At 70.0% G+C, this 56272-nt stretch carries 58 protein-coding genes and 1 pseudogene (1 of these 59 cut by a window edge); 31 read left to right on the top strand and 28 right to left on the bottom strand.

What is annotated here, in order from left to right:
- Positions 1-369: 369 nt before the first annotated feature.
- A complete protein-coding gene (locus ADL01_RS15380; RefSeq protein WP_053742553.1) occupies positions 370-768 on the top strand; it encodes a hypothetical protein in 399 nt (132 codons plus the stop codon).
- A 63-nt stretch (positions 769-831) separates the two neighbouring features.
- Here ADL01_RS15380 and ADL01_RS15385 read toward each other — a convergent pair whose 3' ends face one another.
- The 3 genes from ADL01_RS15385 to ADL01_RS15395 form a co-directional block, all read right to left on the bottom strand.
- Positions 832-1449, bottom strand: a complete 618-nt coding sequence (locus tag ADL01_RS15385) for a transposase (RefSeq protein WP_199834832.1) — start codon at positions 1447-1449, stop codon at positions 832-834.
- A 187-nt stretch (positions 1450-1636) separates the two neighbouring features.
- The gene (locus tag ADL01_RS15390; RefSeq protein WP_159049530.1) at positions 1637-2020 is read right to left on the bottom strand and encodes a hypothetical protein; all 384 of its coding nucleotides are present in this window, start codon (positions 2018-2020) and stop codon (positions 1637-1639) included.
- A 129-nt stretch (positions 2021-2149) separates the two neighbouring features.
- On the bottom strand, positions 2150-2629 hold the full coding sequence (locus ADL01_RS15395; RefSeq protein WP_159049531.1) for a hypothetical protein: 480 nt from the start codon (positions 2627-2629) through the stop codon (positions 2150-2152).
- A 474-nt stretch (positions 2630-3103) separates the two neighbouring features.
- On the opposite strand from ADL01_RS15395, the gene ADL01_RS15400 reads away from it, so the two are divergent.
- Entirely contained in the window at positions 3104-4327 is a 1224-nt protein-coding gene (locus ADL01_RS15400; protein WP_053742556.1) for an esterase/lipase family protein, read from the top strand.
- Between the two features lie 331 nt (positions 4328-4658).
- Positions 4659-4922, top strand: coding sequence for a hypothetical protein (locus ADL01_RS15405; protein ID WP_053742557.1), 264 nt, complete (start codon positions 4659-4661; stop codon positions 4920-4922).
- 64 nt (positions 4923-4986) lie between these two features.
- Here ADL01_RS15405 and ADL01_RS41980 read toward each other — a convergent pair.
- Positions 4987-5112: pseudogene (locus ADL01_RS41980) on the bottom strand (RNA-binding protein); the annotation flags it as partial.
- 96 nt (positions 5113-5208) lie between these two features.
- Between ADL01_RS41980 and ADL01_RS44700 the strand changes: the two are divergent.
- Positions 5209-5370 carry a hypothetical protein gene (locus ADL01_RS44700; RefSeq protein WP_159049532.1) on the top strand — a complete coding sequence of 54 codons (162 nt, stop codon included), beginning with the start codon at positions 5209-5211 and terminating at the stop codon, positions 5368-5370.
- Positions 5371-6678: 1308 nt separating this feature from the next.
- Here the strand turns inward: ADL01_RS44700 and ADL01_RS15415 are convergent.
- Entirely contained in the window at positions 6679-7305 is a 627-nt protein-coding gene (locus ADL01_RS15415; RefSeq protein ID WP_053742559.1) for a YigZ family protein, read from the bottom strand.
- A gap of 133 nt (positions 7306-7438) precedes the next feature.
- On the opposite strand from ADL01_RS15415, the gene ADL01_RS15420 reads away from it, so the two are divergent.
- The gene (locus tag ADL01_RS15420) at positions 7439-9439 is read left to right on the top strand and encodes an amino acid transporter (RefSeq protein WP_199834833.1); all 2001 of its coding nucleotides are present in this window, start codon (positions 7439-7441) and stop codon (positions 9437-9439) included.
- Between the two features lie 10 nt (positions 9440-9449).
- Here ADL01_RS15420 and ADL01_RS15425 read toward each other — a convergent pair whose 3' ends face one another.
- Entirely contained in the window at positions 9450-9995 is a 546-nt protein-coding gene (locus tag ADL01_RS15425) for a SixA phosphatase family protein (protein ID WP_053742560.1), read from the bottom strand.
- A complete protein-coding gene (locus ADL01_RS15430; protein ID WP_053742561.1) occupies positions 9992-10732 on the bottom strand; it encodes a hypothetical protein in 741 nt (246 codons plus the stop codon). The genes ADL01_RS15425 and ADL01_RS15430 overlap by 4 nt, the downstream gene beginning before the upstream one ends.
- Before the next feature lie 326 nt (positions 10733-11058).
- Between ADL01_RS15430 and ADL01_RS15435 the strand changes: the two genes are divergently transcribed.
- On the top strand, positions 11059-11466 hold the full coding sequence (locus tag ADL01_RS15435) for a CoA-binding protein (RefSeq protein WP_053742562.1): 408 nt from the start codon (positions 11059-11061) through the stop codon (positions 11464-11466).
- A gap of 64 nt (positions 11467-11530) precedes the next feature.
- Positions 11531-12766, top strand: coding sequence for a 4-hydroxybenzoate 3-monooxygenase (locus ADL01_RS15440; RefSeq protein ID WP_053742563.1), 1236 nt, complete (start codon positions 11531-11533; stop codon positions 12764-12766).
- Between the two features lie 30 nt (positions 12767-12796).
- On the opposite strand, the gene ADL01_RS15445 is transcribed toward ADL01_RS15440, so the two are convergent.
- Positions 12797-13354: a YbaK/EbsC family protein gene (locus ADL01_RS15445; protein WP_053742564.1), complete on the bottom strand. Its 558-nt coding sequence runs from the start codon at positions 13352-13354 to the stop codon at positions 12797-12799.
- Between the two features lie 44 nt (positions 13355-13398).
- Positions 13399-13971 carry an XRE family transcriptional regulator gene (locus ADL01_RS15450; protein WP_053742624.1) on the bottom strand — a complete coding sequence of 191 codons (573 nt, stop codon included), beginning with the start codon at positions 13969-13971 and terminating at the stop codon, positions 13399-13401.
- A 225-nt stretch (positions 13972-14196) separates the two neighbouring features.
- Here ADL01_RS15450 and ADL01_RS15455 point away from each other — a divergent pair, with 225 nt between their 5' ends.
- Positions 14197-15054, top strand: coding sequence for a DMT family transporter (locus tag ADL01_RS15455; RefSeq protein WP_053742625.1), 858 nt, complete (start codon positions 14197-14199; stop codon positions 15052-15054).
- 25 nt (positions 15055-15079) lie between these two features.
- On the opposite strand, the gene ADL01_RS15460 is transcribed toward ADL01_RS15455, so the two are convergent.
- A complete protein-coding gene (locus tag ADL01_RS15460; protein WP_053742626.1) occupies positions 15080-15871 on the bottom strand; it encodes an acyltransferase in 792 nt (263 codons plus the stop codon).
- Between the two features lie 107 nt (positions 15872-15978).
- On the opposite strand from ADL01_RS15460, the gene ADL01_RS15465 reads away from it, so the two are divergent.
- Positions 15979-16506 (top strand): gamma carbonic anhydrase family protein, encoded by a 528-nt coding sequence (locus tag ADL01_RS15465; protein ID WP_053742565.1) that lies wholly within the window; start codon positions 15979-15981, stop codon positions 16504-16506.
- A 63-nt stretch (positions 16507-16569) separates the two neighbouring features.
- Here the strand turns inward: ADL01_RS15465 and ADL01_RS15470 are convergent, their stop codons facing one another.
- Together ADL01_RS15470 and ADL01_RS15475 are read right to left on the bottom strand one after the other, a co-directional pair.
- Entirely contained in the window at positions 16570-17214 is a 645-nt protein-coding gene (locus tag ADL01_RS15470) for a DedA family protein (protein WP_053742566.1), read from the bottom strand.
- 129 nt (positions 17215-17343) lie between these two features.
- Positions 17344-19281: an RICIN domain-containing protein gene (locus tag ADL01_RS15475; RefSeq protein WP_053742567.1), complete on the bottom strand. Its 1938-nt coding sequence runs from the start codon at positions 19279-19281 to the stop codon at positions 17344-17346.
- A gap of 478 nt (positions 19282-19759) precedes the next feature.
- Between ADL01_RS15475 and ADL01_RS15480 the strand changes: the two genes are divergently transcribed.
- Entirely contained in the window at positions 19760-20863 is a 1104-nt protein-coding gene (locus ADL01_RS15480) for a hypothetical protein (RefSeq protein ID WP_053742568.1), read from the top strand.
- 149 nt (positions 20864-21012) lie between these two features.
- Here ADL01_RS15480 and ADL01_RS15485 read toward each other — a convergent pair whose 3' ends face one another.
- Together ADL01_RS15485 and tuf are read right to left on the bottom strand one after the other, a co-directional pair.
- Entirely contained in the window at positions 21013-21804 is a 792-nt protein-coding gene (locus ADL01_RS15485) for a spermidine synthase (protein WP_053742627.1), read from the bottom strand.
- A 179-nt stretch (positions 21805-21983) separates the two neighbouring features.
- Positions 21984-23153: an elongation factor Tu gene (gene tuf / locus ADL01_RS15490; protein WP_053742569.1), complete on the bottom strand. Its 1170-nt coding sequence runs from the start codon at positions 23151-23153 to the stop codon at positions 21984-21986.
- A 447-nt stretch (positions 23154-23600) separates the two neighbouring features.
- Here tuf and ADL01_RS15495 point away from each other — a divergent pair, with 447 nt between their 5' ends.
- Positions 23601-24386 (top strand): TVP38/TMEM64 family protein, encoded by a 786-nt coding sequence (locus ADL01_RS15495; RefSeq protein ID WP_053742570.1) that lies wholly within the window; start codon positions 23601-23603, stop codon positions 24384-24386.
- A 43-nt stretch (positions 24387-24429) separates the two neighbouring features.
- Here ADL01_RS15495 and ADL01_RS15500 read toward each other — a convergent pair whose 3' ends face one another.
- The 3 genes from ADL01_RS15500 to ADL01_RS15510 are packed head-to-tail and all read right to left on the bottom strand — an operon-like array spanning position 24430 to position 27346.
- Entirely contained in the window at positions 24430-25161 is a 732-nt protein-coding gene (locus tag ADL01_RS15500) for a cupin domain-containing protein (RefSeq protein WP_053742628.1), read from the bottom strand.
- Complete coding sequence (locus ADL01_RS15505; protein ID WP_053742571.1) at positions 25158-26093, bottom strand: PmoA family protein; 936 nt, start codon at positions 26091-26093, stop codon at positions 25158-25160. Before ADL01_RS15505 ends, ADL01_RS15500 begins: the two co-directional genes overlap by 4 nt.
- Positions 26090-27346: a Gfo/Idh/MocA family protein gene (locus tag ADL01_RS15510; RefSeq protein WP_234354644.1), complete on the bottom strand. Its 1257-nt coding sequence runs from the start codon at positions 27344-27346 to the stop codon at positions 26090-26092. Before ADL01_RS15510 ends, ADL01_RS15505 begins: the two co-directional genes overlap by 4 nt.
- A gap of 348 nt (positions 27347-27694) precedes the next feature.
- Here ADL01_RS15510 and ADL01_RS15515 point away from each other — a divergent pair, with 348 nt between their 5' ends.
- Positions 27695-28570: an undecaprenyl-diphosphate phosphatase gene (locus ADL01_RS15515; RefSeq protein WP_053742573.1), complete on the top strand. Its 876-nt coding sequence runs from the start codon at positions 27695-27697 to the stop codon at positions 28568-28570.
- A 111-nt stretch (positions 28571-28681) separates the two neighbouring features.
- Positions 28682-28861 carry a hypothetical protein gene (locus ADL01_RS15520; protein WP_053742574.1) on the top strand — a complete coding sequence of 60 codons (180 nt, stop codon included), beginning with the start codon at positions 28682-28684 and terminating at the stop codon, positions 28859-28861.
- A 33-nt stretch (positions 28862-28894) separates the two neighbouring features.
- On the opposite strand, the gene ADL01_RS15525 is transcribed toward ADL01_RS15520, so the two are convergent.
- Positions 28895-29638: an SDR family oxidoreductase gene (locus tag ADL01_RS15525; RefSeq protein WP_053742575.1), complete on the bottom strand. Its 744-nt coding sequence runs from the start codon at positions 29636-29638 to the stop codon at positions 28895-28897.
- A 124-nt stretch (positions 29639-29762) separates the two neighbouring features.
- Positions 29763-30128 carry a hypothetical protein gene (locus tag ADL01_RS15530; protein WP_053742576.1) on the bottom strand — a complete coding sequence of 122 codons (366 nt, stop codon included), beginning with the start codon at positions 30126-30128 and terminating at the stop codon, positions 29763-29765.
- 162 nt (positions 30129-30290) lie between these two features.
- Here ADL01_RS15530 and ADL01_RS15535 point away from each other — a divergent pair, with 162 nt between their 5' ends.
- Both ADL01_RS15535 and lnt read left to right on the top strand, forming a co-directional pair.
- Positions 30291-30794, top strand: coding sequence for a nuclear transport factor 2 family protein (locus ADL01_RS15535; protein ID WP_053742577.1), 504 nt, complete (start codon positions 30291-30293; stop codon positions 30792-30794).
- Positions 30795-30995: 201 nt separating this feature from the next.
- Positions 30996-32570 (top strand): apolipoprotein N-acyltransferase, encoded by a 1575-nt coding sequence (gene lnt / locus ADL01_RS15540; protein ID WP_053742578.1) that lies wholly within the window; start codon positions 30996-30998, stop codon positions 32568-32570.
- Here the strand turns inward: lnt and ADL01_RS15545 are convergent.
- Positions 32488-33399 (bottom strand): Gfo/Idh/MocA family protein, encoded by a 912-nt coding sequence (locus ADL01_RS15545; protein WP_053742579.1) that lies wholly within the window; start codon positions 33397-33399, stop codon positions 32488-32490. The two genes, lnt and ADL01_RS15545, sit on opposite strands and share 83 nt — an antisense overlap.
- A 137-nt stretch (positions 33400-33536) precedes the next feature.
- Between ADL01_RS15545 and ADL01_RS15550 the strand changes: the two genes are divergently transcribed.
- Together ADL01_RS15550 and ADL01_RS15555 are read left to right on the top strand one after the other, a co-directional pair.
- Complete coding sequence (locus tag ADL01_RS15550; RefSeq protein ID WP_053742580.1) at positions 33537-34055, top strand: DinB family protein; 519 nt, start codon at positions 33537-33539, stop codon at positions 34053-34055.
- Between the two features lie 337 nt (positions 34056-34392).
- The gene (locus ADL01_RS15555) at positions 34393-34902 is read left to right on the top strand and encodes a hypothetical protein (RefSeq protein ID WP_053742629.1); all 510 of its coding nucleotides are present in this window, start codon (positions 34393-34395) and stop codon (positions 34900-34902) included.
- A gap of 72 nt (positions 34903-34974) precedes the next feature.
- Here the strand turns inward: ADL01_RS15555 and ADL01_RS15560 are convergent, their stop codons facing one another.
- The 7 genes from ADL01_RS15560 to ADL01_RS15590 form a co-directional block, all read right to left on the bottom strand.
- Positions 34975-35526 carry a hypothetical protein gene (locus ADL01_RS15560; RefSeq protein ID WP_053742581.1) on the bottom strand — a complete coding sequence of 184 codons (552 nt, stop codon included), beginning with the start codon at positions 35524-35526 and terminating at the stop codon, positions 34975-34977.
- A gap of 128 nt (positions 35527-35654) precedes the next feature.
- Positions 35655-36338 carry a uracil-DNA glycosylase gene (gene ung, locus ADL01_RS15565; protein ID WP_053742582.1) on the bottom strand — a complete coding sequence of 228 codons (684 nt, stop codon included), beginning with the start codon at positions 36336-36338 and terminating at the stop codon, positions 35655-35657.
- Positions 36339-36502: 164 nt separating this feature from the next.
- Positions 36503-38083, bottom strand: a complete 1581-nt coding sequence (locus tag ADL01_RS15570; RefSeq protein ID WP_053742583.1) for an ABC transporter substrate-binding protein — start codon at positions 38081-38083, stop codon at positions 36503-36505.
- 325 nt (positions 38084-38408) lie between these two features.
- Positions 38409-39167 (bottom strand): SDR family oxidoreductase, encoded by a 759-nt coding sequence (locus tag ADL01_RS15575; RefSeq protein ID WP_053742584.1) that lies wholly within the window; start codon positions 39165-39167, stop codon positions 38409-38411.
- A gap of 17 nt (positions 39168-39184) precedes the next feature.
- A complete protein-coding gene (gene fabG, locus ADL01_RS15580; protein WP_053742585.1) occupies positions 39185-39946 on the bottom strand; it encodes a 3-oxoacyl-ACP reductase FabG in 762 nt (253 codons plus the stop codon).
- Positions 39947-40083: 137 nt separating this feature from the next.
- The gene (locus ADL01_RS15585) at positions 40084-40467 is read right to left on the bottom strand and encodes a DUF3037 domain-containing protein (RefSeq protein WP_053742586.1); all 384 of its coding nucleotides are present in this window, start codon (positions 40465-40467) and stop codon (positions 40084-40086) included.
- Positions 40464-41255 carry a HipA family kinase gene (locus ADL01_RS15590; protein WP_053742587.1) on the bottom strand — a complete coding sequence of 264 codons (792 nt, stop codon included), beginning with the start codon at positions 41253-41255 and terminating at the stop codon, positions 40464-40466. Before ADL01_RS15590 ends, ADL01_RS15585 begins: the two co-directional genes overlap by 4 nt.
- Positions 41256-42119: 864 nt before the next feature.
- Between ADL01_RS15590 and ADL01_RS15595 the strand changes: the two genes are divergently transcribed.
- From ADL01_RS15595 to ADL01_RS15620, 6 genes are all read left to right on the top strand, one after another.
- Positions 42120-42788 carry a response regulator transcription factor gene (locus ADL01_RS15595; protein ID WP_324614606.1) on the top strand — a complete coding sequence of 223 codons (669 nt, stop codon included), beginning with the start codon at positions 42120-42122 and terminating at the stop codon, positions 42786-42788.
- 586 nt (positions 42789-43374) lie between these two features.
- On the top strand, positions 43375-46122 hold the full coding sequence (locus ADL01_RS15600; RefSeq protein ID WP_053742630.1) for a non-ribosomal peptide synthetase: 2748 nt from the start codon (positions 43375-43377) through the stop codon (positions 46120-46122).
- Positions 46123-46152: 30 nt separating this feature from the next.
- On the top strand, positions 46153-47073 hold the full coding sequence (locus tag ADL01_RS15605) for an NAD-dependent epimerase/dehydratase family protein (RefSeq protein WP_053742589.1): 921 nt from the start codon (positions 46153-46155) through the stop codon (positions 47071-47073).
- A 17-nt stretch (positions 47074-47090) separates the two neighbouring features.
- Complete coding sequence (locus ADL01_RS15610; RefSeq protein WP_053742590.1) at positions 47091-47495, top strand: nuclear transport factor 2 family protein; 405 nt, start codon at positions 47091-47093, stop codon at positions 47493-47495.
- Positions 47496-47504: 9 nt separating this feature from the next.
- Positions 47505-48350, top strand: coding sequence for a prephenate dehydratase (gene pheA / locus ADL01_RS15615; protein WP_053742591.1), 846 nt, complete (start codon positions 47505-47507; stop codon positions 48348-48350).
- A gap of 88 nt (positions 48351-48438) precedes the next feature.
- Positions 48439-49119: an FMN-dependent NADH-azoreductase gene (locus ADL01_RS15620; protein ID WP_053742592.1), complete on the top strand. Its 681-nt coding sequence runs from the start codon at positions 48439-48441 to the stop codon at positions 49117-49119.
- 69 nt (positions 49120-49188) lie between these two features.
- On the opposite strand, the gene ADL01_RS15625 is transcribed toward ADL01_RS15620, so the two are convergent.
- Positions 49189-49554 carry a winged helix-turn-helix transcriptional regulator gene (locus ADL01_RS15625; protein WP_053742593.1) on the bottom strand — a complete coding sequence of 122 codons (366 nt, stop codon included), beginning with the start codon at positions 49552-49554 and terminating at the stop codon, positions 49189-49191.
- A gap of 156 nt (positions 49555-49710) precedes the next feature.
- On the opposite strand from ADL01_RS15625, the gene ADL01_RS15630 reads away from it, so the two are divergent.
- The 8 genes from ADL01_RS15630 to ADL01_RS15665 form a co-directional block, all read left to right on the top strand.
- A complete protein-coding gene (locus ADL01_RS15630; protein ID WP_053742594.1) occupies positions 49711-50187 on the top strand; it encodes a luciferase family protein in 477 nt (158 codons plus the stop codon).
- A gap of 89 nt (positions 50188-50276) precedes the next feature.
- Positions 50277-51206 carry an NADP-dependent oxidoreductase gene (locus tag ADL01_RS15635; RefSeq protein ID WP_053742595.1) on the top strand — a complete coding sequence of 310 codons (930 nt, stop codon included), beginning with the start codon at positions 50277-50279 and terminating at the stop codon, positions 51204-51206.
- Between the two features lie 102 nt (positions 51207-51308).
- A complete protein-coding gene (locus ADL01_RS15640) occupies positions 51309-52355 on the top strand; it encodes a methyltransferase (protein ID WP_199834834.1) in 1047 nt (348 codons plus the stop codon).
- Positions 52356-52425: 70 nt separating this feature from the next.
- Positions 52426-52776 (top strand): DoxX family protein, encoded by a 351-nt coding sequence (locus tag ADL01_RS15645; RefSeq protein ID WP_053742596.1) that lies wholly within the window; start codon positions 52426-52428, stop codon positions 52774-52776.
- A 22-nt stretch (positions 52777-52798) separates the two neighbouring features.
- On the top strand, positions 52799-53449 hold the full coding sequence (locus ADL01_RS15650; protein ID WP_053742597.1) for a DsbA family protein: 651 nt from the start codon (positions 52799-52801) through the stop codon (positions 53447-53449).
- A 405-nt stretch (positions 53450-53854) separates the two neighbouring features.
- Positions 53855-55375, top strand: coding sequence for a DHA2 family efflux MFS transporter permease subunit (locus ADL01_RS15655; protein WP_053742598.1), 1521 nt, complete (start codon positions 53855-53857; stop codon positions 55373-55375).
- Positions 55376-55459: 84 nt separating this feature from the next.
- Positions 55460-55924: an ester cyclase gene (locus ADL01_RS15660; RefSeq protein ID WP_053742599.1), complete on the top strand. Its 465-nt coding sequence runs from the start codon at positions 55460-55462 to the stop codon at positions 55922-55924.
- On the top strand, positions 55921-56272 hold the start of the coding sequence (locus ADL01_RS15665; protein ID WP_053742600.1) for an AMP-binding protein. It continues 1373 nt past the right edge of the window; 352 of the gene's 1725 nt are visible here — the first part of the coding sequence; it begins with the start codon at positions 55921-55923; its stop codon lies off the right edge, out of view. Before ADL01_RS15660 ends, ADL01_RS15665 begins: the two co-directional genes overlap by 4 nt.

Raw genomic sequence — 56272 nt, forward strand, 5'->3', positions numbered from 1 at the left:
AGGCGGCCCGGCGACCCGATGGCCTGACCACAGCGGCGTCGGGACCCCTGCGCGACTTACCGATCCGTACGGGTGAGCCGGCAGCGGATCGCCGGGCAGTGTGAGGCCCCCGCCCCACTACGAAGATCACGAACCGTTCATGATCTCGAGAGGAATCCTCCGTGCGCTCCGCCTGAGCCCGTACCGCTGCCCCCGTGGCCTCCACGCTCGCCGTCATGCTCTCCCCCGCCACCGCGCACGCCGCCGCCCCCGGCGACACCGTCGCCCCCTGCCCGTACGCGACGCCCTCCACGCCCTGGCCGTCCAGACAAGAGTGCAGCTCCTCATCGCGAGGGCGTGGCGGTGCGTCCCCGACGCGCACTCCGGAGTGTGCTCCGGCGGTCGGCGGGTGCCGGATCCGGACGCACGGTTCCCACGGGCGGGAAATGCGCAGGTCAAGGGCTCGCCCGGATCAGCAGCGTCCAGACGTCGGCCGAACGGACCGCCGGCACCACCGGCTGCGAGGACCTGGCCGTGCTCGCCCCGGCCGCGGCCGCCGCGCTGGGCCTGCTCGAGGACGCCGTCCGGCGCGGCGGCGCCGACCACGACGACATCGTCCAGACCTTCAAGGCCGCCGGTGTCCACGAGGCGTTCGCCGGCGTCTTCGACGCCGCCTCCGAGCGCGTCATGGACACCGCCGACGACCCGTACGACTTCGACGTGCGACTGCACGCCGACAACCTCGCCGGGGCCGCGAGTGACGTCCGGCGCGCCTTCGAATGGCTCTAGAGACCCATCCAGCACCCGTCACCGCCCTTGGAAGGCCCATCGATGACACCCCCTGTGTCAACCTCAGACCGCTTGAACCAGCTTGGGCTGGGGCAAGAAGTGTTGTGCCGCGCCGTGTCGGGCGGGGTCGTAGGGCTCGTGGTTGAGCCAGCAGCGGTAGATCACACGGTCCCATGCGCGGGCCAGGACCCGGATGGCGTGCGGGTGGTCCATGCCGCGGGTTCGGGCCCGCTGATAGACGTCCGCCGCCCAGAGGCTTTCGTGGCGGCTGTTGTCCGCGAAGGTCGTGATGGCCTGGCGGAGGCGTTTATTGCAGGCCCAGCGGTAGGAGACTCCGCGCATGCGTCCCGGTGCCTTGGTGACCGGGGCGACGCCGGCGAAGGCCGCGACGGCGTCCGGCCCGTCGTAGGCATCGCGGGAGTCACCCCACTCGGCGAGCATCTGTGCGGCGTTGACGCGCCCGGCCCGGGGCAGCGAGACGAACAGGCGTCCGTCGGAGTGCTGGGCGAGAGCCGCGGAGGGGGCGGACCGCCCGGCGCGCAATGTGCCGGTGCCGAAGGTGCCGGTACGGACGACGCTGCGGATCGCGTCGCGCACCGCCGTACCGCCGGCGTCCTTGACCAGCAGCCCGCAGACGCCTGCGGCCAACGCCGGTGCGACGGCGGCGCGTTCGTTGTCCACCGCGCACCTCCTCGGCGTCTGGACCGAGGAGACAGCAGATCCAGCCGGTCAGGCACACCCGAACGGGTGGGACCCGCTTCGCGACGCTTCTTTGGAGGTGCCGGTACGCGGGCGAGGCGTCCGGCTGGGGTTTCCCAGCCGAACGCCTCGCTGAACTCCTGACGGCAGAACGTCAGGCAGTGTCCTACTACGGCTTGCTGATCTTGATCAGGTCATCGCCGTCGTTGCCGTGCGAGACCCACCATTCGTAGGTCTTGTTCTCGTCCAGGTCCTTGGTGCCGGAGGCGCACTTGCCCTTGCTGAGCGCCCGCACCTTCAGCAGCACCTTGTGGCCGTGCCTGTTCACGACGTACACCGCCACCGACTTGCCGTCCGCGCGCTTGTCGCACACGGTCAGCTTGTCCCCGGCGTCGGTCCACTTCGCCGACCCGATGACCGGGCCTTCGTTGAGCGTCTCGTTCTGCTGGATGTTCTTGAAGTCCCACGACGCCGCCTGAGCGGAACCGGAAGTTGCTACAAGCAGTGCGGCACACGCGGCCGTCACTGCCCCCGTCTTCAGCAAATTGTTCATGATCGGATCATAGTAACCGCACTTGCAAACGATCAAATCCGCTGATGAATACGGGAGTTGGCGCCCACTTAGAGGTGGAAGCCCGGTGAGAATTCGCTTGAGAAACCGTGTTGGTCCGGTTCAGGTGTGTCACTGCCCGGCGGAGACCGACCAGCGCACGCCGGAGGTGCCGTTGACGTGGACGTACGCGTCCGGGTCCGCTGTGCTGATCTCCACCTCGTTGTAGATACAGGCGACCTTGCCGGCCTCGCAGTCCTCGGTGAAGGTCAGGCCGAGGTCCGGGACCTCGACCTTCACCGTGCCCTTGCCCTTGCCCTTGCCCTTGCCCTTGCCCTTGCCCTCGCAGTTCAGGGCGATCCCGAGGGTTCCCTTGCGCAGCCCGCCCTTGAAGGGGATGGCGCGACCGAACTGCCCGTTGGCGAACGAGGCGATGATCTTCCGGCCGATCTTCGGAGCCTCGGTGACGGTTTCGTTGCCGCTGACCTGGTCAACGTCGTCGCCAGCGGAGTGCTTGGCGGTGGGCGTGGCCGGCGCCGACTTCTTGGCCGAGGTCTTCGGGCCGTCGCTATCGCCGTCGCGCGGCACGTACGGCGCGCTGGCAAACTCCATGGGCGTCACCCGGGCTACCGCGCAGTCCCGCCGCGACACCCTGCTGAAGAAGGACCCGAGCCCGATGGAGCAGTGGGCCACCCGCAGCAGCTGACCCCGTGCAGCGGCGCCGTGCAGCAACCAAATGTCAGAGGTCATGTCCTCTGACACTTGATCTTGGCCGTTTGTCACTCGATCTTGACCATTTCCCGGATCGTGTATGCCAGTACCTCGGGGTCGCCAGGCAGCCACACATCGTGCCGGTGCGCGACGGCAGGACCGTCACTGGTCCGATCGTGATGTTCTCGGTCGCAAGCCTGGCCAGCCCCGGGTTCCTCGCCGACCGAGCAGTGGCACCGATGTCCCCCGGGCTAAACAATTCCTGCGGGACAATACATCATTTGTAATGAACTCCGCAGGTCAAACGGGTGGTGCAGGCATTTCACCCCTCATGATGTGGTCGTTCCCCCACCCCTACTGCGAGGAGACACGGCCATGTCCGAGACCACCGAGCCCGAGATCGGACCGATCAGGATCGGCGACCCGCTCGACGCGCCCACCCATCCGATCGACGTCCCCGATCACGAGGTGTGGGACGACATCGACAAGGGCTTCGCCTGGGTATTCCACGCCGGTGACGGCCACCGCCTCACCCGGCCGGTGATCATCGCCGACGGCTTCAACCACGGCAAGAGCGAACTCGACAAGCTCTACCAGTTCCTGGACGGTGAGGACTATCCCTTCCTCACCGAACTCCGTCGAAGCGGCCGGGATGTGATCCTGCTCGGCTTCGACAACCGCACCGCGTCCATCGTGGAGAACTCGAAGGCGGCCGAGGCCACCATCCGCAAGACCATCCAGCTCCGCGAGGGCTCCGAGCGGCTGATCGTTGGCGGCTTCAGCATGGGTGGGCTGATCACCCGTTACACCCTCGCCCGGATGGAGACCGACTTCCACGAGGACGAGCACCAGACGGGCGTGTACTTCTCGTTCGACACCCCGCACCGCGGCGCCACCATCCCCATCGGCGTCCAGGCGTTCGCGTACCTGCTCCCGCCAGTGAACTTCAAGCCCCACCCCTTCAGGCAGCAGATGAACAGCCCAGCGGCCCGTCAGATGCTGTGGCAGCACTACGACGAGGCGACCAAGAAGACCGGGGTGGCCCCCGAGCGCACGGCGCTGCTGAACGAGCTGGCGCGGGTCGGCCAGTGGCCGCAGATTCCGCGCAAGCTGGCGGTCGCCAACGGCCGCGGCGACGCCATCGGGCTGCCCGACGTAGGGCCCGGCGAGGTCGCCCTGCGGGTCGAGGTCCGCTACCCCGGCACCACCTTCTACGCCCAGGCACAGGGCGACGACGTGACGGTCGCCTACCTGTACCGGAAGTTCCCGGAGACCGAGCAGACCATCACGACCAGCGGCTTCCCGGAACTGGACGGCGCACCCGGCGGGACGCTCGCGACGTACGAGATCCTCGCCCACTCCATGATCGAAGCAGGCGGCGAGGCGGACCTGCGGCACCCGAAGGTGTGCTTCGTCCCCTCGGTCAGCGCGGTCGACATCCTGGACTTCGAGCGCCAGGAAGACCTGTACACCAGGGTCGACAGCCTGAACCCCTCCCAGAGCGGCGTGGACGCGTTCCACTGCTCGTCCACGACGACCCCGCACACCCTCCCGACCGAGGAGCTGTGCACCTGGCTGATCGGGGAGTTCGACCGCTGACCCCTGGCCCGCCCCGGAACAACGGACGCCGCCCCTCGCCACATCGACGGGATGAGGCGGCGTCCGCACCACCTACGGCCAGGTCAGCAAATCGCAGGGGTGCTCTCACCCTTCCTGGGCCCAGCGGAACTCCCGGACCGGACCGGCCGCCACGAACCGACGGTTCGATCCCTGGCCCAACGGCAGGCGGTGACACTGCCCGGACTTGACGAACCCCAACTCGAAGGCTGACACCAGGGGTCAAGATCAAGTGGCAAGTACCTCTTGGCCATCAAACTCTCCTGGCAACCGGCCAAGATCTTCTGCCAGAGGTCACGAACGCGCGGGACCGATGGTCGCCGGCGTCCTCGTGGCCGCGGCCATGGGCATGGACGCCGTGGCCTGGCGCGACCAGTTCGGGACGATCCCGCCGAAGGAAGCCATGGTGCACACCTTCGTGCTCTGGCTGCTTGCCGACCTCTTCGACAGCCTGGTCGAACAGCCCGGCGCCACCGACCGGCTCATGCGGGAGACCTTCAACTCCATGGCCGCCGAACCTGGTGATACCCCAGCACTGCCGCGCCGCGCAGCGACGACGTCGATCAGGCGCGGTTAGCATGCGAGGCGCCCCGTCCCCGGCAGCTGGAATGCCGGGGACGGGGCGCCTCTTTGTGTGCGGGTCAGGCTGTGACGCGTTCGATCTCGATGGCGAGGACTCCCAGGGCCTCCTTCTCGGGGCCGTAGATGCGGCGGATGTTTGTCAGCTGCTGCTCACGCGGGGAGTCCGGGTTGACGTTCGCCTCGCCGACGCGTTCCTGCGGCACGACGAGGACGCGCCTCCGACCCCCCTCGAACACCACGATGCACGCGCCGTCGGCGCCGGCCCGCTTCGGGTCCAGGCGATGATCCACCTGTGGTACAACGTGGACCGGCTCAACCTCTCACTCGAAGCGGACGACCAATACCTCAACACCGAGGAGATATCGGCGCTACTGCGCGAGATCGAGCGCATGGTGATCGATCTCGCGCGCGCCGATCACACAAAAGCCGAAGCGCTTCGATAGAGCAGATGGGTTCGTCAACGCAATCAGGTTCTGTTTGGCGGCCTTTCAGTTGCCTGTTCATGTCGCGAGGTCGCGAGAATCGCAACAGAGTGTGCGCGCTGACGGCGGCTGCGGAAAACTGGTCTGGTGGCCCCGGCATCTCAGCCCGGGGCTCCAACAGATCCGTACATGACAGTCTTCCGTCATACGGTTCTTATCACTCCGGTCACTTGACTGCCGGTTTCACCCAGACCCGGTGTGCGAAGTACGGGGGCTCCGGGCGGCTGCCAGCCGGGACTTCAACGCGGTGATTTCCCAGCTGTGCCCTGCGCCGTGGCTTCGGTTCGCGACCATCGACTGCTGCGGCTCGGCCGACGCCGGGGCACAAGCTCCGACCCCGCACTATTTGGACCAGCCCGCGGGTCCACCACCACACCCTCGATCCCAGATAGCCAGCGTCCGGGCAGCCAACCATCTGCCCTGTCCAGTCCCGCTCGCTCCCCATCGCTCGCGCTGCAGCCTCAGCATGACCCGAACCGGCGCCGCCAGACCAGGATCCGGACCATTTCCGGCCCAGTCCCCGACCGAAGGCTGCGCCAACTACCGTTTTGCCAGGTCAGCGCGGATTCAGCTGCTGTACCGCCAAGCAGACGAAGAATCTGCTGACAGCCCCGACACCTACCGCCTGCGGTCACAGCGTGCGCACCTCGGAAGAGCTCGCAGAGTGTGCCCCACATTTCCCGGATTCGGGCCGCTGCGGAATTGAAGCGGATGATCTGCCACAAGGCTGCCATACGCGGAAAGTGGATTCTTCGACTGCCGCCCCAACACGGATGCTCCGTCTGACGTGTCCAGTCCTGCTGGGACCTGTTCAGCACTGGCGCTCGGCATGCGGGCGCAGGCAAATGAAAACCGGTCCGCCAGAAGCAGCCTCGCCAAACCCATCAGTTCGGCGACTGCGAATAGGGCGGCTGCCAGACCTCGCTCCACCGCCTGCAATTCGAAGCCCTCCGCACCCAGCACAGAACCAGCACGGGACAGGTCACCAGGGATGACGAGGGGTGCCCACAGGTCAGCACCCAACCAGCACCGGCAACGCCAATGGACCTCTCATGGAGCGAACAACAACTCTCTGACCTGCAGCTTTGCCACATCTGGCGCACTTACGGTAAGCAGCGTCCCGAAAATTTGTGCAGCAGTCTCATGATCCCCGAAACTAACAGCCGGGTCTGAGATCACGGGTGGTTACTCCCGTATCAGCCCGGTGTGCGGCCTCACACACGGCCCGGTGCCCGGCCCGTTGCCCGGCCCTCGAGGGCGTCACGGCGCTTATGCGTCCCCGTACGCCTCTCCCCCGAGTTCGAACCCGGCGGTTCCCGCCGTCACGTCTGCCAGCCACGCCCGGAACGCCTCCACATCGGCGTCCGGCAGCCCGATCTGGAGCGTGACGGCCTCCCCGTAGCGCACGTCACGCACCTCGCGTCCGGTCGAGCGCAGGTCGTTCTGGATCTTTCCGGCCCGCTGGTGGTCGACGGTCACCGTGGCCAGGCGGAACCGGCGGCGGGTGCGCACCTCAAGGGCGTCCAGCGCCTCGCCGACCGCGCCGCCGTACGCCCGGATGAGTCCGCCCGCACCGAGCTTGACGCCGCCGTAGTAGCGGGTGACGACGGCGACGACGTACCGCATGTCCCGGCGCAGCAGCATCTGGAGCATGGGGACTCCGGCGGTGCCGCCCGGTTCGCCGTCGTCGCTCGCCCTCTGTACGGAGGCGTCGGCGCCGATGACGTACGCGAAGCAGTTGTGGGTGGCGTCGGCGTGTTCCTTGCGGACGGCGGCGACGAACTCCTGGGCCTCCTGTTCGGTGGCCGCCGGGGCGAGGGCGCACAGGAAGCGGGAACGGTTGACCTCGGTCTCGTGCACGCCCGCGTGGGCGACTGTGCGGTACTCGTCCGGCATCCGGCCACCCTACGGTCGTGGGCGTGGTGGATACTCACTCGTCGTTGCCAAAAGGCCGCAGGCCGGGCGAACGCATAGAGAAGTCAACAAAGAAGCAAACAGCGCGCAAAGAAGACCCTGAGGAGATCACCGCATGACCGGCGTCGATATGGATCGTACGGACAGCGCCGGGCCGCCGGGCCCGACGCCCCCCGCGTCCGTGCGGCCTGCGGCCCGCTGGCGCGCCTGGCTGTTGGAGGGGCTCAGCGAGCAGTCGGCCCGGCATCCGGGGCCGCACGCCACTCCGGCCGAGGACCACCGGGGGCACACGTGGTGGCGGGTCATGTGTCTGACCGGCGTCGACTATTTCTCGACGCTCGGCTATCAGCCGGGCATCGCCGCCCTCGCGGCCGGTCTGCTCTCGCCGCTCGCCACGCTCGTGCTGATCGCGCTGACGCTGCTCGGCGCGCTGCCGGTCTATCGCCGCGTCGCGCGGGAGAGTCCGCACGGCGAGGGGTCGATCGCCATGCTGGAGCGGCTGCTGCCCTGGTGGTCGGGGAAGATCTTCGTCCTCGTGCTGCTCGGGTTCGCGGCCACGGACTTCATGATCACGATCACTCTGTCGGCTGCGGACGCCTCCGCGCATGTCGTGGAGAATCCTTTCGCTCCACACTGGATGCACGGCGGGAACGTGTGGATCACGCTCGTCCTGGTCCTCGGGCTGGGTGCGGTGTTCCTGAAGGGCTTCAAGGAGGCCATCGGCATCGCCGTGGTGCTCGTGGGCGCCTATCTCACTCTCAACGTGATCGTCCTCACCGTCTCCGCGTGGGAGGTGCTCAGCCACCCCGTCAGGATCGGCGACTGGACCGACGCGATGACCGCGGAGCACTCCTCGCCGATCGCGATGATCGGTGTGGCGCTGCTCGTCTTCCCGAAACTGGCGCTCGGCATGTCCGGCTTCGAGACGGGCGTGGCGGTGATGCCGCAGGTCAAGGGGGACAGGACGGACACGCACGAGCGGCCCGAGGGGCGGATCCGGGAGACCCGCAAGCTGCTCACGACGGCCGCCGTGATCATGAGCTGCTTCCTGCTGCTGTCCAGTCTGGCGACGACGATCCTGATCCCGCAGTCCGCCTTCGAGAGCGGCGGCCCGGCGAACGGGCGCGCGCTCGCCTATCTCGCCCACGAGCACCTCGGCGAGGCCTTCGGCACGGTCTACGACGTCTCGACGATCGCGATCCTCTGGTTCGCGGGCGCCTCCGCGCTCGCCGGTCTGCTGAACCTCGTACCGCGCTATCTGCCGCGCTACGGCATGGCGCCCGAATGGACGCGGGCCGTCCGGCCGTTGGTGCTGGTGTTCATGGCGGCGGCCGTGTTCATCACGCTGTGGTTCCACGCGAACGTCGACGACCAGAGCGGCGCGTACGCGACCGGTGTGCTGGTGCTGATGCTGTCCGCGTCGTTCGCGTCGGCGGTCGCCGTGCACAGGCGCGGCCGTCCGGCCGCCACGATCGGCTTCGGCGTGATCACCGCGGTGTTCGGCTACACGCTGGTCACGAACGTGATCGAGCGGCCCGACGGCATCAAGATCGCGATGATCTTCATCGTGGCGATCCTTGTCACGTCGTTCGCCTCACGGGTGCGCCGCGCCTTCGAACTGCGGGCCGCGGAAGTGACGTTCGACGAGACCGCCGTCCGGATCATCGACGAGGCGGCGGCCAGCGGCCCGCTGCTCCTGGTCGCCAACGAGCCCCAGGAGCACAGCACCCTGGAGTACCGCGCCAAGGAGTACAGCCAGCGCGAGCAGACCCACATCCCGGACGGCCGTCCCGTGCTGTTCCTGGAGGTGTTCGTGCGGGACTCCTCCGACTTCACGGCCGACCTCGCCGTGCACGGCGACGAGAAGCACGGCGCACGCCGACTGCGCGTGGAGGGCGCGACCGTCCCGAACACCATCGCGGCGGTGCTGATGCGGTTGCGCGACCGCACCGGACAGGTCCCGCACGCCTACTTCAACTGGACCGAGGGCAACCCCTTCAGCCACCTCGTCCGCTTCCTGATCTTCGGCCACGGCGAGGTCGCCCCGGTCACCCGCGAGGTTCTCCGGCGCGCGGAACCGGACCTCGATCGCCGTCCACGCGTTCACGTGGGCTGAGCGGGTCAGGTCAGCGGGGCGCCTTGCCGCGCGGCACGATCAGACTCGTGAGCAGGGCTGTGCCGGGCGCGAGGTCGCGCCAACTGTCGCCGCGCCAGGCCAGGACGGCGACCGCGGAGGTGGGGAACTTCGTCCGTACGTCGTCCAGCGCGTCGTCGAGGTCGTCCCCGGCCAGCTCCAGCACCAGTTCCTCCAGGCCGGGGTTGTGGCCGACCAGGAGCAACGTCCCAACTGTGGGCGGGACTTCACGCACAAGGGCCAGCAACTCCGGTACGGCGGCGCCGTACAGCCTCGGCTCGTGGCGGACCGGCGGCGGGGCGCTCCACTCGGCCGCCGCCAACTCCCAGGTGTGGCGGGCGCGTTCGGCGGTGGAGCACAGGACGAGGTCGGGCAGGCAGTCGGTCTCGGCGAGGGCGCGTCCGGCGGCCGGGGCGTCGCGCAGGCCGCGCGGTCCGAGGGGGCGGTCGTGGTCGTCGACGCCCATCGGCCAGGCGGACTTGGCATGCCGCAGGACGACGAGGCGGCGGAGCGGGCCGGCACCGTGGTGGGTGGTCACGTCAACGATCCGATCTCGCGGGTGAGTTCGAGGCCGAGGATGCGGTCGGCGTAGGCGTACGTCTCGAAGCGGGCACCGTCCGCCATCCCGTCCAGGGTCTCGACGCGGCGCAGCACGTCCAGTACGGCGGGCACGTCCAGGTCGTCCTCCCAGGCGGCGCGCAGGTCCTGGCGTACGGCCTCGGGCACCGGCCTGGAGGGCTGCGACGCCCAGACGGCGACCGACCGGCGCCAGTGCGCGAGCGCGCACCCCGCGTCGGCCAGGGTGGCCGGGGTCAACCGCACGGGCTCGGAGCGGGGGCGGGCGAGCAGGGCCAGGCGGAGGGTGGCGGGGTCGACGTCGCCGGGCGCGCTCAGGGATCCGGCCCGGTCGCCCGGGGAGTCGGCCGGCGCGACGTCGAGACGGATGCCGGCCGTTGCCCGCTCGTCCCCGCTCACCACCTCGATCAGCTGGGCCCCCGCGAACTCCGGTCCGACATCCCCGCGGTCCTCGAAGGGGCGGATGCCGAGCGCCGCGGCGCCCGCCCGGAGCTCGGCGACCTGCTGTCCGCCGGTCAGCACCGGCCAGACGGGTGTGCCGCCGACTTCGAGGGCGCGGACGAGGACATCGGCGATCAGGAGTACGCGCAGGGCGGTGCTGTCGAAGCGTGGCGCGTACGCCTCGACACGGGTCAGGGCGCGGCGGGCCGGGGCGGCGACTACGGGCTCGTTGGTTCGGGCGTCGAGGATGCGGAGCACGGTGCCGAGAGTAACGCTCCGCTGGGGTGGGGGGTCGTTTTTACTCGGGTCCGTCGGGTTGGTCGCGTTGTTCCTCGCGGCCCCTTTGGGTGGGTGGTTCATGTCGGTGGCCATTTGGCTCTCGGCCGGTGGGGGCTGGTCGCGCAGTTCCCCGCGCCCCTTTGGGGCGCCTCCGTGCCGGCGTGTGGTTCCCCGCGCCCCTGAGGGGCTTCCCTCCTGGGGCGTGGGAGGGGCGCCCGGGGGCCACGCGGGGAATCACTGGGGGCCCGTCGCTGTTGTTGCGCACGGCAGGGACCGCGAGTGTACGAATCCCAAGGAGGCCGGGCGTGTACGGCGACTCAGCGACGATCCGCAAGATCCTGACCGAGCTCGGCGACACCTGGGCCGTCGTGGGCCTGTCGTCGAACCCGCAGCGGGCCGCGTACCGCGTGGCCGAGGTACTCCAGCAGCACGGCAAGCGGATCGTCCCCGTCCACCCGAAGGCCGAGACGGTCCACGGCGAGCAGGGCTACGCCTCGCTGGCCGACATCCCCTTCGACGTCGACGTCGTCGATGTGTTCGTGAACAGCGACCTCGCCGGCCCGGTCGCCGACGAGGCCGTCGCCGTCGGCGCCAAGGCCGTCTGGTACCAGCTCGGCGTCATCGACGAGGCCGCCTACGGCCGCACCCGCGCCGCCGGACTCGACATGGTCATGGACCGTTGCCCGGCCATCGAGCTGCCCCGCCTCGGTTAGGCCGTCGGCCGCCGATACCGAAAGTGCGGGTCGCCCGTCCGGGGCGGGCCGACATAATGCTCGGGTGACTTTCGCCTCACCGCCTCCCGGCTCCACGCCCAACTCCCCCTCGGCGCGGAGTTTTCCGGTGGTGATCGTGGGCGCCGGGCCCGCCGGGCTCACCGTGGGGAACATCCTGCGGGGCGCCGGTATCGACTGCGTGGTGCTGGAGACCGAGAGCCGGGAGTACATCGAGCAGCACCCCCGGGCCGGGTTCATCGAGGAGTGGGCGGTGCGCGCCCTCCAACAGCGGGGCCTGGCCGACGCGTTGCTCGAGCGGGCCGGTACGCACACGCGGTGCGAGTTCCGGTTCGGCGGCCGACGCCACCGGTTCGAGTACGCCGAGCTGTCGGGCCACCGCCACTTCGCCTATCCCCAGCCGCTGCTGGTGACGGACCTGGTGCGCGAGTACGCGGACGTTCGTGGCGGCGACATCCGGTTCAGCGTGCGGGACGTTCTTGTGCACGACCTCGACACCGACCGGCCCGCGGTGTCGTACGTATCGGCGGAGACAGGCCGACGGGAGTATGTGCAGGGCGAGTTCATCGCCGGATGCGACGGGGCTCGTGGAGTGACCCGTACGGCGATCCCGGCGGCGCACACCCGGATCGCGCGGCACGACTACGGCATTGGCTGGCTGGCCCTCCTCGCCGAGGCGCCGCCGTCCAACGACTGCGTGATGTTCGGCATCCACCCGCGAGGCTTCGCCGGGCACATGGCCCGAGGCCCCGAGGTCACCCGGTACTACCTTCAGTGCCCGCCCGGTGACGACCCGGAGAACTGGCCGGACGACCGCGTCTGGGCCGAACTCCACCAGCGGTTCGACGCGTTGGGGGCACCCCCGCTCAACGAGGGCCGCCTGATCGAGAAGCACGTCCTCGACATGCACAACTACGTGATGGAACCGATGCAGTTCGGGCGGCTGTTCCTGGCGGGCGACGCGGCCCATCTCACCGCTCCCATAGCCGCCAAGGGAATGAATCTCGCCCTGCACGACGCCTTCCTGCTCGGCGACGGACTCGTCACCTACCTCACCAAGGGCGACCCCGGCGACCTGAACGGCTACTCGGAGGCGTGTCTGCGGCGCGTCTGGCAGTACCAGGAGTTCTCGCTGTGGCTGTCGGACATCTACCACGGGGCGTCCTCGGGCGATCCGTTCCGCTCCGGCACGACCCTGGCCCGGCTGCGCCGCATCCTGAACTCCCCCGCGGCCGCGGCGGCGTTCGCCGACGTGTACATCGGCAGGGACGCCGACCACTGACACCGGCTCAGCAGGCGTAACCCTCTGACGTCAGTTGACGCCCAGACCGGCCACCACCACCGCACCCGGAAGTCCCGCGAACGCCTTCCCCGGCACCAGCAGTTTGCCGCGTCGCCGCCCGCTGCCGACCAGCACCCAGGGCAGGTCGATGAGGGCCGAGTCGACCAACAGGGGCCAGGAGTCCGGGAGACCGATCGGGGTGATGCCTCCGTACTCCATCCCGCTCTCCCCGACGGCCGTGTCCATCGGTGCGAACGACGCCTTGCGGGCGCCGAGTTGGCGGCGGACCACCCCGTTCACATCGACCCGGGTGGCGGAGAGAACGAGACACGCGGCGAGGGTGGTCTCGCCGCCGCGCTTGCCGGCCACGACCACGCAGTTCGCCGACTGTTCGAGGAGCTCCCGCCCGTAGTGCTCGACGAAGACGGCGGTGTCGGCCCAATCCGGGTCGGTGTCGACGTACAGGATCTGATCGGCGGACACGGCGCCTGCCCACTGCCGTACGGCGTCGGCGACCGGGGCGACGAGTTCACCGAGGCAGTCGGGGGCGGGAGTGGCGGTGTCGAAGTCTCCGATGGGGGCGCGCATGACGGCACGCTAACAGCCGCGGGCGGGGCCCTGGCCGGGACGGCTCAGCTCACCGGCGGGACCGACACCGACATCACCATCTCCATCGGTACGGTGCCGTCGTTGCCGTACGTGTGGGGGACGGCGGCCTCGAAGGTGGCGCTCGCGCCGGCCGGGACACGGTGCTCGACTCCGTCGACCGTGAGCGTCAGTTCGCCCGCCGTGACGTGGAGAATCTCGAAGGTGCCCGGGGGGTGCGGGTCGGACGGGCTGGTGTCACCGGGCATGAGGTGCCAGTCCCACAGCTCCAGCGGGCCGGGCGCCTCGGTGCCCGCGAGGAGCCGGTTGAAGCTGCCGGCGTCGGTGTGCCACAGCCGTACGGCCTGGTCGGCGGGGACGATCCGGACCTTCGGGCCCCGTTCGTGGTCGAGCAGGGTCGTGATGCTGACGCCGAGGGCGTCACCGATCTTCACGACCGTGCCGAGGCTGGGGTTGGTGCGGGCCTGCTCGATCTGGATGAGCATCCCGCGACTGACCCCGGCGCGGGCGGCGAGCGCCTCCAGGGTGAAGCCGCGTTCGGCGCGCCAGCGCTTCACGCTGCGCGCCAGCGACTGGGTCAACAGGTCGAGATCCGACACGGTTCCGTCCACATCCTCGTCCGACACTCTTGTTCTTCGGGCTCGTCCACGGCCTTGTCTTCAGCCTGTCTTCAGCCTTGCCTTCGGACTCGTCTTCGGGCTTGCCTCAGCACCTCATCCTGCCGCACTCCCCTGCGTGCAAAATTATGGATGACAGAGTTCACTTCACTGAACTACCGTATGGTGCACCGACCCGTTCATTCCACTGTACTGCGAGGCGTCCTCATGACCGCATTCTTCGCCCTGGTCACCAGCCTGCTCTGGGGGCTGGCCGACTTCGGCGGCGGACTGCTGACCCGGCGTATGCCCGCGCTGACCGTGGTCGTGGTCTCGCAGTCGATCGCGGCGGTCGTACTGGGCACGATCGTCGTCCTGACCGGCGGCTGGAGCGAGGCCGGGCCACAGCTGTGGTTCGCGGTCGCCGCGGGCTTCGCCGGACCGGTGGCCCTGCTCTCCTTCTACAAGGCGCTCGCCCTGGGCCCGATGGGCGTGGTCTCCCCGCTCGGCTCGCTGGGCGTGGCCGTCCCCATCAGCGTCGGGCTCTTCCTCGGCGAGCGCCCCGGGCTGCTCCAGTTCACGGGCATCGCGGTCGCCGTCGTCGGCGTCGTGCTCGCGGGTGGACCGCAGCTCAGGGGCGCGCCCGTGCAGCGGCAGGCGATCCTGCTCACCCTGCTCGCGGCGTTCGGCTTCGGCACGGTCTTCGCCCTGATCGCGGAGGCGTCGAGCACGCTGACGGGGCTGTTCCTCGCGCTCTTCGTGCAGCGCCTGACGAACGTGGCCGTCGGCGGCACAGCGCTGTACGTCTCGGTCCGCCGGGGCGGCGCCGCCCTCCCGGCGGGCGGCTTCCCCTGGCAGACCCTCCCGGCGCTCGCCTTCGTCGGCCTCGCCGATGTCGCCGCCAACGGCACCTACTCGATCGCCGCCCAGCACGGCCCGGTCACCGTGGCCGCCGTACTCGCCTCGCTCTACCCGGTGGTCACCGCCCTGGCGGCACGCGGTTTCCTCAGCGAACGCCTGCGCGCGGTCCAGGCGGCGGGCGCGGGCCTGGCCCTGGTGGGCACCCTTCTGCTGGCGACGGGCTGAGCCCTGGCCGCCCCGGCCGCGCGGGTCAGGACTCGGCGCGTACGTCCCCGGTGTGCTCCTCGGCGTCCAGCTCGGCCAGCCGTGCCACCTCCAGCGCGTCCAGCTCCGACAAGGCCCGCAACTGCTCCGGGGTGGTCCCCGCCGGGATCGGCGTCGGGGCCGGTGTCCGCAGCGGAGGCACCCAGCCCTCGGCCGGCGTCCAGCGGCGTACGACCCTGGCCGGAGCCCCCGCCACCACCGCGTGGTCGGGCACGGTCCCGCGCACGACGGCACCGGCCGCCACCACCACGTTTCGCCCGATGCGCGCACCCGGAAGGATCACCGCGTTGGTGCCGATCCAGCAGCCCGGACCGATCTCGACCGGCTCCATACGCGGCCACTGCTTGCCGATGGGCTCGTGCGGATCGTCGTACGAATGATTCGTGGACGTCACGTACACATACGGCCCGAAGTAGCAGTCGCTGCCGATGGTGACCGTCGTGTCGGCGATGACATGGCTGCCCCGGCCGAGGACTACACCGTCGCCGATGCGCAGGATGGGGTCCGGGCCGAGGTCGAGGTCCGGCATGAGGCCCGCCGTCAGGGTCACCTGCTCGCCGACGATGCAGTGGGAGCCCAGCTCGATCCAGCGTTCACCGAAGACGGTGCCCAGCGGGAAGGCCAGCCTGGTACCTGTTCCCATCGCCCGGAAGGTCAGCCGCCCGGGGTGCTCGGCGGTCACGGAACCCGTGCGCTGCACCCAGGCCCAGCCCGCGTGCACCGCGCGCTGCGCCAGCCGACGCCGCCATGACGAGAACGTGTTCTTGGGCTTGGGCACCCGCACACCGTACTCACGGCCGGGCGGGGCCAGCAGGCCGCACACCTGTGATCTTCGCCCCACAGCGGTGGCGTACGGTCTGACGTAGGCGAGGTACAGGAGGCGAGATGACGCACAAGGCGTTGATCATCGGCATCGGCGGCCGGGACCCGAAAGTGCACGAGGACGCCTTCGTGGCGCCCACTTCCTCGGTGATCGGGGACGTGACCCTAGGGGCGGGCGCGAGCGTCTGGTACGGCGCGGTGCTGCGCGGCGACGTCGAACGGATCTCCGTCGGCGCCCGGAGCAACATCCAGGACAACTGCACCCTGCACGCCGACCCGAGCTTCCCCGTGACCATCGGCGAACGCGTCTCCGTCGGCCACAACGCGGTGGTCCATGGAGCGACGGTCGAGGACGACTGCCTGATCGGCATGGGTGCGACGGTCCTGAACGGCGCGGTGATCGGCGCGGGTTCACTGGTGGCGGCCCAGGCCCTCGTACCGCAGGGCATGGAGGTCCCGCCGGGTTCACTGGTCGCGGGCGTACCGGCGAAGGTGAAACGTGAGTTGACGGTGGAGGAGCGGGAGGGGATCTCGCTGAACGGCACGATGTACGCGGAACTGGCGAAGGCCCACCAGGAGATCCACGAGTAGAGCGGCCCGCCTGAAGGGGCGCGGGGAACCGGGCGACAGGCACCGGACGGCCCGCGCCCGACATCACTCGGCAGCCGCTACCGTCTCCGCCTCACGTACAGCGCCCTGCACCTTCTTGGCCTTGCGCTTGAGAACCAGCATCGACGTCAGACCGATGAGCACCGCCAGCACGAGCCCCAGCCACGAGAACCGCTTCAGCCAGGACTCCGCGACGACGCCCACGTAGTAGATGACCGCTGTCGTACCGCCCGCCCAGATGATCCCGCCCAGCACATTGGCGATCAGGAACTTCCAGTACGGCATCCGCAGCACCCCTGCGAGGGGCCCCGCGAAGATCCGCAGCAGCGCGACGAAGCGGCCGAAGAAGACCGCCCACATGCCCCACTTCTCGAAGGACCGCTCGGCCGTGGCGATGTGCCCCTCACCGAAGTGCTTGGGGAACCTCGCGCCGAGCCAGGCCAGCAGCGGCCGGCCTCCCTTGCGGCCGATGGCGTAGCCGATGGAGTCACCGATGATCGCGCCGGCGCTCGCACAGGCACCGAGGACGAACGGGTTGATGTGACCCTGCTGGGAGGCGAGCAGCGCGGCGGAGACCAGAACGATCTCGCCGGGCAGGGGAATGCCCAGGCTCTCCAACCCGATGACCAGTGCCACCAGCGCGTAGATACTGACCGCGGGGATCGTCTCCAGCCATTCCTGCACGTGCAACGCCGGTTCCTTCCGCTCTCGCCGTACGCCCGGTACGTCTGCGTTCCCGGCACGCGTCCGGCCACGGGCGCGTGCCGGGAAGCCTACCGGGTCAGGGTGACACCCGGGGTTGACGGTGCCTTGTGCCCGTCACCTGGAGGGGAGCGAACCGACGATCCCCGTGAGCGAGCCGACTCCTTGCGCGACCGTGGCGACGACCGGCCGCGCCGCGGTCAGCGGCTGCGGCGGCCGGGCCGTCGCCGGAGCGGGCGCGGGCGCGGGCTCCTCGCCGCCGTCGTCCACGACGAACCGCGTCTCGAACTGCTGGCCGGTACCGGCGTCGGGCGAGGGCGCGACCTCGGGTGTGGATGAGGGCGACCCGGCGGACCCCGGAGCCCCGTTCCCCGCACCGGGCTCGGCCGCGTGCTGCGTACCGCCCGCAGCACCCTCCCCCTTCTGCTCCTTCTGGTCCTTCTGGTCGAACTCCCCGCTCTTGGGGTCCTTGGCGCCCTTCGCCCCGACGTCCTTCTGCCGGTCGTCCGTCCCGGCGGAGTCGTCGGACGCGGCGGGGTCGGAGTCGAGGGTCCATTTCTCCCCCACCGCCCCGGACCTGGTTCTGACCACGACACCCGCGCCCGCGCGGAGCGAGACGGGTGCGACGACCAGTTCCTCGCGCCAGTGGGGCAGCAGTTCGCCCTGGACAGTGAGGTCGTAGCGAATCTCGTCGGCACGGGAGCCGACGCAACCGGAGAGGAAGACCTCTCCGGCGGCGGAGTGGGAGTCGAGGCACAGTCCGGGGTCGGCGAGGCTGCGCAGAAGACCGTCGTCCTCGTACGACCACTGCTGCGTCGCGGCGGACGAGCACACGGCGAGCCCGGTGCCGGCGCCGGCCACGACCCGGCCGCCGCGGATGTCCAGGCACAGGCCCGTGGCGAGGTGGCGCAGCCTGCCGCGTTCCGTCACGCCGGGATAGCCGGCGGGACCGGCCGACGCCGAGTCACCGGCCGGCGGCGAGGAACTGACCGACTGCTGGCCGGCGGAGGGTGAGGCGGCAGCCGGTCCGGTCGTGTAGCCGCTCACCGCGCCCCAGTCGGCCTTCGGCATGGAGCTCGTGTCCGACCGGTCACGGAGGCCGATCACACTCGCGAGCAGCGCGAACGAGAGGACACCGACGCCGACGACCACGGCCCGTGTGCGTCCCTTCGGGCGGTTGAACCGCTCGTCGGGCAGCGGCATACGGGCCATGAGGCGATGCCGGCCACCACCGCCGGGGCGCCCACCGCCCCGGCCGGCCTGTCCGCGGGGGTACTCGCCCGGGCCACTGCGTCCCGGACGGGAGTCGAGATAGCGGCGGGCTCCCCAGCCGAGCACCGCCTCGGCGAGCAGAACGCCGAGCTCGCCCTCGAAATGGCTGAGTTGCTCGGCGGCGTGCCGGCAGTGACGGCACACCAGCAGATGCTGTTCGACATCGGGCAACAGGGCGCCGCCCCGTCGGATCGGGACGTCGAGGAGGCGGTTGTAGAAGCGGCATTCCTTGGTCGGCGCGAGTTCACGGTGGGCGTGTACACAGGCGTTGCGGAATTGCTCGCGGGCCTGCTCCAGCGCCGCCGCGGCGCTCACTGTGTACACCCCCAGCAGACCGGCCGGTACGGAAAGGGGTTCGGCCTCGACCTCGGTGTGCCAGAGCAGGCACTGGGCCGCTCTCGGGAGCACGCCGAATGACCGCTCGGCCAGCTCCCGCTTTTCGGATGTGCGAGCCCTCGCCGCGCGTAGACCACGCGCGCCAGTAGGTTTGCGGAGTTCGGGAAGCAGCCCCGAAATACCGTCGTCGGCGGACCACTCGCGGACCGTTTCCCTTACCGCTACGAGGAGTTGGGGCCGCAGCGCCTGATTCGACTCACCGCGCTCAAGTCGCCCGAGCACCCGGTGAAAGGCCGCCGTGGCGGCCATGGTGGCGAGGTCCCCCTCGGCGGCGAGACAGACGGCCGCGTAGTCGTACGTCGACTGCCAGTGACGCGCCAGCAGCAGTGCGACGGCGTACCCGCTCTCACCCTCGACCCGGCCACGCAGTTGCGCGGCGAGGTTCATGTCGGATTCCCCGGAAGTGGCGCCGGGGCGAGGAGGGTAGGGCGGACGCGGGGGGTGAGGGGATCGCACAGAACCCATTCCTTCCAAGCCGCAGGACGGCACGAGCGAATTGCACACCCACGGGAAGCTCGCCACCTGAGGAGTTCGGGTCGACCGGCACAGAATCCCGAGCGGGAAAAGGGGGTCTGACCTCTGCCCCCGCGCGAGTCGGCTCACACTCGCACACCCGTCTCGCCGTAAACAAGGAGTTCGGTGACCGAAGTTCAAAACGAGAGCAATTCAGATGTGTTACCGACGGTATCCGTCCCGGCTTGCGGAATTAAGCCCCGCAAGGGTGCCAAGTTGTGTGCAGGAGTACCCGGATGGCACACACAATCTTCAACTTCCGGCCATCCGGAGACGTTGGCCGTCGCGCGACGGAGCGGCCGAGGATACTGATGACGCCAAGTGCCCGTGGACCGCCGTATCGTTACCGGCCATGTGGCCAGAACAGCAGCCGCCCGGGGGCGAGCAGAACCCGCAGGACCCGCACCCTCCGCAGGTCCCGCCGCACAATCCGTACCAGCAGCCGGGCTATCAACAGCCGAACCCGTACCAGCAGCCCGGATACCAGCAGACCGGGTATCCGCAGTCCCACCCCTATCCCCAGCCCCCGCAACCGGGTTGGGGCGCTCCGGCCCCGACCGGCGCACCACAGCCGCCGTCCGGCGGCGGCGGGAACCGGACGAGGATCACCGCCATCGTCGCGGCCGCCGCGGTCGTGATCACGGCCGGGGTGACCGGCTTCCTGGTCCTGGGCGGCGACAAGGACGAGCAGGCGGGCTCGGACACCAAGGACAAGCAGCAGCCTGGCTCGTCCGCACCCGCGTCGGCGCCCGCCGCGAAATCCGCGGATCCCAGCGACTCGGCCTCCGCGTCCGCGTCCTCCCCGGCGTCCGCCTCCGACGACAACCCGCGCGGCTCCCAGGCCGAGCAGCCGACCGTCGCCGGCTGGAAGGTGGTCGTGAATCCGAAGTGGGGCACGGCCTTCGACGTGCCGGCGGACTGGGAGGTGAAGTCGCCGGGCACACTGATCGGCTTCGAGGACGCCGACCCCAAGGCCGGCGCCAAGCCGCTCATCACCATGTCGGCACCCGCCTACTACAAGTCCAAGTGGTGCGTGTCGGACGACGACAAGGACGGCCGTACGTCGGACACGGCGCTCGCGGCCGTGGGCACCAAGGGCGCGAGCGGCGCGAAGAACGCCGGCGAGGTCGCCGTGAACCAGGTCCCCTGGTGGGTCTACGGCGGCTACACGCAGCCGGACAAGAAGAGCCTCGTCTACGACGAGAAGGCGACGCCGTACACCACGAAGTCCGGCATCAAGGGCAGCTTCGCCCGGGCCCACTCGAAGAACACGCCGCAGAAGGGCAAGTGCGCGAGCGACGGCAAGGCGATCACCTTCGGCTTCAAGAACTCGGCCGGCGACTACGTGGCGTGGAGCCTGTACGGCGCGACGGGCGTCAACGGGGAGGTCCCCGAGAAGACGATCATGCAGATCCTGAGCACGGTACGCCTGCACGGGGACCCGACCGGCGCGTGAGGCCGCGATCGGCCGGTCCCGGTCGGGGCGGGGCTGGGCGGAAAGGGATGGGCAAGTCGGCGGCGGGCCACGGCAGTTGCCCGGTGACCTCCGCCGGCTCCCCCGCCCCGCCCCTCCTGGGCCGGCCGCGGGTCGGCCCACCCCGGGCCTCACCCGATGCCGAACGCCCCCTGCGGCGGCACCGGTGACGGCACCGCGTCCTCGTCGCGCACGGGTGTGGCGTTCCCGATGAAGTCCTGGAGCGCGGCCCCGTGTTCGAGGCGGGCCGGGAAGGCGTCGGAGGCGACTCGGCGGGCCAGGGCGGCCGTGTCCAGGGGGCGGTGCGCGGCGACGAGTACCGCGTTGCCGAAGCGGCGGCCCCGCCGCACGCCCGGCTCGGCGATCAGTGCCAGTTCCTCGAACACAGCCGAGAACGTGGCGAGTTGGGAGCGCAGAAAAGCGAAGGGCGCGGCGTCGGCCAGGTTGGCGAGGTAGACGCCGTCGCCGCGCAGCACCCGCTCGGCCTCTGCGGCGTACGTCACGGAGGTCAGGTGGGCCGGGACGCGGGAGCCACCGAACACGTCGGCCACGAGCACGTCGGCGCAGGCGTCGGGGGCGGCTTCGAGCCAGGCGCGGGCGTCGGCCGCGTGCAGGGCGACGCCCGCGCCGACGGGCAGCGGAAGGTGTTCGACGACCAGGTCGAGCAGCCCACGATCGGCCTCGACGACGTCCTGCCGGGAACCGGGCCGGGTGGCCGCGAGATACCGGGGCAGGGTGAGCGCGCCACCACCGAGGTGCAGCACGTCCAGCGCCCGCCCCGGCTCCGCGACGGTGTCCAGGACGTGCCCGAGCCGACGCGTGTACTCGAACTCCAGATGCGTCGGCTCGTCCAGATCGACGTACGACTGAGGCGCCCCGTCGACGGTGAGCAGCCAGGCACGTTCGCGGTCGACATCGGGCATGAGCTTGGCGAACCCGTGGTCAACGGCACGGGCAACGGGTATCGACTCGTCGTTCACCTTCTCATTGTGCCTGGCCGAGACGTGCCCCAAAGGGGCGCGGGGCTGTGCCGAGATACGGCTCCGCCGCGGGGGCGCGACCAGCCACAACCGGCCCGCAGCCCCCACGCGCCCCGACCCCCTCACACGACGGCGGTCACGGTCCCCGCCCCCACGGTCCGCCCACCCTCACGGATGGCGAACCCGAGTCCCGGCTCCAACGGCACCTCACGCCCCAGCTCCACAGTCATCGTGACCGTCTCCCCGGGCCGCGCGACAGCCATCTCACCGAGGTCCACGTCCCCCACGACATCCGCGGTCCGGATGTAGAACTGCGGCCGATACCCCGTCGCGACCGGCGTCGTACGCCCGCCCTCGCGCCCCGACAGCACATACACCCGCGCCGAGAACCGCCGCCGAGGCACCACACTGCCCGGCGCCGAGACCACGTGCCCGCGTCGCACCGCGTCGCGCGGCACCCCGCGCAACAGCAGCGCCACGCTGTCCCCGGCCTGCGCCTCCTCCATCGGCTTGCCGAAGGTCTCCACGCCGGTGACGACCGTCTCCAGGTCCGCGCCGAGCACCTCGACCCGGTCGCCGACGCGGACGGTGCCACGCTCGACCGCGCCCGTGACGACCGTCCCCCGGCCGGTGATGGTGAGCACGTTCTCCACCGGCAACAGGAACGGGGCGTCCAAGTACCGCTCGGGAAGGGGCACATACGTGTCCACCGCGTCGAGCAGCGCGTCGATCGACGCCGTCCAGCGCGGGTCGCCCTCGAGCGCCTTCAGACCCGACACCCGTACGACGGGCACCGCGTCGCCGCCGTAGCCCTGCGCGGTGAGCAGGTCGCGTACCTCCAGCTCCACGAGGTCCGTCAGCTCCTCGTCACCCGCGTCGGCCTTGTTGAGGGCGACGACGATGTGGTCGACGCCCACCTGCCGGGCCAGCAGGACGTGTTCGGCGGTCTGCGGCATGATCCCGTCGAGCGCGGAGACGACGAGGATCGCCCCGTCGAGCTGCGCGGCCCCGGTGACCATGTTCTTGACGTAGTCGGCGTGGCCCGGCATGTCCACGTGCGCGTAGTGCCGGGTGTCGGTCTCGTACTCGACGTGCGCGATGTTGATGGTGATGCCCCGCGCGGCCTCCTCCGGGGCGCGGTCGATCCGGTCGAAGGGAACGAACGTGCCGGAGCCGCGCTCGGCGAGCACCTTGGTGATGGCGGCGGTCAGGGTGGTCTTGCCGTGGTCGACATGACCCATCGTGCCGATGTTGAGATGCGGTTTCGTACGAACGTATGCCGTCTTGGACATGGCGGTACCTCGAAGCCTCTTCAGCGGTACTGAGTGAAGGTCCCGGCGCACAGAACGCGGCCGGGACGGGGACCCCGAGGAAGTTCGCCGACCCTCCCCCTACGGGGTCCGCCGGACGATCCGGGAAGGGTCAGCTTCGGGCGCCGTCGACTGCGGCCACGAGGATCGGGACGGCAGCCTTCGGGGCATCCGCGACTGCGGACGCTGCGAGGAGGAAGGCGTACCGGAACATGAGGCCGATCATCGCCGACGCGTCACCGCACGTCGAATGGTTTTCCGGGGGGAACGAGGGCGGGAGGGCCGGCCTCAGTGGCGCATGTCACGGTGTGGTGTTTGCGCAGGGTGTGGGGGCACGTGTCACCCGGCGCGCCGGGAGTTCCCCTGGTTGTTCCACCGTTGAGACCAACCGTACGGCGATCACACATACTCCTCGGATAATCTCGCCGAATGCTCGATGCCACCACCCGCTCTGGGGGCACCGCCACGGCCACTCCCCAGGCCATCGCCTCGGAGCTCTCCCCGCCCTCGCCGGCCGTGATCGTCGTCGCCCCGGCCGGCGGCCTCGCCGCGCGCTGCACGAGAGCACTGCTCTCGCCGTGGTCGCGGCTCTCGCTCCTGGTACTGCTGCTCGGCGCCGCCGCGTCCTGCGTCCTGCTCTTCGAACCCCAGCGGCTCCTCGCCGACGGCTGGCCACCCCAGGTCGGCGGCGCAGCGGCGGCGGTGCTCTTCGGGGCGGCGTACGGACTGTGCACCGTGGCGTTCGTGCCGCGCCCGCTGCTGAACCTCGCGGCGGGCGCGCTGTTCGGATCCCAGACGGGCCTCGTCTCGGCACTCGCGGGCACGGTCCTGGGCGCCGGACTCGCCTTCGGTCTGGGCCGCGTCCTCGGCCAGGACGCCCTGCGGCCGCTGCTGCGGGCCCGCTGGCTCCAGGCGGCGGACGGCCAGCTCAGCCGGCACGGCTTCCGCTCGATGATGGCGGCGAGACTGTTCCCCGGGGTGCCCTTCTGGGCCGCCAACTACTGCGCCGCCGTCTCCCGCATGCGCTGGCTGCCGTTCCTGCTCGCGACGGCACTCGGATCCGTCCCGAACACCGCCGCGTACGTCGTCGCGGGCGCCCGCGCCTCGTCGCCGACGTCGCCCGCCTTCCTGATCGCGATGGCCTTCATCGCCGTACCGGCCGTGGTGGGCGCCGTGGTGGCCTGGCGCAAGCGGCACCATCTGCGCGGGCACTGACACCGGGCCCGGCGGGCGTGTAGGCCTCGCCCGGAGAGCCTCCCTAGGGGGTGCCCCGGTACACGTCCAGCCGCCCGCACATCCCGAACTTCCCGTGGGCCGAAGGCTGTTCGGCCCGTACGACGGCGTCCGCGAGGTGGGACGTGTCGCCCCGCTCCAGCCGGTCGAGCTGCTCGCCCGTCGCGCCGGCCGCCGCCTCGGCGCCGCGCCGCCAGCGCTCACGCCAGTCGGCCAGGCGGGGCCGTACGAGAGCGGCCGCCGCCTCGTGGAAGGCGGCCAGCGCCTGCGGCCCCTCGGCGTCCCGCAGTGCCCGGTACCCCTCGAGGGCGAGGTCGCGCCGGGCCCGCGCGACCCGCTCCTGCTCGGCGACGGGCGCGTCGGCCGGGATCACGGTCGCGGCGGCGTACGTCTGCGGGTCGGTCAGGTACTTCGGCGGCAGCGTCAGCACGGCGTCCCCCGCCTCCGGCAGGCCGCTGTTCTGCATGAGGACGGTGATGCGCAGTTCGTCCTCGTTGACCAGCCGGTGGATCGTGCCCGGCGTGAACCAGGCGACCGTTCCGGGCGCGAGCGGCGTCTGTTCGTACCCGGACGTCGTGAGCGTCTGGACCGCGCCTCGGCCGCCCGTGACGACGTACGCCTCCGAACAGGTCAGATGCATATGGGGAGTTCCGCCGCACACCCCGTCGTCGGTCGGCCAGTCGTAGACGGACAGGTGCGAGACGGCGACGCCACCGGGCAGCCCGGCGAAGGCCGCCCCGTCAGGTGTCGTGTTCACCACGGGTGGGCCTCCAGGTACTTGGCGACACCCTCGCGCTCCCACACCCCGTCGGCGACGACGACCCGGTAGCGGCGCGTGAGCGTGTCGCCGGGCGCCAGCTCCAGCTCGTCGTAGAAGGCCCAGGAGGGGGCGACGGCGGCGAACGGCTCGTTGCGCACGAACCAGTGGGCGGGGTGCGCGCCCTCGGCTCCCAGGTGGTCGTTCTCGGGCGCGTGTGCGAAGACCAGCGTGGCGTGGCCGTCGGCGCCGTCGAACTCGCCGGAGTACGCCAGCCACGGCGCCTGCTCGCCCATCAGCCCCGGCCCCTCGGAGTCGGGGCCGAGGACCCGCCCGTCCCGGAAGGCGCGCGGGCCGCGCCAGAACAGGCCGGTGTAGCCCGCGGCCTCGCGCCCGGCGGTGGTCGGGCTGCCGAAGAGCAGCGGCTCGTCACGCCGGTTGGTGATCGCGCTCGTCCAGGTCAGCGCCCAGGACCCGGCCGCCGGATCGACGTCGTGCACCTCGACCCGCCGCGCCTCGTCCGCCCACAGCTCCCCGCTGTACGGGTGCCAGGTGAGCCGCTCCGCGATGACGACCCGGCCCGCGTCCGAGGCGACTTCGTCGAAGCCGACGTGGGCCATCGAGCCGACGCGCTCGGGGAGGGCGAGATACCCCTCGCCGTGCACATAGGTGTTGCCGCCCCACAGGTTCGCCCCCGACAGGTGCGAGGCCGTCAGCTGGAGGCCCTTGTGCCAGCGGTGGTCGTTGGGACGGTAGTCGGTGACAACGTTTCCGGCGAGCGTCCGCATCGGGTGCAGATACGGCTTCGGCGCCTCCCAGGCCGCCTCCGCCCCGTACACGTAACTGAACAGCTCGACCCCGGTGACCGGTTCGGTCACGGTGATGCGGTCGCCGTGCGCGTGGACGATGCGCAGGTCCTCGGACGTGGTCACGCGGACGCCTCCTCGGTGGAACCGGACATGTCGCCATCGTCGTCGATCGCGGGCGCCCAGCCGGGCGCGCCGCCGTGCAGCGCGGCGTAGTAGGGGTCGCCGGGGCCGATGTCGCCGGCCCTGACGGTCGTGTCCGTGAAGGCGGACTTGTACAGGGCGGTGATCAGTTCCAGGCTGGTCCGCCCGTCCGCCCCGCTGCTGCGCGGCCGTTCACCGGCGCGCATGCTGGCGACCAACTCCCGCAGCTGCGCGAGGTGCGAACTCGGCACGTCCGCCCCGAAGTCACGCCAGGCGGCCACCTCCGCCGCCGGCACGTCCGGGGCCGGGGTGATCGTCCAGTCGGCGTTGGAGTGCCCGTACAGGTGGGTGAGTTCGACGGTGGCGCGCTCGCAGTCGATGCGGATCCGGCTGACCTCGTCGGGGCTGAGCACGCTGTTGACCACGGTCGCCAGCGCGCCGTTCGCGAACCGGACGAGGGCGGTGGAGACGTCCTCGGTCTCGACGTCGTGGACGAGCCGTCCGGCCATGCCCCGCACCTCGCTCCAGGGCCCGAGCAGATCCAGCAGCAGATCCATCTGGTGGATACCGTGCCCCATGGCGGGCCCGCCGCCCTCGGTCTGCCAACGCCCGCGCCAGGGCACGGCGTAGTAGGCGGTGTCGCGGTACCAGGTGGTCTGGCAGTGCGCCACGAGCGGCCGGCCCAGGGCCCCCTCGGCGAGCAGCCGCCGTACGTGGGTGGAGGCGGAGCCGAAGCGGTGCTGGAAGACGATCGAGGCGTACGGGCCGCCTCCGAGCCCCTCCTCGGCCTCGATGGCGTCGAAGTCGGCGAGCGTCGGCACCGGCGGCTTCTCGCACCACACCCAGGCGCCGGCGCGCAGCGCGGCCACGGTCTGCTCGCGGTGCAGGGTGGGCGGCGTACAGATGGTGACCAGGTCGGGCCGCTGCTCCCGGAGCATCTGCTCCAGGTCGGTGTAGGCGTGCGGAATCCCGCTCTCGGTGCAGAACGCCTTCACCGCGTCGGCGTTGATGTCGACGGCGGCGACGACCTCCGTCTCCCCCTCGTCGGCCAGTCGGGCGAGCGCCGGCATGTGTGACCCGCGCCCGATGGCGCCCGCCCCGATGACGGCGGCCCGGATACGACGTCCGGTGAGCGCGGGGAGCGGGGCGGCCGAGGTCCGGGAAGCGGGGTCGGCCGCAGGAGGGCTCCCCGGGGCGGCCGGGGAGGTGCCGGGGCTGGGTGCGGGTGTGGTCATGTGCGTGATCAGCACTCCATCGGACGCGATGTCTGACGTGGGCCAACGCGATGACGCCGGACCCTCCGGGGGCAGCAAGCGCTTTCCCTCACCTCGCAAAGTATGTTCCGTCCGAGCGGTCGGTCAACACCGCGTCGGGGGCTGTCCGCAGGCCGGATGCTGGGGGCGGCCAATCCGGAGAACCCCACCCTTTACCACCCCTTGACCCCGGCCCCTGTGCTCGACCCGCCGCCGGCGGCGGCTAGGCTGCCCCCAACACACCTGATCCTGGCCGACCTTCGCTTCGCGCACGGCGGCCCGGTGTGTCCGTCGGCCCTCCCACGATCAGCGCTTGGACCACGTAACTTCATGTCTTGGTTTGAATCCCTCATCCTCGGACTCGTCCAGGGGCTGACCGAGTTCCTCCCCGTCTCCTCCAGCGCGCATCTGCGCCTGACGGCCGCGTTCTCCGGCTGGAAGGACCCGGGTGCGGCCTTCACCGCGATCACGCAGCTGGGTACGGAAGCGGCGGTGCTGATCTACTTCCGCAAGGACGTCGGGCGGATCCTTTCCGCATGGTTCCGCTCGCTCATCAACAAGTCGATGCGCAGCGACCACGACGCCCAGATGGGCTGGCTGGTGATCGTCGGCTCGATTCCGATCGGCGTCCTCGGTGTCACGCTCAAGGACCAGATCGAGGGGCCGTTCAGGGATCTGCGGATCACCGCGACGATGCTGATCGTCATGGGCGTCGTCATCGGTGTCGCCGACCGGCTCGCGGCGCGTGACGAGACTGGCGGGAAGCACCGGGCGGCCAGGGAGCGCAAGGGCCTCAAGGACCTGGGCGTACGGGACGGTCTGATCTACGGCGTGTGCCAGGCGATGGCCCTGGTCCCCGGCGTCTCGCGCTCCGGAGCGACCATCAGTGGCGGCCTGTTCATGGGCTACACCCGCGAGGCGGCGGCCCGTTACTCCTTCCTGCTGGCCATGCCGGCCGTGCTCGCCTCGGGCGTGTTCGAACTCAAGGACGCGTCGGAGGGCGGCCATGTCTCCTGGGGCCCGACGGCGTTCGCGACGGTGATCGCCTTCGCGGTCGGATATGCCGTAATTGCCTGGTTCATGAAGTTCATCTCGACCAAGTCGTTCATGCCGTTCGTCTACTACCGCATCGCCCTCGGCATCGTGATCATCGCCCTGGTGGCGACGGGCGCGCTGAGCCCGCACGCGGCGGAGTCGTCGGGCTGACGCGGGCGGAGTCGCGGTCACGGTCACGGTCCGGCGACCGTGACCAACCGCATACCGGTTGAGTAGCCAGCCGGTAGCGCACTGTCAGTCCCTGCCCCTACGCTGATACGCATGTCCCCCGATTCCCTGACCCCTGGTTCCGTGCGGTCTGCCGCCGCGTTGAACGAGCAGATCCGCGCACTCTGGCTCCGCGCGGGCGGCTCCCTCTCGGCTCAGGAGCGGGAGGAGTACGAACTGCTGGTGGTCAAGTGGGCCGCGGCGATACGCGGCGAGATCATCGAGGCCGCCTGACCAGGAGGCCCCCCCGGGAGCGCCCCGCGGGCGTCATCGCCCGCCCGCCACCCGCAGCACCGCGCCCGTGGCGTAGGAGGCCTCGCCGGACATCAACCAGGCGACGGCGGCCGCGACTTCCTCCGCCAGCCCCGGCCTGCGGAGCGGAATCGTCGGGGCCGCGCGTTCCGCCCGGCCCGGGTCGCCCATCGTGGCGTGCATCTCGGTGTCGATGATGCCCGGAGCCACCGCGTTGACGCGGATACCGTCCGGACCGAGTTCCTTCGCCAGGCCCACGGTCAGGGCGTCGATCGCCGCCTTGGTCGCCGCGTAGTGGACATACTCGCCGGGACTGCCGAGGGTGGCCGCCGCCGAGGACACGTTCACGATCACACCGCTCCCCCGAGCCGTCATCGCCCGCGCGGCGCGGCGCGAACACAGCAGCGTACCCAGCAGGTTGACCTCCATCACGCGTCGCAGATCACCGGGATCCGTGTCGACGAGCCTGCCCAACGGGCCGGTCACCCCGGCGTTGTTCACCAGCCCCGTGACCGGCCCGAGCCGCTCCTCCACCGTGTCGAACAGCCGGTCCACCTCCGCCTCGACCGAGGTGTCCACCCGCACGGTCACACACCGCGCCCCCACCTCCCGCACCCCCGCCGCGACCGACTCGGCGGCCCGGGCGTCCCGTACGTACCCCACCGCGACGTCGTGACCGTCCGCGGCGAGCCGCAGACAGGTCGCGGCACCGATCCCCCGACTGCCACCCGTGACCACCGTGACTGACGTCCCGCTCATAGGGCTCACCTCCGTGTCTCGTTGTTCCACACCCACCCCACCGGCAACAGCCCTGCTCGTACGCTCCGGTTCACCGGCCCGTACGAGCAGGGCAGCACTCGCGACAGTCAGTCGGTCAGGGCATTCAGCCGGTGTGCCGGTCCAGGGAAAGCAGCCACCGCCACCGATGGCGTTCCGCGACGAGGCTGGCGGCCACCAGGACAGACACGAGGACCGCCGCGTAGACGGGCCATACCCACCACGCGGCGATCACCGCGGCAGCGAGCTGGAGCAGCACCAGCAGAATCGTGACCGTGCCCGGGACAGGGACGATCACCTGATTCTTGTCGCCCGGAGTCGAGAAAACGGTCGGCAGTCCGATCAGTACCACCAAGGACAGGACGGCCAGCGGCCACGAGTACAAGGACAGCGCCCATGGGGTGGCCACCCACGCGACGAGTTCCGCGGCGAAGCGCAGAACGGATGCGATGCGGTCGTCCGGTCTTTCCATATGTACGCCCCCCGAGACAGCGTCAACCACCGGCGGGAGAGTCTACGACGAGACGACTGTCCGATCATTCACGCGACCCGCTGGGGAGTCGGACACGCCCATGGGCCTCCGAATATCCGCATGTCCCTTGGCTCCGCCCGCCCGGTGCCCAACACTGAGCCGATGACGCAGCGTGTGGAGCTCGCGACCGTGATGGACCGGCTCTCCCTCGACGGACTCGTCACCGCGTACGCGGTGGCCGTGGACGACGGTGACTGGGAGACCTACGTGGAACTGTTCGCACCGGACGGGCGGGCGGACTACCGTTCGGCCGGCGGGATCGAGGGGGACGCCCGGCAGGTCGCCGGGTGGCTCAGGCAGAGCATGGAACTCTTCCCCATGCGGCAGCATCTGATCGTCAACCGCCGGGTCGGCTTCGGCATCCTGGAGCAGGACACCGGCGACACGGCCCGCGTCCAGGCGGACTACGTCAACCCCATGCGTCTCGCGGACCACAACGGCGAATCCGGGTCCACCGCACCCGACTTCGTGTGCGGCGGCCGGTACGCCTTCGGACTGGTCCGTACGGGGGACGGCTGGCGGTTGCGCGAGGTGGTCGTACAGGAGAAGTGGCGTCGCATGCCGGAGCCCGCCCCGGGCGCCGCCGCCCACCGGCCGCTCGACTGACCGCCTCCTCTCCCCGCTCCTTCCCTGACTTTTTCTCACGCCCTGACCGGCCGCCGTACGCCGTATGAGGAATCCGCCGCTCCTGGCCGGAGTCCTGCTGGTCCGTGATCGTCTCCAGCACGCACACTGGATTTCCGAAGGGGTGACCGACTGGGTGGTTGAGCGGGTGATCCCGGGGAAGCGACTGGTAGGAGGCATCGTATGAAACTGCCCGGCCACTGGATCGTTTCCCCCTGGCGGCGTTCCCTCGTCGCCGCGCTGGCCGGTGCCCTGCCGATGTTCGCGTTCCCGGCACCGGCGCTGTGGTGGTTCGCCTACGTCGCTCTCGTGCCCTGGATCCTGCTCGTCCGGTCCGCGCCGACCGGCAAACGGGCAGCGTACGACGGCTGGTTCGGCGGCCTCGGGTTCATGGTGGCGGTGCATCACTGGCTGCTGCCCAGCCTGCATGTGTTCATCTTCGTCCTCGCGGCGCTGCTGGGCGCGTTGTGGGCGCCCTGGGGTCTGCTCGTCCACCGGTTCCTGGCGGGCCGCGCCTCGGCCGGGCGGATCGCCGCCGGGCTCGTCGTGCTGCCGTCGGGATGGCTCATGGTCGAGCTGGTCCGCTCGTGGCAGGGGCTCGGCGGGCCCTGGGGCATGATCGGATCCAGCCAGTGGCAGGTGCCGCCCGCGCTGCGGCTGGCCTCGGTCGGCGGGGTGTGGCTGCTCAGCTTCCTGGTGGTCGCCGTGAACGTGGCGGTCGCCGTCCTGATCGCGGTGCGCGAGTCCCGGCTGCCGGCCGTGGCCGGGCTCGTCGCCACCGCCGCCGTGACGTCCGCGTCCTGGGTGTGGTCACCTCGTCCGGAGGCCGACGGCCGGGTGCGGATCGCCGTCGTGCAGCCGGGCGTCGTCGACGGGGCCGGCAGCGCGGAGAAACGGTTCGCGCTCGAGGAGGCGCTCACCCGCCGGCTGGCCGGCCAGGACGTCGATCTGGTCGTCTGGGGCGAGAGCAGCGTCGGCTACGACCTCGCCGGCCGCCCCGACCTGGCGAAACGGCTCGCATCGCTCTCCCGCACGACGGGGACCGACATCCTTGTCAACGTGGACGCCAGGCGCTCCGCCCGGCCCGGTATCTACAAGAGTTCGGTGCTGGTCGGGCCGGACGGCCCCACCGGTGACCGGTACGACAAGATGCGGCTCGTGCCCTTCGGTGAGTACATTCCGGCGCGTTCGCTGCTGGGCTGGGCGACCTCCGTCGGCAAGGCGGCGGGCGAGGACCGCAGGCGCGGCAGCAAGCAGGTGGTGATGGACGTCGGGCATGGGCTGCGCATCGGGCCCATGGTCTGCTTCGAGTCCGCGTTCCCGGACATGAGCCGCCATCTCGCGCAGGACGGCGCCCAGTTGCTCGTCGCACAGTCCTCGACCTCGTCGTTCCAGCACAGCTGGGCGCCCGAGCAGCACGCCTCGATCGCGGCCCTGCGCGCGGCCGAGACCGGCCGGCCCATGGTGCACGCCACGCTGACCGGCGTCTCCGCCGTCTACGGCCCGAGCGGCGAGCGCGTCGGCTCCTGGCTCGGCACCGGTGCGAGCACCTCGGCGGTGTACGACGTACCGCTGGCCCGGGGTGTCACGCCGTACGTCCGCTTCGGCGACTGGCCGGTGCACGCGGCGGTGGTCGTCCTTGTCGTCCTGGGTGCCGTCGAGGGGGTGGGCCTGTTCAGGCGGCGCCGGTCCGCTCCCCCACCGCTCGTACCACCCGTTCGCACAGTTCATGGGTCGCCAGTGCGTCCCGGGCGCTGAGCACCTTGCCGGCGCGCACGGCGTCAAGGAAGGCGAGCACGGCCTGTTCGATACCGCGCTGCCGGGCCACCGGCACCCAGTCACCGCGCCGCCGTACGGACGGCTGCCCCTTGTGGTCGATCACCTCGGCGAGGTTGATCACCTGACGCTTGGTGTCCTGCCCGGACACTTCGAGGATCTCCTCGGCGGAACCGCTGAGCCGGTTCATCACCCCGAGCGCGGTGAAACCGTCCCCGGCGAGCTGGAGCACCACGTGGTGCAGCAGCCCGCCCTCGGTGCGGGCCCGCACGGTCACGTCGTCGACCGGGCCCGGCACCAGGAACCGGAGAGTGTCCACGACGTGGATGAAGTCGTCGAGGATCATCGCGCGGGGTTCCTCGGGCAGTCCGATGCGGTTCTTCTGCATCAGGATCAGCTCGCGCGGATGGTCGGCGCACTGCGCGTACCCGGGCGCGAAGCGCCGGTTGAACCCGACGGCGAGCGAGACGGCACGTTCCTCCGCCAGCTTCACGAGCCGCTCCGATACGGCGAGTTCGTACGCGAGCGGCTTGTCGACGAACGTCGGTACGCCCGCCTCCAGCAGCCTGGTCACGATCTCCGGGTGCACGAGGGTGGGCGCGTGCACGAAGGCCGCGTCGAGGCCCTGGGTGATGAGCCCGTCGAGGTCGGCGTGCCGCTGGCCGGCAGGCAGGCGCAGGCCGTCGGCGACCCGGGTGAGCGTCGCGGGGGTCCGCGTGTGCAGATGCAGTTCGACCCCGGGCCGCGTGCCCAGCACCGGCAGATACGCCTTCTGCGCGATGTCGCCGAGTCCGATGCAGCCGACCTTCACGGGGTCTCCTTCAGAGGTTGCCTGGGTTGCCTGCCGGGGGCATGCCGGAAGCATACGGCCGCCGGACGCCTCGCAGGGCGGCCGGACCCGGGGAAAACACATGGTGGGGACGGGTCTCGGTAGGCGACCATGTCCGCATGACGACGCAGGCACCGCGCAGTGAACCCGCCCAGAACGCCGACGAGCGCACCATGCTGGAGGGCTGGCTGGACTACCACCGGCAGACCCTGGCGTGGAAGTGCGAGGGCCTGACGGACGCCCAGCTCAGGACCGCCTCGGTCGAACCGTCCGAGCTCTCTCTGATGGGCCTGGTACGGCACATGGCGGAGGTCGAGCGCCACTGGTTCCGCACGGTCCTCATGGACGAGAGCCCAGGCCCGATCTACTTCACCGAGGAGGACCCGGACGGCGAGTTCCATCTGACCGGGGCGGACACCTGGGAGGAGGCGCACGGCACCTGGCAGGCCGAGATCGGGATCGCTCGGCGCAATGCCGCCGACTTCGGTCTCGACGACCTCTCGAAGGGCAGGGGCAGGCACAGTGACGAGCCGTTCAACCTGCGCTGGATCTACACCCACATGATCGAGGAGTACGCCCGCCACAACGGCCACGCCGACCTGCTCCGCGAGCGGGTCGACGGAGCGACCGGCTACTGAGGCTCGGAGGTGCGGCTGGGCGGGGGCGGAGTCGCGCAACCCGGCGCTGAACGGGCGCCGCTGCGCCCACCCGTGCCGCCCCTAGCGGCACGCATGCCCGCAGCGGGGGGGGCGTCCCTCCAGGGGCGCGGGGAACTGCGCGCCAAGCCCCCACCGGGCCGCACCCGCAAACGCACCCGCGCCCATCCGCGCCTGCGGGACCGCGCGCCTCGGGGCGGTGGTAGCCGTCAGCAGAGGTCGCCGCGCACCCTCCGTAAGGGGCCGGAGATCACCCGTGTGGGGCATCCTGCGCTCGTCCACGGTCTGCGAACGCAGCGGAACCAGCAGAGTTGCGCGGGTGCATCGAACGACGACCACCGCAACGCTTCTGGTCACCGTGGCTGTCACGGCTCTCTCCGGCTGCGTCACGGTCCAGCACCCGTCCGCGCCCGGCCCGCTCCCGCCGGCACCGTCGCAGCCGACGGCGCCCCGCCCGGACGTCCGGGCCGAACCGCAGATCGTGCAGGCGCCCGCCCGGGAGGCACTGGCGCTCATCGGCCCCGAGCGCAGGCGCACGCAGGTCCAGCGGGCACCGCAGGCCCCGGTGGAGCGGCAGCGTCCGGCGGCCGTCGCGCCCGAGCCCCCGCCGGCCGCCGCTCCGGCACCTCCGCCGCCGCCACGCCGGACGAAGCCGAAGCAGCGCCCGCCGAAGCCGGAGCGCCGCCCCACCCCGCCGCGCGTCGAGATTCCCGAGGTGTCCCGCCCGGTACGCGAGAACACGGACGTGTGCGCCCTCGGCAGAAAGTACGGCGGCTGGGGCAAGGACAGCCCCCAGGCAGTCATCTGCAAGGAGGCGTACGGGCGTTGAAGTCCAGGGCTGGTCGTCACATGCCCGCCTGCCTGCCCTCCGGGCGGACGACGGGAATGTGACGACAGGCCCTTAGGGCCGCTGCCTCGGCGGACCCCAGGAGTCCCCCTCCGAGCCGCCGTCCGGTCCCCTGGACCGCTCCCCCTCCCCCAGGCGCGACTCCAGCCGCCCGATGGCCGCTCTGACCCCGTCGCCGTAGCCGTCGTCGCCGAGGGCGTCGGACGTGCCGCGGGCGATGCGGAGGTGGGTGCGGGCGGCGTCGGGGCGGGCCAGCTTCTCGTAGTCGGCGGCGAGGTTCAGATGCAGCGAGGGATACAGGGCTCGCACCGCGAGCGCCCCCTCGTGCTGGACGACCTCCGCGACGCGTTCGTCCGACAGTTCCTCCGCCGCCGACAACGCCCTCAGATCCCACGCCAGTTCGTCCGAAGGATCGTCCTGGGTGTCGGCCATGTAGTGCGCCAGCGTGCAGCGGTGCAACGGGTCGCCGTCCTCGCCGATCTCAGCCCACAGGCCGAGGAAGCGGTCCCGGGCCTCCTCGCGGTCACCGCCGTGATGCAGCATGACGGCCTGTCCGATCCGGGTCATCATGGCCTCCGGCGTCACCTGTTCCTGCCGCTCCGCCACCGCGCCCCTCCACACTGTCCGCTGTGCCCACTGTCCCTCCCGACGCTAACGGCAGGCACCGACAATCCCGGTCAGGCGGGCCGGTACGGCACCGGACCGGCCCCGCGCCGGCGCTCACCGCTCCCGGTTCAGCCCAGGTCGGGGATGGTCCAGTCGATCGGCTCGTGTCCCTGGCCGGCCACCGCCTCGTTGATCTGTGTGAACGGGCGCGAGCCGAAGAACTTCTTCGCCGAGAGCGGCGAGGGGTGCGCCCCCTTCACCACCACATGCCGCTCCTCGTCGATCAGCGGGAGCTTCTTCTGCGCGTAGTTGCCCCACAGGACGAAGACCGCCGGGTCGGGACGGTCGGCGACGGAGCGGATGACCGCGTCCGTGAACCTCTCCCAGCCCTTCCCCTTGTGCGAGTTGGCCTCGCCGGAGCGGACCGTGAGCACCGCGTTGAGCAGCAACACGCCCTGCTCGGCCCACGGCATCAGGTAACCGTTGTCGGGGACGGGCGTGCCCAGCTCCTCCTTCATCTCCTTGTAGATGTTGCGGAGCGAGGGCGGGATCTTCACCCCGGGCCGGACCGAGAAGCACAGGCCGTGGCCCTGCCCTTCGCCGTGGTAGGGGTCCTGCCCGAGGATCAGGACCTTCACCTTGTCGTAGGGCGTCGCGTCGAGCGCGGCGAACACCTCGTCGCGCGGAGGAAAGACAGGACCCTTCGCCCGCTCCTCCTCGACGAACTCGGTCAGCTCCTTGAAGTAGGGCTGCTGCAGCTCGTCACCCAGGACGCCGCGCCAGGACTCGGGCAGCATGGCGATGTCGGTCACGTGAACTTCCTCCGATGTGCGGTGTGTTCCACTCACCGAAGAACCTACCGGCGCCCACTGACAACAGTCGCCGGGAACGGGTCACTGACAGCCGTTTTGGACGCCCGCCCCCGCCGTGCGCCATGTGCCTTACACCATGTGCCGTGCGCCTGCCATGAGCTCCGCTACCAGCTGGTCTTCCAGTACAGCTCCCACATGACCATCATCGTCGCCGGGTCGATGGACACCTCGGCACCGCCGATGTCCTGGTTCGCCGCCACATGCTGCTTGCCCTGCCACAGCGGCAGCAGGCGGGCGTCGTCGAGGAGGATCTGCTGGGCCTCCTTGAACTCCTCGCCGACGGCCCCCCGGTCGCTCTCCCGGCGTGACTCGGGCAGCAGCTGGCCGGTGATCTCGGGCGACGTGTACGGCGTACCGAGCGCGTTCTGCTCGCCCACGAAGGGGGCGATGAAGTTGTCGGCGTCGGGGAAGTCGGGGAACCAGCCGCGACCGAACACCGGGTACTCGCCCTTCCGGTAGCCGTCCACGTAGGTCTTCCACGGGCGGCTCTGGAGCTTGACGGTGAACAGGCCGGAGTCCTCCAGCTGTCGCTTCAGTTCCTCGAAGGCCGGCTTGGTCTGGGAGCCGTAGCGGTCGCTCGTGTACCAGAGGGTGAGCGGGACCCGCTGGGTGATGCCGTCCTCCAGGAGGATCTGCTTGGCCTTGGAGGTACTTGGATTCCCGAAGTTGTCGAAGAAGCCCGTCGTGTGGCCGACCAGTCCCTTGGGGATCATGGAGTACAGCGGTTCGACGGTGTCCCGGTAGATGTTGTGGGCGAGCGCCGGACGGTCGACGATCTGGGCGATCGCCCTGCGGACCGAGCGCTTGCTGGACCACGGGTCCTTGGGGTTGAAGACGAGGTAGCTGATCTCGGTGGTGGCGTTCTCGATGAGCTGGAGACCCTCCTTCTTCTCGTTGTCCTCGATGTCGACGATGTCGTCGGCACTGAGACCGCGGTAGATGATGTCGATCTTCTTGGCGCGGAGGGCGTCGGCCTCCTCGGACGACTTCTTGAAGTAGCGGATGGTGACGGCGTCGTTCCTGAGGTCCGCGATGCCCTTGTAGCGGTCGTTCCGGACGAGTACGGCCCTGTCGCCCTCCTTGTAGGACTCCAGGATGTACGGCCCGGAGCCGTTGACCTTGCCGTCCTGGCGGAGGGACTTCGCGGGGTACTCCTCGGGGTCCACGATCGACATGGCGGGTGTGGAGAGCACGAAGGGGAAGGTCGCGTCGGCCTGGTTCAGATGGAAGACGAGCCCGCGGTCGCCCTTCACCTCGATCCGGTCGAGGCTGGTCAGCAGACCAGCGGGGCCACCGTTGACGTTGATCGTCCGGATCCGGTCGATGGAGTACTTGACGGCCTTCGCGTCCAGCACATGTCCGTCCGAGAACTTCAGGCCCTCGCGCAGCTCACAGCTGTAGACCGTGCTCGAGCTGTCGGTGAACGCGCAGCTCTTGGCAGCGTCGGGCTTGGGCTCGGAGCCACCGGTGTCGAAGTTCAGCAGCGTCTGGTGCACGTTACGGAACAACTCCCACGAGTTGTCCCAGGAGGCCGCCGGGTCCAGAGTGCTGGGCTCACTGGTCGTCCCCACCACGATCGGCTTCCCGTCGTTGGAGGAGTCGGAGGAGAAGACTCCGCATCCGGCGACCATGGATATGGACGCGGCCACCGCCAACTGCCGCAGGCCCCGGTTCCGGTTGAACACGCGCACGCTCCTCGATCTGCTATACCAAGCCAACGGTCGGCAGACCATACCGCAGTGCCCCGCCGGGTGGTCCAGCTTCCGGAAGGCCTCTTGATCAGCGCGTATCCAGCAACACGGCCCGTGGACCGTGTGACCTCGGACGTCGACACAGAAGCTTTTTCTGTCGGCTGACACGCATGACTTTGCAGCGGTCGACATAAGGGGGTTTCGCCACGGATCTTCCGGTAATTGGCGAAGCACACATCAAATCCACAACCTGGCTACCCCCGAGTACAGACGCGGGCGCCCGTCTTCCGACGAGCGCCCGACCCTTCCATACTGTTACTCAGCCGTGGCCGGCCTTGAGGAAGATCCCGCCGTCGACCACGAGGGTCTGGCCGGTGATCCAGTCGGCCTGGGACGAGGTCAGGAACGCGGCGGCGCCGCCGATGTCGGAGGGTACGCCGAGCCGGCCGAGCGGGTAGGCGGCGGCAGCCTCCTCTTCGCGGCCCTCGTAGAGCGCCTGCGCGAACTTCGTCTTCACGACGGCCGGGGCGATGGAGTTGACCCGCACCCCGGGCGCGTACTCGTACGCGAGCTGCAGGGTCAAGTTGTCCATCGCGGCCTTGCTGATGCCGTACGCGCCGATGAACGGCGAGGCCGAGAGGCCGGCGACGGACGTGATGTTCACGATCGCGCCGCCGTTCTCCTTCTGCCACGCGTGCCAGGTCTTCTGGGCGAGGCCGAGCGCCGAGACGACGTTGGTCTCGAAGACCTTGCGCGCCACGTTGAGGTCGAGGTCGGCGATCGGCCCGAACACCGGGTTCGTACCGGCGTTGTTGACGAGGAAGTCGACCCGCCCGAAGGCCTCCAGGGTGCGCTCGACGGCGACGGCCTGGTGGGCCTCGTCGTGGGCCTTGCCCGCCACGCCGATGACCCGGTCGGCGCCGAGTGTCTCGACGGCCTCCTTGAGCGCGTCCTCGTTGCGTCCCGTGATGCACACCCGGTCACCGCGCGCGAGCAGCGCCTCGGCGATGCCGTAGCCGATGCCCCGGCTGGCGCCGGTGATGAGGGCGACCTTGCCCGAGAGTTCCACAGTCGTCATGTTCGTGTCCCCCGGTCCTAGTCGAGCGGTCCGCCGGCGACGTACAGCACCTGGCCGGAGACGAATCCGGCGGCCTCGCCCGTGAAGAAGGCGATGGCGTTGGAGATGTCCTCGGGGTAGCCCACACGCTGCACGGGGATCTGGGTCGCGGCGGCGGCCTTGAAGTCCTCGAAGCCCATGCCGACGCGCTCGGCGGTGGCGGCGGTCATGTCGGTGGCGATGAAGCCGGGGGCGACGGCGTTCGCGGTGACGCCGAACTTGCCGAGTTCGAGGGCGAGGGTCTTGGTGAAGCCCTGGAGTCCGGCCTTGGCGGCGGAGTAGTTGACCTGGCCGCGGTTGCCCTGGGCGGAGGACGAGGACAGGTTGACGATCCGGCCGAACTTGGCGTCCACCATGTACTTCTGACAGGCCCTCGACATCAGGAAGGCGCCGCGCAGGTGCACGTTCATGACCGTGTCCCAGTCGGACACGCTCATCTTGAAGAGCAGGTTGTCGCGCAGGACGCCCGCGTTGTTGACGAGGATCGTGGGCCCGCCCAGCTCCTCGGCGATACGCGTCACCGCGGCCGCGACCTGGGCCTCGTCGGAGACGTCGCAGCCGACGGCGATCGCCTTGCCACCGGCGGCGGTGATCTTCTCCACGGTGTCCTTGCAGGCGGCCTCGTCGAGGTCGATCACCGCGACGGCGCGGCCCTCCGCCGCCAGTCGTACGGCGGTGGCGGCGCCGATGCCGCGCGCACCGCCAGTGACCACGGCGACCCGCTGCTCTGTGGTGGACATTGCTGGTTCTCCTCGCCCTTGAAAAGCCTGCGGCCCACGGTACGCCCTCAGGTGAGCGACCGCTTAGTACCTTCAGTACCCGTGACGCTAGAAGTCCTGGCACCCGGTGTCAACGCATGCCACCGCGGTGTGAGCCATTACCTGACCAGCAGGTCGAGCAGCCGTTCCAGCTCGGCGCCCGGATCAACGGTGAGCCCCGTGTGCACCGGTCCTGGCTGGACCACCGTCGAACGCGGCGCGATCAGCCAGCGAAAGCGTCGCCCCTCGTCGTCCGACCCCGCCTGACCTGCGGCGCTCCCGCCCGCGCAGACCCCCTCGACGGCACGCAGCGCGGCCCGCACACCGACCACGTCGGCCCGGGGGTCCAGTGCCAGCAGCTTGCTCTCGTCCAGATGGGTGCGCGCCGCCACGAAGGACTTGGCACGGCAGTACACCAGGACGCCGGCGTTGAAGCACTCGCCTCGTTCGATCCGGGGTACGACCCGCAGCAGCGCGTACTCGAAGACGTCCCGCTCGCTCACTTATCCCCCTCGATGCCCTTGATGCCCACGTTGCCCTCAACGCCCTTGATACGCTTGTGGATGACGGCGGCGCGCGCGAGAAGCGGCTGAGCGTAGGCCCGCCGGAGCGCGTCCGGCGAGTCGAAACCGGGTTCGTCCGCGAGCCACTCGTCGGGGATCTCGGCGGTCACCTCGGCGAGCAGTTCCTCGGTGACCAGCGGGGCCAGTTCCGCGGCGGCCGAGGCGATGTCAGGGGCGAACCGCGCGAGCGCATGCTCACGGACGTCGTACGGCTTGGCGGCGGAGGTGTGGGCGCCGGGCCAGTGGTGATGCCAGATCATCGTGGCGCCGTGGTCGATGAGCCACAGGTCGCCTTGCCACATCAGCAGGTTGGGGTTGCGCCAGGACCGGTCGACGTTGTTGACGAGCGCGTCGAACCACACGACCCGTCCGGCGTCCTCGGAACTCACCTCGAACGCGAGGGGATCGAAGCCGAGCGCCCCCGACAGGAAGGCCATGCCGAGGTTGATGCCGCCGCTCGACCTGAGCAGCCCCTGCACCTCCTGGTCGGGCTCACCGAGACCCAGCACCGGATCGAGGGCGAGCGTCACCAGCCCCGGCACCCGCAGCCCCAGCCTGCGCGCCAGTTCACCGCAGACGACCTCGGCGACAAGTGTTTTGCGGCCCTGTCCCGCGCCGGTGAATTTCATGACGTACGCGCCGAGATCGTCGCCCTCGACGAGTCCCGGCAGCGAACCGCCCTCCCGCAACGGTGTGATGTAGCGGGTCGCGGTGACCTCTTTCAGCATTTCCCCAGGCCACCCGTCTCTTCAACCTGCGATCCACGAAGTGAGCATAGTAACCAGGGGTGATCGCCCCACGGCTCCGCCCGGCCCGCACGAACTGCTCTGCCGCGGCGACCTCATGTCGGCGGTCCCGCCGGGAGCGGCCCGACCGTCCGGCTCACGCCCGCCCGGCCCGCGCGAGCGACTACATGACGATTGACAATGACTTCCACGGCCAGCGGTAAAAGATTTGCAATATTCCATTGCCTGGTGAAATGATGACCTCTCTGGCATTCCTCGCACGAGGGAACCTCCGCGTTCCCTGCGAACATTGATGTTCGCACCCCTTTTCGGCCTTTCTGAAGCCGGAATGAATCTCTCCTCGAAGCCGGGCGGATGAGAACAAGGTCATAGCGCGCAGAAGAACCCGAGCGCCCCCAACGCCGTTGACCACACGATTTCGGCCAGCGGCGGGGGTGCGGTGCGATTCCCCTCGGCCCCATACCGGGAGGAGCCCACCTGGATCACCCGCGCACCCGTCACATTGCGCGGGACGATCGGCCAAGGGCAGACAAATCGCTGGTTGGGGGCATCCGGAATGGCCAGATCCGGGCGAGGCGACGTTCCTGTTCGTCCGGTGTTCTACAAGAATCCTCAATTGGAGTACGAAATTCCGGTTGACTCGCGCGGCATAGCTCGTTTACGCCATGGATCTTTGACAGTCGCAAGGAGGGGTTTTTAGACTCGCCGAGTTCTGTGACCTGCTCCGTCAGGGGTCTTGAGAGCTAGACGAGTCTTGGGGGGACGATGAGTCGTGCACCGGAACCGCCAGTTCTGGCAATTGCAGGGAACGCCTCGGGAGCCGGAACGGCAGTCATGCCGCCGGCAATGACAACCGAGGCATGGCGGGTCCTCGTGGTCGAAGGCGACGCCCGATACGCGGATTCCCTGCTCCATGGTTTACGCCGCCATGGACACGAAGTGGACGTGGTCGAGCGAGGCGGGGCGGCGCTGCAGGTGTACGGGCACGCCGATCTCGTCCTGATCGATCTGGAGCTGCCCGACCTGGACGGGCTGGAGGTCTGCCGGGCCATCAGGACCGTCTCCGACATTCCCATCATCGCCCTCACCGCTCGCGGCACCGAGCTGGACCGGGTCCTCGGCCTTCAGGCGGGTGCGGACGACTACATGGTCAAGCCGTACGGGTTCCGGGAACTGATGGCCCGGATGCAGGCGGTGATGCGACGGGCCCGGCCCACGCCCCGGTCCGTCGACGTCATTTCGCACGGCCCGCTCAGAATCGACGCCGGCTCCCGTGAGGTGAGCCTCTACGGAAAACCCGTCATTGTCACCCGTAAGGAATTCGATCTCCTGCATGTACTGGCCTCCCATCCGGGCAGTGTCATTCCACGGAATCGACTCATGCAGCAGGTATGGGGTGATTCCTGGTCCCGGCGGACTGTCGACACACATGTCAGCAGTCTGCGAAACAAACTGGGGGCCAGTGACTGGATCATCAACATCCGAGGAGTCGGGTTCAGGCTCGGCAACGGATGAATTCCGAATGGATCTCCCGAGGTGCAGTATTTTCCGTTCATCCGCCGCGGCGGGAAACAACTGACGCCCGGCCCACAGAAAGGCAGCAGAAAATCCCGCCGGGGCGGGGCGAGCGAAGTGCCGCTCCGCCCCGAGCTGCGTCCGCGACACCCACGCCCCGTTCTCCGTCCGGTCGTCCAGTCGATCTTTCGCCGACAGACCCCGCCCGACCTGCGGATCTGGCATTCATCTGACATGGATCTGAGCCGGAGCCCACATACTCGCGCGCGATTTGTGAAACCTGACAGAACCCTGAGCCCAGGTCTGTTGCGACCGGAGACCGGCCTCACAGAGGCTTGTTGTCAAGGGCCCGTACGCAGATTTTCCTGATGCGGCGGGGACGCGGTCGACCACTCAGTCATCAGTGTCCGGGAACCAGGGAGCCGCGTGTTGCGCCGTTCGTTCACCGCGGATTCCGCCTTCACGGAACGCCGCCCGGCCCCGAACACACGCCGCGCTGACGGTTCCTCCCCGACCACCGATGCGCGACCGCCACTTCCTGGCGCGCGTTTCCTCGCGAGCGACAAGAGAGGGCATTGACATGACCATGGGCATTTCATCGACCCGGAGCATCGCGGACCTCCTGCTGCGGGCCGCCGAACACCACCCCGAGTCCGGCCTCCTCTACCAACAGGGTGGCACCCACTCCGGCGACTCACGGTTCCAGTCGTATCCCGAACTCGCCGACGAGGCCCTCAGGGTGCTCACCGGCCTCCGCGGCCGGGGCCTCACCCCGCAGGACAAGGTCGTCCTGCTCCTGGAACGCCCGCACGAATTCCTGCCCGCCTTCTGGGCCTGTCTGCTCGGCGGCTTCGTCCCTGTCCCGATGGCACCTCTCGGCGGCGATCCCGAGCGCTGGGCCGCCCAGCTCGGCCATGTCAACGCGCTCCTCGACCAGCCGCTGATCGTCACCACCGAGGAGCTCGCGGCCGAACTGCCGCCCATGGAGGGCCTCGGCATCACCCCGCTGGCCGGCCTGTACGCCGCCGAAGCCGCCGACCTGGTCCACGTGGCCGCGCCGGAGGACACCGCGCTCCTGGTACTGACCTCAGGCTCCACCGGCAACTCCAAGGCCGTCCGGCTCACCCACGCCAACCTGCTCGCCTCCATGGCCGCCAAGAACGGCTACCACCGGCTCGGCCCCGACGACATCTCCCTCAACTGGGTCTCCTTCGACCACGTGGCCGCCCTCCTGGAATGCCACCTGCTGCCCCTGTCCACGGGCTCCGTCCAACTGCACGTCGAAGCCGCCGTGATCCTCGGGGAGCCGCTGGAGTTCCTGCGACTGGTCTCCCGGCACGGCGTCACCATGACCTTCACCCCCAACTTCCTGCTGGGCCTCCTGAACGCGTCCGCCGACCGGCTCGAGGAGACCGGGCCCGTCGACCTGTCCCGGCTGCGCCACATCATCAGCGGCGGCGAGGCAGTGGTCCGCACCACCGGGGAAACCTTCCTTCACCGCTTCGCGCCCCACGGGCTGCGCCCCGACGCCCTGTGGCCCGCCTTCGGGATGACGGAGACCTGCGCCGGCTCCATCTACTCCCAGGCGTTCCCGGCCTTCGACCAGGGCAACGAGTTCGCCAACCTGGGCGCCCCCGTCGAGGGCCTGCGCCTACGCGTCGTCGACGAGCAGGACCGGGAGCTCGGCGAGGGCGAGGTCGGGGAACTCCAGCTCACCGGGCCCATGATCACCCCGGGCTACTACAACAACGAGCAGGCCACGCGGGACGCCTTCACCGCCGACGGCTGGTTCCGCAGTGGCGACCTCGGCCGACTCGACGAGGGCCGGCTCACCCTCGTCGGCCGCAGCAAGGACAGCATCATCGTCAATGGCGTCAACTACTTCAGCCACGACATCGAGACGGTGCTGGAGCAGCTGGACGGCGTCGCCCGCTCCTACGTCGCCGCCTTCCCGACCCGCGCCCCGGGCAGCGACACCGAGCAGCTCGTCGTCGCCTTCCACCCGGAGACCGAGGACGGCGACGAACTCGCCCTGTACCGGGTGCTGTCGGCGTTGCGCTCCGGTGTCGTGATGCACTGGGGCTTCCGCCCCGCACTGATCCTGCCGCTCCCCAAGGACGCCTTCCCGAAGACCAGCCTGGGCAAGATCCAGCGCTCCCTCATGCGCAGGCGGCTCGAGGGCGGCGCCTACGAGCCGGTCACCCGGTCCGTCGCGGACCTGGTCCTGCGCCGGCTCGGCGGATACACCGCGCCCGAGGGCGAGACCGAGCGGACCCTCGCCCAGATCTACGCCGAGATGTTCGACACCGACCCGGAGAAGCTCAGCGCCACCGCCAACTTCTTCGACCTGGGCGGCACGTCGCTGGACATCCTGCGGCTGCGCAGCATGGTCGCCCAGCGGCTCGGCGCGCACGACCTCCAGATCATCACCGTGCTGCTGGCCCCCACCGTCCGTGAACTGGCGGCGCGGCTGGGCGACGACGCGGCGACGGTACGGCCGTACGACCCGATCGTCCCGATGCAGGTCGCCGGCGACAAGACGCCGCTGTTCTGCGTCCACCCGGGCGTCGGCGAGGTCCTCGTCTTCGTCAACCTCGCCAAGTACTTCGTGGGCGACCGGCCGTTCTACGCGCTGCGAGCGCGCGGCTTCAACGCCGGCGAGAAGCCCTTCGAGAGCTTCGAGGAGATGGTCTCCACCTACGTCGACGCGATCCGTGCCAAGCAGCCGCACGGCCCGTACGCCGTCGCCGGTTACTCCTACGGCGGCGCCGTCGCCTTCGAGATCGCCAAGGTCCTCGAAGCGCAGGGCGAGCGCGTCGACTTCGTCGGCAGCTTCAACCTGCCCCCGCACATCAAGTACCGCATGAACGAACTGGACTTCGTCGAGACCGCCGCCAACCTGGCGTTCTTCCTGGCGCTCATCGACAAGAAGCAGTCCCTCGACCTGCCGGAGCAGTTGCGCCACCTCTCCCGGGACGAGCAGCTCGCGCACTTCATCGACATCGCGCCGAAGGCCCGGCTCGCCGAACTCGACCTCACCCTCGAGAAGTTCACCGCGTGGGCCACTCTCGCCGACGGGCTCACCGACCTGGGCCGCACCTACGCGCCCGGCGGCTCGGTGCGTTCGATGTCCGTCTTCTACGCGATACCGCTGCGCGGCACCAAGGAGGACTGGCTGAAGAACGAGCTGAGCCGGTGGGACGAGCACTGCCCCGACGTCCGCTACCTGGACGTGCCGGGCGAGCACTACACCTTGATGGGCCCGAACCATGTGGCCGTCTTCCAGTCGATCCTGCGCAAGGAACTCGACCGCGCGCTCGGTGACGCCGGCTGACACCCCGACCCGACCACTGAGGAGAACACGATGAACGGCAAGAAGATCCTGGTCACCGGGGGCACCGGACAGGTCGCCGGCCCGGTGGCCAAGGCCCTCGCCAAGGACAACGAGGTCTGGGCGCTCGGCCGGTTCGGCACCCCCGGCTCCGAGGTGGCGCTCACCGAGCACGGCGTCACCACGTTCCGCTGGGACATGGACGACACCGGGGAGGACACCCTCAAGGGGCTGCCCGAAGACTTCACCCACGTCATCCACTCCGCCGTACGACGCGGCGAGGACGGCGACTTCAACACCGCGATCGAGGTCAACACGGTCTCCACCGCCCGGCTGATGACCCACTGCCGGGGCGCCGAGGCGTTCCTGTACGTCTCCACCGGAGCCCTGTACGCGCGCCAGACCCTGGACCACGCCTACACCGAGGACGACCCGGTCGACGGAGTCGCCGACTGGATGCCTGTCTACCCCGTCGCCAAGATCGCCACCGAGGGCGTGGTCCGCGCGTACGCCCGCACTCTGGGCCTGCCGACCGTCATCGCCCGGCTCAACATCGCCTACGGCCCCGGCGGCTACGGCGGCGTGCCGATGCTCTACTTCAAGCGGATGCTGGCCGGCGAGCCCATCCCGGTGCCCGTAGAGGGCCAGAACTGGTGCTCCCTGCTGTACACCGACGACCTGATCGGCCAGGTGCCCCGGCTGTGGGAGGCGGCGTCGGTGCCGGCCGTCCTCACCAACTGGGGCGGTGACGAGGCTGTCGGCATGACCGACTGCGTCCGCTACCTGGAGGAGCTGACCGGGGTCGAGGCGAAGCTGGTGCCGAGCGAGGTCACCCGGGAGACGTACCAGTTCGACCCGACACTGCGCAGGCGCCTGACGGGTCCCTGCGAGACCGGCTGGCGCGAGGGCATCCGCCGCACCGTCGAGTCCATGTATCCCGAGTACGCGAAGTGACGAGGAGAAACAGCCCGGTGAACACGAAGCAGAGCAACATCCATCTCATCCACGCGGCGTACCAGGCGTTCCACTCCCGGGACGTGGGCGCGCTGCTGGCCGTCCTCTCCGAGGACGTGGAGTGGATCCACCCCGAGGGGATGCACGAGTACGGCCTCGGCGGCACCAAGGTGGGTCACGCCGGTGTCAAGGAGTTCCTGGCCCATGTGCCCACCGTGCTGGGCGGGATGCGCCTGCACCCGTTGGAGTTCGTGCACTCCGGCGACCGGGTCGTGGTCTTCGGCGTACGGGACGTCACCTCGCGCTCCGGGCACACCGAGTCCCTGGACTTCGTGCACTCCTGGACCCTCCGGGACGGCCGGGCTGTCCGTATGGAGGACATCTTCGACACGGTTGTCTTCCATCGCCTGATAGAGAGCTGACGACCGATCATGACGTACGCCTATCTGGGCCCGGAGGGCACGTTCACCCAGGCGGCGCTTCGCCAGGTCATGCCCGTCGGGCGCGGCCGTCCCTACCCCACGGTCCCCGCGGCGCTGGACGCGGTGCGCCGTGGGGACTGCGCGGCGGCCATGGTGCCGCTGGAGAACTCCGTGAAGGGCGTGGTGCCCAGCACCATGGACCAGCTGGTCTCGGCGGAGTTGCACATCACGGCGGAGGTGGAGGTGCCGGTGACCTTCGCGCTGATGGCCCGGGACGGCATCGAACTCACCGCTGTCACCGAGGTGTTGAGTCATCCGCACGCACTCGCCCAGTGCGCGGTCTGGCTCGCGGAGCACCTGCCCGGGGTGCGTGTACGGCCCGTGGAGTCCACGGCGGCGGCGGCGCGCGAGGTGGCCGAGACGGCGTCGGCTGCGGGGGCCGCCGCAGTCGCGGCCCCGTTGGCGGCGGACCTGTACGGCCTCTCGACCCTCGCCACCGGCATCGGCCAGCGGGCCGGGGCGGTCACCCGGTTCGTCTCGGTCGCCCCGGCGTGGTTCCCGCAGGCGCGAACCTGGCTGGACCGTACCTCCCTGATGGTGAACCCCGGCGACGGCCCCGGCCGGCTGATCGGCATCCTCACCGAGTTCTCCTCCCGGAACATCGAGGTCAGCCGGCTCCACTCCTGGCCCACCGGCGATCGCCTCGGCAGCTACCGCTACTTCATCGACGTCGACGGCCACATCGAGAACCCGCCCGTCCGCGACGCGATGTCCGCGATCGCCGGGCTCGGTGCGGGGGCCCGCTTCCTGGGCAGCTATCCGCGCTGGGGGCAGCGGGAGAAGGAGGCGGCCTGACCACGGGACCGCCCGCCACCCACACACCCGCACACCTCCTCTCCGTCCCCCACACGACCACCCCACCACCACCCCGGAGCGTGAACCCGTGCCCACCCTTTTGCACCTCGACACCAGCCCGCGGATCGAGTCGACCACGCGGCGGGTCACCGCCGAGTTCGCCGCGTCCTGGCGGGCGGCCAACCCGGAGGGGACCTACGTCCACCGGGACCTGGCCGCGCAGCCCGTGGCGCATGTCGACGCCGAGCAGATCGCGGTGATGCACCGACTGGAGAGCGATGAGGTGCGCGACCTCGACGCGGCCCGCGACGCGGCCGTCACCCCCGAGGAGAAGGCGAGCTGGGCCATCACCTGGGGTCTCGTCGAGGAGGTGCGGGCCGCCGACACGCTCGTCCTCGGGCTGCCCATGCACAACTTCTCGCTGCCCGCCACCTTCAAGGCATGGTTCGACCGGGTCGTGATCCCGCCGCTGGTGGTCGACCCCACGACGGGCACCGGTCCCCTCTCCGGCAAGCAGGTCGTGGTGATCACGGCCCGCGGCGGCGCCTACGGACCGGGTACGCCCCGGGCCGCGTACGACTTCCAGGAGCCCTACCTCAAGGCCGCGTTCAGCATGGTCGCCCTTGCCGACGACCTCACCTTCCTGCACGCCGAGATGACGAAGTCCGGCCATGTGCCCCGGCTCGCCGGGTTCCAGGACATGGCCGCCACCTCCCTGAAGCAGGCCCTCGAAGGAGCGCGGGTTCAGGCCCAGCGCGTCCCGGTCTGATGGTCCGGTCCGGGGTGCTCGTTGGCCCCGGACCGGTGACCTGCCTGCGGTACGGCGAGTGTCCGACGGCTAGCGGGCGTCGTAGCTTCGGCGGGACATGCCGATGTACTCCCGGTGACGCTCGGACCACTGGATGAGTGAACTCACCTCCTTGGACAGTGTGTGCCCGACCGGTGTCAGTTCGTAGTCGACCCGGGGCGGCGTGGTCGGGGTGACGGTCCGGATGACCAGGCCGTCACGCTCCAGACTGCGCAGCGTCAGGGTGAGCATCCGCTGCGAGATGCCGTCGATGGAGCGCCGCAGATCCGAGTAGCGCCGTGGGCCGTCGCCGAGCAGCGCCATGATCAGAACACTCCATTTGTCACCCACCCGGTCCAACACGTCCCGCAGCCGACAGGTGGTCAATGCCTCGCTGACCTGGTCGGGAACATCCATGTGCGTAGCGCTCTTTGAGGTGCCGTCTTCTGCCACACCAGCAGCATCGCCCAGAATTCCGGTGAGAACAAGAAGTGACCAGCGCACTGTCTGTGCGTGCCTCCGGCATGCCGTGCAGCGCTGCCGTACACCCGGTACCAGGATCCGAGGAGCATCATGGCCGTCGACTCGAGTGCGCTGAGCGCGCTGCCTCCCCGCAAGGGGCCTCGGCCCGCCACAACCGGCCGGGAGATCCCGCACGACCAGATCGAGGACTTCTCCCCGCCGGAGATCCGGGCCGCGCTGATCGCCCGCGCGGAGGCCCTGCCGGGCGTGTTCATGACCCAGAGCCAGGTCTCGGAGCCGTCCTCCCTGGCGCTGCGCCTGAACAAGAAGAACCGGGCCTTCGAGGCGTTCCTGCACCCGTCGGTGGACGAGTTCGGGCACATCCACCGCACCGGCTTCATGCACCTCACGGTGCCGATGGAGTCGCTCGGAGCGCTGACCGAGCTGGGCTGGATCGAACCGCACCCGATCACCCGGCGGCCGGAGTTCCCCAGCAGCATCGTCATGCTCTACGCCCCGCGCGACGCCGACGAGCTGGAGGTCGTCGCGACGGTGATGCAGGCGTCGTACGAGCAGGCCATGCGCTAAGGCCATGCGCTGGGGCCTTTTGTGGTCCGCCCGGCAACAGATCATCCATACAACGATTCTGACGATTCATCAGGAAGCGAGAACATTCCATGCGCGCAGTAACCATCGACGACTTCGGTACCACCCCCGCCGTCACCGAGCTGGCCAAGCCGGAGCCGGGGCCGGGTGAGATCCTGGTCAAGGTGCACGCCTCGTCGCTGAACGGCTTCGACGGCGCGGTGATCTACGGCGTGTTCAAGGACATGCTGGAGCACAAGTTCCCGGTCACGCTCGGCAAGGACTTCGCGGGTACGGTCGAGGCGGTCGGCGAGGGCGTGGCGCGCGCCGCCGGCGACCGGGTGTTCGGCGTGGTGATGAAGCCGGTCGTCTCCGACGGCGCCTTCGCCGAGTACGTCGTGGTCGCCGAGGGCTACGGCATCGCGGCCGTCCCGGAGACCGTGGACCTCGAGCGGGCCGGTGCGCTGGGCCTCGCGGGCACGGCCGCCGCGGGCGCCGTAGACGCGATCGCGCCGAAGGCGGGTGACACGGTCCTCGTCGTGGGCGCGACGGGCGGAGTGGGCGCGTACGCCGTCCAGTTGGCCGTGGCGAGCGGCGCGACGGTCGTCGCCACCGCGAAGCCGGGCGCCGAGACGGAGTTCGTCAGCGGCCTCGGCGCGGCGCACGTGGTGGACCACACCGGTGACGTCGACGCGCAGGTCCGCGCGATCGCGCCGAACGGTGTGACGGCCGCCGTCCACCTGGCCGGTGACCCGGAGCAGGTCGTGAAGCTGCTGGCCGAGGGCGGCCGGCTCGCCTCCACCCTGGGCTTCGGCCCCGAGCAGGCCGGGCGCGGTGACATCACGGTGACCTCCGTGATGGCCAACCCCGACACGGCCACGCTGGACCGACTCGCCGCCGCCGTCGCCGCCGGCGAGCTCCAGGTGCCGATCGGCCAGACGTACCCGCTCGACTCGGTGGCCGAGGCTGTGGGCGCGTTCGGTGCGGGCACCGTCGGCAAGATCGCCATCTCCGTCGCCTGACCCGACGCCGACGGCCGTGCGCGGCGGCGTCGTCGCCGCGCACGGCCGAATGGTCCCGCCCATCCTCTCGCTGCCACACTGTCGAGTCGCCCGGAGACTGCCATGGATGCCAACGCACGCCCCGAAGACGCCGGTACCCACCCCGACTTCGACGGGATGTTCCAGATCGTCACCAGCTTCTGGGTGGCGCGGGCGGTGCACGCCGCCGCCGCGCTGGGCCTGCCCGACCGGCTCGCGGTCGAGCCCCGGACCGCCGCCGCACTGGCCGCCGACACCGGCACCGACCCCCGCTCCCTGGCCCGGCTGCTGCGCGCCCTGGCCGGTGTGGGCGTGGTGCGCTCGGACGCCGAGGGCCGCTACACGACCACCCCGCTCGGTGACACCCTGCGCTCGGACATCCCCGGTTCCCTCACGTCGTTCGTCGAGATGGAGCTGGGCGAGGCCCACCACGCCACCTGGGGGCTGCTGGCGGACTCCGTACGGTCGGGCGAACCGGTCTTCGAGCGGGCGGTGGGAAAGAAGATCTGGCAGTTCTTCGAGGACACCCCCGCCATGAACGCCCACCTCGGCAAGGCGATGACCGGGCTCACCGCGATGGTCGCCGACGCCGTCCTCGACGTCTACGACTTCGGCCCCCATGAGCGGATCGTGGACGTCGGCGGCGGCGAGGGCGGCTTCCTCGCCTCCATCCTCACCGCCCACCCCCAGGCGCACGGCGTCGTCCTCGATCTCCCGCACGTCGTGGCGCACGGCCACGAGCGGATCGAGGCCGCGGGCCTCGCGGACCGGTGCGAACTCGTCGGGGGGGACTTCTTCGAGAAGGTTCCCGAGGGCGGCGACCTCTACACGATGAAGTGGGTTCTGCACGACTGGGACGACGCCGGCGCCCTCGAGATCCTCAAGTCCTGCCGTCGGGCCATGGGCGACAACGCGCGTCTGCTCGTCGTGGACACGGTCGTCCCGGACGGCGACGACTTCTCGCCGAGCAAGATCATCGACCTCAACATGATGGTGCTCAGCGGCGGTCAGGAACGCACGGCCGAAGAGTTCCGGCAGCTCCTCGCGGCGGCCGGCTTCACCCTGACCCGCATCCTGCCCACCCGCTCACCGAGCAGCGTGGTGGAGGCAGTTCCCGCGCCGCTCGCCTGACGCCCACTCAACTCCCCTACCGCGTCCTGTTTTTCACATCGCTTCCGTTCACATCACTCCAGGAGTTTCCGTGTTCATCGCGTACGTCGTCGCCGCGAGCCTGCTCGCCCTTGTGCTCATCGCCTCCGGCAGAGCCAAACTCGTCCGGGACGAGAAGGTCACCGAGGGGATGCACAAGATCGGCGTGCCCGACAGCTGGTTCCCGCGGCTGTCGGCCCTGGAGATCAGTGGCGCGCTCGGCCTGATCGTCGGCATCTTCTACCGGCCGCTGGGCATCGCCGCCAGCGTCGGGATCATCCTCTACTTCATCGGCGCGATCATCACCCACCTCCGCGCCAAGGACACGAAGGGCCTGCCGATGCCGGCCGTCCTGATGGCGGTCGCGGCGGCTCCGCTGCTGTTCGGCATCGCGACCGTCTGACAATCTGACAGGGGAGAGAGCAATGTCCGACACGGTGAAGTCTCCGACTCCGGTCGACTTCTGGTTCGACCCGCTGTGCGCGTGGACCTGGGGGACCTCTCGCTGGCTGCTGGAGGCGGCGCGCTCTCGCGACCTCGACATCCGCTGGCATGTCATGAGCCTGGCCATCCTCAACGAGGGCCGGCTCGACCAGATCCCGGAGCAGTTCCACGACCTGGTGGGTCCCAAGGGGCTGCGCCCGGTACGGGTGATCGTCGCGGCCCAGCAGCAGCACGACGCCGACGCGGTCGCCCGGCTCTACACGGAACTGGGCACCCGCTTCCACAAGGAGGGCGAGACCCCCAGCCCCACCCTCGAAGCCATCGAGGAAGCGCTGACGGCGGCGGGTCTCCCGGCGGATCTGATCCAGTACGCCGACACGGAGACGTACGACGCCGAGGTCCGCGCCTCCCACGAGCGGTCCCAGGCCGCGGTGGGCGAGGAGTCGGGCAGCCCGGTGATCGCGGTGCCCGACGGCGCGGGAGAGCGGCGCGCCTTCTTCGGCCCCGTCCTCACGCCCGTCCCCAGGGGCGAGGAGGCCGTCCGCCTCTGGGACGCGCTCCTTCTCGCGGCCTCGGTGCCCGCTTTCGCGGAGCTGAAGCGGGCGCGGTCGGGGGGCCCGGTCTTCGACTGAGCGATGGATGACAGGCCCGGGCCCGGGTCTTCATGCCCGGGCCCGGGCCTTCGTGCGCGGTCCTGGGCTTGGGCGCGGCTCCGGCCTTCGTACGCGGTCCCGGCCGCAGGCCAGGGTCCCGGCCGCAGGCCAGGGTCCCGGCCGCAGGCCAGGGTCCCGGCCGCAGGCCAGGGTCCCGGACTTCTTCCACTTGCCCAGGCCTTCGGTCACGTGAGCCGGCCTTCGTCCGCAGATGCGGACGGAGGCCGGCTCTCGTATGCGGGGCCGGAGCCGGGCCGCCGGACGACGGCGTCCCGTCGCTTCGGTCGGTCACACATCCGGTGTCCCACCCATGTCACGGTTTTCCGCTCGGCTGCGTCGGTCCTGTTGAAGCACTTCACACGACGACGAACGAGAGGCGACAGGATGGGCACGGACGCACCGAAAGCGCAGCAGCGAAACCCCTGGCTGGTGCTGGCGGTACTCTGCGCGAGCTTCTTCATGACGCTGCTTGACACGACCATCGTCACGATCGCCATCCCCGAGATGGCCGCGGGGCTCGGCGCATCGCTGGACGACATCCTCTGGTTCGCCAACGCCTACATGCTCGTCTTCGCGGCGCTGCTGCTGCTCTCCGGACGGCTCGGCGACCGGTTCGGCGCACAGCGCGCCTTCACCGCCGGGCTCGCGATCTTCACCGTGGCCTCGGCGGTGTGCGGGTTCGTGGACACCCCGGGGCAGATGATCGCGGCCCGGGCGGTCCAGGGGCTCGGCGCCGCGGTGATGATGCCGCAGACCCTGGCCCTGATCAGCGCCGTCTTCCCGGCGGAGCGCCGCGGCGCGGCCTTCGGCGTGTGGTCCGCGGTCGCGGGCCTCGCCACCGTCGCGGGACCCACCGTCGGTGGCGCGCTGGTCTCCGGCCTGGACTGGCGCTGGATCTTCTTCATCAACGTCCCGATCGGCCTGGCGGCCCTGGTGGGCGCGTTCGTCGTGGTGCCCGACATTCGGACGGGGCAGCAGACCTCGCTTGACCTGCCGGGCGCGGTGCTGTCCACGGCCGGCCTCAGCCTGATCGTGTACGGCCTGATCGAGGGCCAGCGCTACGACTGGGGCACCATCGAGTCCTTCCTCAGCATCCCCCTGGTCCTGGTGCTCGGCGTGGCGCTCCTCGGGCTCTTCGCGTTGCACCAGCGGGCCCGCCAGGACCGCCGTCCGCTGGTCCCGTTCGAGCTGTTCCGCAGCCGCAGGTTCACCGTCTCCGCGATGCTCGGGGCGATGCTGCTCTTCGGTTCCATCGGCGTGCTGCTGCCGCTCACCCTCTATCTCCAGTCCGTCCTCGGGCTCTCGGCGGGCGAGGCCGGCCTCGCCCTGGTACCGGGACCGCTGGTCTCGCTGTTCGTGGCGCCCGTGGCGGGCAACGCCGTCGGCAGGCTGGGCGGCCGCAAGCTCCTCGTTCCCGGGCTGCTGATCTTCGGCGCCGGAATCGCCCTCACGGCGGCCATGGCGCGGGCGGACTCCAGCGTGTGGGCGATCATCCCCGGCCAGATCGTGTTCGGTGTCGGTATGGGCCTGGTGTTCGCGCCTACCAGCACCCTCGCGATGCAGGAGATCCCGCTGCGGCTGACCGGCGTCGCCTCCGGTGTTTTCACCACGTTCCGGCAGATCGGCGCCGTCGTCGGCGCGGCGACGGTCGGTGCGCTGCTCCAGAACCGGCTCGCCGCCGAGGGCGTACCGGAGGAGGTGCGGCAGCAGGCCGGCCGGCTCACGGACTCGGTGTACGCCGACGGTCTCACCGACGCCGTGCGCTCCGGCCTGTACCTGACGGTCGCGGTCGCCGTGGTCGCCGCAGCCCTCGCGCTGCTCCTGCCGCCCCCGGCCCCGCGACCGGAGCCGGAAGCACCCGCGGAGCCGCGCGCCGGGGCGGACGCGGCCCGGGCCGTGGATTAGGGCGCCTGGCCCCAGCCGCCTTTCCCGGATCTCAGCATTACTGCTTTCGCACCGTTTTCGCATCGTTTTCGAGGAGGAATTTCCATGTCGGAAAAGACCGTCATCCAGCGTTACATCATGGCGCTCGGTGATCAGGACTGGGCCGCTCTGGAAAAGCTGTACGCCCCGGACGTCACCATGTACGCACCCAGCGCCTGGGGGGTGCAGGGCGTGGAATTCCTGCTGAAATTCTGCCAGGAGGTCCACAGCGCCCACCCCGGTATCCGTGCCGTCCTGCACGACGAGTTCTACAGCGCCGACGGCACCCGGGGGTCCTTCCGGTTCGCGCTGCACTGGCACAACACCGGCCCGTACTTCGGCAACGCGCCCACCGGCGAGCGCGGATCGAGCATCGAGCAGCACACCGTACGCATCGAGGACGGGCGGATCGTCGAGCAGGTGGTCGCGGCCAGCACCTTGGGGCTGCACTTTCTCCAGAAGGAGGCGTGGGGGGTGGCGTATGTGAAGGACGCCGTCGATCCGGCTCCCGAGATCGTCTCCGCGCCGTGACCGAGCCGCTCGTCGACGGCCCCTGGTCCCTGGAGGGCGCCGCCGGGCTGGTGCCGGGGGACGTCGCCGAGCGGTTCCGGGAGCGCGGATGGTGGCGGGACACCTCCGTCCTGCACGATCTGTTCCGGGTCGCCGCCGAGAGTCCGGACGCCCCGGCGATCGTCGTCTACTGCGTGCAGGACGGCCGTACCACCACCGTGCGCTACGCCGAACTGGCGTTCCACGTCCGGAGGTTCGCGGCGGCGCTGACCTCCCTCGGGGTGCGCCGGGGCGATCGCGTCGCCTTCCAGTTGCCCAACTGGTGGGAGGTGGCGGCCCTCACCCTCGCCTGCTGCTGGACCGGCGCGA

Origin of the sequence: Streptomyces sp. NRRL WC-3618, assembly GCF_001280005.1 — a bacterium.
Classification (GTDB): domain Bacteria; phylum Actinomycetota; class Actinomycetes; order Streptomycetales; family Streptomycetaceae; genus Streptomyces.

Coding starts and splice junctions, on each gene's coding strand:
- ADL01_RS15510 (WP_234354644.1), bottom strand. CDS start 27,346: ATGACCACACCCGCACCCAGCCCCGGCACCTCCCCGGCCGCCCCGGGG.
- ADL01_RS15420 (WP_199834833.1), top strand. CDS start 7,439: ATGACCGGCGTCGATATGGATCGTACGGACAGCGCCGGGCCGCCGGGC.
- ADL01_RS15495 (WP_053742570.1), top strand. CDS start 23,601: ATGCTCGATGCCACCACCCGCTCTGGGGGCACCGCCACGGCCACTCCC.
- ADL01_RS15595 (WP_324614606.1), top strand. CDS start 42,120: ATGACAACCGAGGCATGGCGGGTCCTCGTGGTCGAAGGCGACGCCCGA.
- ADL01_RS15605 (WP_053742589.1), top strand. CDS start 46,153: ATGAACGGCAAGAAGATCCTGGTCACCGGGGGCACCGGACAGGTCGCC.
- ADL01_RS15415 (WP_053742559.1), bottom strand. CDS start 7,305: ATGCCGGACGAGTACCGCACAGTCGCCCACGCGGGCGTGCACGAGACC.
- ADL01_RS15630 (WP_053742594.1), top strand. CDS start 49,711: ATGGCCGTCGACTCGAGTGCGCTGAGCGCGCTGCCTCCCCGCAAGGGG.
- tuf (WP_053742569.1), bottom strand. CDS start 23,153: ATGTCCAAGACGGCATACGTTCGTACGAAACCGCATCTCAACATCGGC.
- ADL01_RS15445 (WP_053742564.1), bottom strand. CDS start 13,354: ATGCGCGCCCCCATCGGAGACTTCGACACCGCCACTCCCGCCCCCGAC.
- ADL01_RS15475 (WP_053742567.1), bottom strand. CDS start 19,281: ATGAACCTCGCCGCGCAACTGCGTGGCCGGGTCGAGGGTGAGAGCGGG.
- ADL01_RS15390 (WP_159049530.1), bottom strand. CDS start 2,020: ATGAACAATTTGCTGAAGACGGGGGCAGTGACGGCCGCGTGTGCCGCA.
- ADL01_RS15455 (WP_053742625.1), top strand. CDS start 14,197: ATGACCGCATTCTTCGCCCTGGTCACCAGCCTGCTCTGGGGGCTGGCC.
- ADL01_RS15515 (WP_053742573.1), top strand. CDS start 27,695: ATGTCTTGGTTTGAATCCCTCATCCTCGGACTCGTCCAGGGGCTGACC.
- ADL01_RS15520 (WP_053742574.1), top strand. CDS start 28,682: ATGTCCCCCGATTCCCTGACCCCTGGTTCCGTGCGGTCTGCCGCCGCG.
- ADL01_RS15625 (WP_053742593.1), bottom strand. CDS start 49,554: ATGGATGTTCCCGACCAGGTCAGCGAGGCATTGACCACCTGTCGGCTG.
- ADL01_RS15485 (WP_053742627.1), bottom strand. CDS start 21,804: ATGCCCGATGTCGACCGCGAACGTGCCTGGCTGCTCACCGTCGACGGG.
- ADL01_RS15575 (WP_053742584.1), bottom strand. CDS start 39,167: ATGACGACTGTGGAACTCTCGGGCAAGGTCGCCCTCATCACCGGCGCC.
- ADL01_RS15465 (WP_053742565.1), top strand. CDS start 15,979: ATGACGCACAAGGCGTTGATCATCGGCATCGGCGGCCGGGACCCGAAA.
- ADL01_RS15640 (WP_199834834.1), top strand. CDS start 51,309: ATGGATGCCAACGCACGCCCCGAAGACGCCGGTACCCACCCCGACTTC.
- fabG (WP_053742585.1), bottom strand. CDS start 39,946: ATGTCCACCACAGAGCAGCGGGTCGCCGTGGTCACTGGCGGTGCGCGC.
- ADL01_RS15600 (WP_053742630.1), top strand. CDS start 43,375: ATGGGCATTTCATCGACCCGGAGCATCGCGGACCTCCTGCTGCGGGCC.
- pheA (WP_053742591.1), top strand. CDS start 47,505: ATGACGTACGCCTATCTGGGCCCGGAGGGCACGTTCACCCAGGCGGCG.
- ADL01_RS15395 (WP_159049531.1), bottom strand. CDS start 2,629: ATGGAGTTTGCCAGCGCGCCGTACGTGCCGCGCGACGGCGATAGCGAC.
- ADL01_RS15635 (WP_053742595.1), top strand. CDS start 50,277: ATGCGCGCAGTAACCATCGACGACTTCGGTACCACCCCCGCCGTCACC.
- ADL01_RS15655 (WP_053742598.1), top strand. CDS start 53,855: ATGGGCACGGACGCACCGAAAGCGCAGCAGCGAAACCCCTGGCTGGTG.
- ADL01_RS15535 (WP_053742577.1), top strand. CDS start 30,291: ATGACGCAGCGTGTGGAGCTCGCGACCGTGATGGACCGGCTCTCCCTC.
- ADL01_RS15660 (WP_053742599.1), top strand. CDS start 55,460: ATGTCGGAAAAGACCGTCATCCAGCGTTACATCATGGCGCTCGGTGAT.
- ADL01_RS15400 (WP_053742556.1), top strand. CDS start 3,104: ATGTCCGAGACCACCGAGCCCGAGATCGGACCGATCAGGATCGGCGAC.
- ADL01_RS44700 (WP_159049532.1), top strand. CDS start 5,209: ATGATCCACCTGTGGTACAACGTGGACCGGCTCAACCTCTCACTCGAA.
- ADL01_RS15650 (WP_053742597.1), top strand. CDS start 52,799: ATGTCCGACACGGTGAAGTCTCCGACTCCGGTCGACTTCTGGTTCGAC.
- ADL01_RS15480 (WP_053742568.1), top strand. CDS start 19,760: ATGTGGCCAGAACAGCAGCCGCCCGGGGGCGAGCAGAACCCGCAGGAC.
- ADL01_RS15590 (WP_053742587.1), bottom strand. CDS start 41,255: ATGCTGAAAGAGGTCACCGCGACCCGCTACATCACACCGTTGCGGGAG.
- ADL01_RS15405 (WP_053742557.1), top strand. CDS start 4,659: ATGGTCGCCGGCGTCCTCGTGGCCGCGGCCATGGGCATGGACGCCGTG.
- ADL01_RS15550 (WP_053742580.1), top strand. CDS start 33,537: ATGACGACGCAGGCACCGCGCAGTGAACCCGCCCAGAACGCCGACGAG.
- ADL01_RS15530 (WP_053742576.1), bottom strand. CDS start 30,128: ATGGAAAGACCGGACGACCGCATCGCATCCGTTCTGCGCTTCGCCGCG.
- lnt (WP_053742578.1), top strand. CDS start 30,996: ATGAAACTGCCCGGCCACTGGATCGTTTCCCCCTGGCGGCGTTCCCTC.
- ADL01_RS15525 (WP_053742575.1), bottom strand. CDS start 29,638: ATGAGCGGGACGTCAGTCACGGTGGTCACGGGTGGCAGTCGGGGGATC.